This window comes from Campylobacter concisus, from assembly GCF_002165785.1.
Lineage (GTDB): Bacteria > Campylobacterota > Campylobacteria > Campylobacterales > Campylobacteraceae > Campylobacter_A > Campylobacter_A concisus_W.
Window position 1 is genome coordinate 1 of record NZ_NDYO01000012.1, and the last position, 57,671, is coordinate 57,671.

Below are 57,671 nucleotides of genomic sequence, written 5' to 3' on the forward strand. Positions count from 1 at the left end.
TTTTATTGCTGTAACTTGCTTAATAATTCTATGTATTTCTTAATATAGTGGCGGACAGAGAGGGATTTGAATTCTTTTTATTTTTTTTCTTTTATATTTAGTTTTCCATTGTTTGCTTTTTCTTTTATTTTTTCTAATTTTTCTAAGAATTTTTGAGTTTCTAAAATTTGATCATCTAGTGCCAGACCTTGATTTATTAATCTTATTAATTCTGGCTTTTCTTTTTCCCAGTTTGTTAGCGTATTTCTTGTGATATTTAATTTTTCTGCTAATTCTTGTCTAGTCATTTTTCATACTTTTTGACAAATTATTTGGCATTTTATTAATTTTTAAGTTTTGTTTATTTATCATTTCACTATCCAAATGCACAATTATTGTGCATTAGTATTTTTTGATTTCTTGTTTGCAATAAAAGTATATCAAAAAATATGTTTTTTGCCCTGAATATGGCTTTAAACTATTTATTAATTGACAAACTGCCCGCAACAGAGTGAAGATGTTTTGGGGCTTGGTTGTTACAACCTTAATATGTTGTAAAACTGTTGGGGGTGGTGTAGCTCTGCCCCTAAAATACTAAGCTACAAATAAATATTTCTTAAGGAGCTACACATGTACACTTACCTTTTAGGCCTTTGTGACGAAGTTCGTCCAATTTCTCGTATCGACAAAAAGACCGGCGAAGTTTCATCATCTATCGATGTAACTATTACCTTTGAAAGTCGTGACCAACATGGCTATCTTGTCAAATCAACCGAAACTATCAATTATGATTTTTCTCTTAAGCCAAAATTTGATTCCGTCAAAGGCAAATATATTGCTGTTCCATATCGTTTTATAAATACTCGTAATGGTGCTTATATGTTCCCTGATGAGAGTTTGAGTTTTCAAGTCTTTAATGAAAACCCTTTTTTGAAAGAAACATCAAAGCCATCTAAATAACAAAAAGCGGGGGCTATGCCTTAATGTGAGTTGCAAACCCTCTCCCGCATTAATCTCTAGAAAGTTTATTTTTATAGATTTTCTAGAGTTTAAAACTCATAATTTTATAAAAAGGAGTTAGATATGGAAAAAACTAAAAATTTTCTAGAATCTACTAAGGTTAAAGTTGCTGCTGTTAGCTCTGCATTGCTTTCAGCTCCTGCTCTTTTCGCTGGAGATGCTCCAGTTATTCCAACTACGCCGTTAAAAGCTGACTATGCTTTATTTGACTACGTATTTGCTGGTGTTATCGCTGTTGCTTTCATCTTTATGATAGCTGGCAGAGTTAAATCTTTCATCAAGTAATTTTAGGGGCTTCTTGCCCCTTTAAAGGTGCATAATAATGAAAGAAAATGCTATATATATCCCTAGTTTAAATACCTGCGTTAAAGATTTTTATATAAAAGATAAAACAATATTTCTTGAAAATTTTGATAGTAGCGTTTCTATTTCTTATGATTCTATTTCTAATTTTCAAACTAATTATATTTTTAATACCGAAACTAATATTTGCTACATACAAAAAAATGATTTAATTTCAAACTTAGGTATATATGAACATCAATTTAATTTTTTAATGGGTCTTTCTGCGATACTTATAGCATTTTCTTTCCTTATTGGCTTAATCATAGTCGGAGCTACACGATGATTGAAGTTTTTAACAACGATGTATTTAACTATTTTTTAAACGTTTTTTCTCTCTTTTTCGTTCCTATTTTTATTTACGTTATAGCTCTTTCTTTTGTCAAATAGGTTTTAAATTTTAAAGGCGCTCGATACTAAATTTTAAACTTCATTTTTTCCTGAAAAAATGAAGCGACAACCGAAGGGCGTCAGTAGCGTATAGGAATTAAATATTATGGATAAAAATTTATTTAAGGATTTTGTATGAAATTTCTAGTTAGATCTTTCATTTTCTTATCTCTTTTATGCTCTCTTGCTTTTTCTTATAATTGCCCTAGTGGCTTATGTTCTGTTATTCGTGATAAAGACTTTGATAGCTCTTTTAAGCCTATCGATGGCAAATTTTTAAAGGGTAATAATTATTACGGTCTTAGGTCGCCTGAAACTGGTTATTACTTTATCTATTCTTTTACAATTACTCAAGAAGCTTATTATTTTTTAGGCTCAAAAACTCCTGGTTTTTATGTTGGGTTTAACTCTAATCATGTTTATATAGGTGGCGAGCGTAGATCTGGCCGTTTTGGTCAGCGTGGTGGTGGTGGTATTTTTGATTATTTTGTTGCTTCTGATAATCCTAATGATCCAGTTTTTGATTATTACGATTTTACTGTCTTTGTTTCTCATGATGTTGCAAGATGTAAGCTAAATCAAGAATTTAACACTGATACTATGCAATGTGTTGATTCTTGTCCAGTTGGCCAGACTTGGGACGTTGAAAAAAATGCTTGTGTTGATCCTTGCCCTGCTGATCAAATTTTTAATAAAGAAACTGGTAAATGTGAGTCTAAACTTAAACGCCCTGATTGGTGTCCTGCTCCTATGATTTATAATGAAAGAAAGGTTGAGCTTCTTTTAAGAGATACAACTGTTGAAGAGTGTCTTCCTGATCCTAACATTGATAGGGATAAGTGTAAATCATTTGGTATGGTTTATCATGATTGTGCTGATCTTTATGGTCTTGAATTAACTGCTTGTATGAGTTTCCCTGAAGGTTGTTATACAACTTCTACCCTTCATAAACTTGAAGCCGAACAACAGCTCGAAAGTGATCTTTTTCTTATGGGCGGATTTATGATCCCCTTGCCTATTAATTCTATAAAAAATGGTCTTACTTCTTTATCTAATTTTTTTAAAGGTTTGTTTGCTAGTGGCTCAAAAGCGCCTAAGATAAATTTATTAGAGTATAGACCCCAGTTAGTTGATATTAAAGCTACTAAGGCTGGCCCTGAGCCAGTTTTTGATTTTAAGCCAGTTGATGATTCCGCTATTGCTTTAAATAATACCTTTAGAGAAACTGGCAAGATTGATCCTGCTGCTTCAACTTCATCAAATATTATAAAATCTCCACAAAAACTAGCCGATGTTTCTCCAAATTTAAGAAAATTTGATTTGCCAAAAGATGCTTCTATATCTAAAATTGAAAACAATACTATTGTTACCGCAAAGCTAAAGGATATGTCTAAGCCTATCCCCACAAAAGAGATCACTGTTCCAAACGAAGTTAAAAATATAAATCTTGATTATGATCTAAATACTATGTTTAAGACTTCTGATAAACCTACTCCAAATTTGCCTATGACAATTAAGCAAACTAGCAATACTGGCAATAAAGCAACCTACAAAGGCAATATTGTTACGCCTGATCAAAGTATTATAGATGTTGATGTTGTAGAAACTACCACACAAACTGGTTCAAGGGTGCAAGATGTAACTTATTCTTATACTTATAAAACTCCAAAAGGTAATAGTAAATTTTCAACTGGTTATGTTAATACTATTGGTTCTGATAATAGAGTTAATAATTCTATTCCTAAAGATGGCACATCTAGCTCAGGTGGTAATTCGTCAAGTTCAGGTGGCAATTCGTCTAGTCCAGGTAATGGCGGTAGTGGTTCATCTACTACTACACCTACCCAGCCTTCCCAGTCTATTGATTTAAGCTCTTTAGAGCAGGCTATAAATAGAAATGGTGCTAAGCTTGATGCTATAAACGATACTTTAACCTCTATCAAGAATCAACAGCAAGAGCAATGGAATTATGATCCTAATATTAATACTGCTACTTCTTTTTCAGCTTTACAAAGCGAGCTTGCTAAATTTGATGTGTCTGTTAATGACGCTTTTAATTTTTTGAATAATTTTAAAAGCGATATTGACAATTTAATGAATAATTTTAATGAGTCGCTAGAAGTCTTTAAGAATGGTATAGATACTCCTGATATTCCTAAAGGAACTTGTCCTTTTACTATTAGTGGCCCAACTCCAGGTAGTCAGAAAAATAATTTATTTGTGATCGATCCTTGTCGTATTGTTACCCCTTATAGGTCTATTCTTACTCTATTTTTTACGATTTGGTTTAGCTTCGAGATCATTATGTTTTCTTTGAAATATCTCTTTAGAGTGGGTGGTGAATCATGAAATGGTTAATTGGTGCTGTTGGCGGTTTTATAGTTAATTTTATTGAATTTCTAGTAAAGAAAATTGGTATAAGAAATACTATTTTAGCTTTTGTTGTGCCTATTTATGCTTCTTTTGTGGCTTTTCTTGTCGCTTTTGCTGGCTATGCCATTTTATTTATTATGAAAATTTGGAATTTACTAAGAGAATATATCCCTAAGATGTTTGATTATGGCTCTAGTGTTAGCGGTTCTTTTGGTGGTTTACCTACTCAAACTGTTTTAAACTCTGCTATGGAGTTTTTACATCAAAGTGGTCTAGCTTCTGCCTTTTCAACTGCCATTACTTTATTTATATCTATTCTTAGTCTTTTCTTTGCTCTGCAGCTTTATAAGGTAATTTTGTATGTTAGAGCCAACATTACTAAGATCATAACCGATCTATTAACATTAATGAGTAGATAAAATGTTAAGTTTAATCATTGGTCCGCCACGCTCTGGGAAAACATATAAAGCCGTTCATATAATAAATGATGAGTATGAGCTACATTTAAAAGATGAATCAAAGTATAGATTTATTTATACTAATATTAACGGCTTAAAATTTGATCATTTTGATGGCTTTGTAAAGCAATATGATAAAAATGATTTTCTTACTGCTGTTAGTCAAGAATATACGCTTAGTTCTCAATATGAAAATGGCTTTTTAGATAATGTAGATAATTATGATGAATATGCTTTAAAAAATGGCATCTATGAAAATTATCATCATTGCTTGATAGTTCTTGATGAAGCTTACAACACCTTTACAAAAACATTTAATGATAGTCTTGGTAGGTTTTTAAGTTATCACGGACATTTTGGCATTGATATTATTTTTTTATTTCAGTCTAAACGTCAGACAAATAGAGAATATTTAGTTCATACTGAATTAATGTATATGGCCCAGCCTAGTGGCAAAAGGCTTTTTAGTAGTCTTTTTAAATATAAGGTTTATAGCACTTCATCTAATTTTAATTATAATCTTATTCGCTCTGAAAATCTAAAATTTAATCAAAAAGTATCAGATTTATATAGTAGTGGCTCAAAAGAAATTTATAAAAGTTATGCGACTAAAAAAATCCTATTTTTATTAGCTTTTATAGTTTTTTCTTATTTACTTTATAAATTTTTAGAGCCTAAGCATGAGCCAGATCAGTCATCTAGTCAAGATACCAGGTTTGTTGATTTAAATACTTCTGATTCTAAAGCACCTAAGACAATTTCAAATAGCGTAGATAATTCAGACATAAACACCACTATTTTTAACAACAATAGAATCTATCTAAAGATAACTTGCTTTCCAAATGGTTGTAAATTTAGAAATTACGCCATTGATTTATCTTTAGATAGCTTCTTAGAACTTCTTTCTTTCTCAAACTGCCATATATTCTTACAAGATAAGAAGTCAGGCAATTACATTGATTATTTTGTTTCTTGCCATGCAGATTTTGAAAGGGTTTTAAAAAGCTTAGAAAATTCATCACAAGGGTTTGCAAATGAAAAATCTCCAAAGACTGATTCTAGTCCTATGCTTCCTACTCTCAAGTAGTTTATCTGCTTTAGAATATCGTAACATTACCTTTAACGATTTCTTAGGCGAGATTAGTTCTATAACTGGCAAAAATATTGTCATTAGTGGTAACGTTGATACTAATTTTGACGTATTTTTACCTACGCTTGATCTAAGCAATACTGATACTTTTTCTAAGTTGTTAAAAGATATTTTAAATGTTAATGGTCTTGATTATTTGATACAAGATAGTGTCTTGTTGATATATAATCCAACCGTTGAAGATAAGCCAGTATTGAATGATTATATAATCAAATTTAAGCACGTTTCCAAAGAAGATGTTGTTTCTGCTCTTTCTTTATTTAATGAAAACATAAAATACACTGTTTATAGTGATAGGATACTGCTTATTACTACTGAAAGTCAGTATGAGATTATTAATAATCTTATTAATGGGCTTGACACTAGCTATCAATTAAGGCAACTTAGCTTTACAATTATTAGCACGGATAACACAAAACTTAAAGAAATTGGCCCACGTATAGAATCACTTTTAAATCCACTAGATCATTTTTATTTTAAAATTATTACCAACGTTCTTACGGTCGATAGCACCAAAGTTAATAAAGACTCTGTTACCAGCCTTATAAATTTGCTTAAAGAAAAGGGTGTATCTGATCTACTTTATAATCCTAGAGTTACTTTAATTGACAATAAAGATAGCGTAATCGAGAGCGTTATAAAAACCCCTATTCAAAAATCATCGATCGAAATTCAAAACAACCAAAGAATGACTACGAATCAAGTTGATTATCAAGATGTTGGCTTAAAGCTTTATATTACAAATGTCTTAATTACTAATGATAGCGTTAGCTTTACTTTGGATTTATATATAGAAAGTTTGCTTGATGATACATTGACTCCTAGAATTTCTAGTAGGCATCTAAAAACAAATGTATATCTTACTGATTCAAATTCTTTTCTTATTGGTGGTATTAATAGCAAAGAAACAATAAAATCAACAAAAACTATTCCCTTTGTTGAAAATATTCCTATTCTTGGTGATATAACTACATATAAGAGCGAAAAAACAACTGATTATAGCTTTAGTATATTTATAACAATGCTTCCGTCTGAAAAAGATATTTTTTCTGAGTTTTATTATGATCCAAAAGATAAACACCTTGCCTTAGAACGCTACCTAACGAGCGCAGCGCGCAACGCAAAAGGGGCCCCACGTAGTGGGGAATGAGCGTGCGCTCTTGGCTATATATAATATAAGTGTGTACCCTAAAGGAATAAGATGTATGGAATTAGTGAAACTGATAAAATCTTTTTAAAAACCAAGCTAGAAAATCAAAAGAAATTTCTTGATAGCAATTTCTTTATGGTAAATGGCGAGTATGTCCCCTATTCTAACTTTTATTTTTCTAGCTGGCATAACTCGAATAGATACATTGCTGAACTTAATAACCGAGTAGCCAGCCTTAATGATTATGCTCAAGGTCAAGGGCTTTGTCCTATTTTCGCAGTTTTTACCTTGCCTAGTGAGTATCATAAACAAAAGCTTATAACTCTTAAGAGTGGTAAGAAAAAGCTTGTTTATAATAAAAAGTATATCGATGATGAAGATCATAGCGTTAGCGCAGGAGCTAGCAAACTTCAAGCCTTAGTTAGAAGCATTATGAACTCAAAGCATTTTAGAAGAATATCGCAGTTTCAAAAATGCTATATTACTACTAAAGAGCCACATTTAGATGGGACTTGCCATTTAAATTTGCTTGTTTTTGTCCCTAAAGAAAAAATAAATGACTGCGTTATAGCTATTAAAAGTCGTTTTTTAGATACTCATAGCAGGGTTGAAACTGATATTAAAAATCCAACTTCTTATATTATGAAATATATTTTTAAAACTCTTGATGATTTACGCCAAAACCCTGATTTGGATAATTTGACCGATATAAGCTACTGGTATTTAAAGCATAAAATTAGGCGTTTTACTATGTCGCAAACGTTTATTAGTCTTGAAATTTATAGAAAACTAAATGGCAGGGTTGATTTAATATCTCTTACAAAAAACTACAATAAAGGCTTGGTTACTGTTTTACTCGATCCTGAAACTAAAAAGCCTTTACAAATATTTGATGAATTTGGCGATCTTTGGCATAAAATAAAGGTCTCAAAAGATGAGACTACCATAAGGCATCAAAACGTAAGTAGCGAGATAAAGAGTTTTGGCAATTCCTTAAAACAAAGGCAAATTTTAAAGCTTTGCGATGAACTTTTTAAAAGCAATGAAAAGCCTAAACCAGTAAGCAGAATGAAAGATTACGAGTTAGTCAATTACTATCAAAGCTTGGGCGGTGATGTAAATGCCCAGCATTTAGCCTATGTTGAAAATTTAATGCTTGATAGAAATTTAGATAATTTTACACACTATCATGAAAGGCATAATTTAAACGCCCCTGACATTGATAGCTTTGTAGATAGACTTTTGATTTGTAATGAGTTTTAATTATGCAAAACGTTAAATTTAAATACTATGCCGATTTATATCTTAAGCTCGGTAAGTCTGAGTGGAAATTATCGACTTATTGCAAGAATAAAGGCATTGTAAAAAATAGACTAAATGTTTTCTTTGATTTAGATATTTACGAAATAAAGCCTAGTGTTATTCGTTTGTGGCTTAACTCAATTCAAGACGTTTCTAATAAAAGTAAAAAACATTATTTGAATTCTTTATCGATGATCTTAAAGCTTGCCTTAGAAGATGAAATAATTGATAAAAATCCTATTATTCATATTAAAAGCATAGTCCATAAAACACCAAGAATAGAGCCTTTTACTAGCCAGCAAGTAAATGATATTTTAAGATTATCTACTAGATATAATGATAGATTCCAAATTTTTTTATATATTGGCTTTTTTACAGGCATGCGAACTGGCGAGATATTATCTTTAAAATTAAAAGATATTGATTTAGAAAATAGGGTTATAAATATTAATTCTACCAGGTCTAGATTTGGCGAGAATACACCTAAAACAATTTATTCGATTAGAACTATACCTATCTTGGATAATTTGTATAGTAAGCTTAAAAAGTATATTGAGAATTATCAAGACAATATTTATCTTTTACAAACACAATATAATGAACCTTACAGAGATACTGGCGTTTTTACTTCTGATTTTTGGAAGCCTATATTACATGAGTTAAATTTGCCATATAGGCGACTTTATAATATGCGACATACTTATGCTACTTCTATGCTTTATGGTAATTATGTTACTCCAGTAGAGTTATCAAAGCTCTTGGGCCATTCCACTCCTAAAATGATTTACGATGTATATGTAAATTATCTTAATTCAAACTTAAAAGATTTTAAGCGAGATATTTCAATTTATTAATCTGGGTCGTCAAAGGGATTTTTTTATTTTTAGAAATTTGCTTTAAATGCCTAAAAATTGGTATTTGTGGCGGACAGAGAGGGATTTGAACCCTCGAGCCCCGATTAAGAGCTGCACCCTTAGCAGGGGTGTGGTTTCAGCCACTCACCCATCTGTCCATAAAAAGAAATCGCATTATAATTGAAGGCCGCTGATATCTTGCTTAAATTTACATTTCGCAATTGCAGACCTTAGATAAAAAATCTAAAATAAAAATTTATAAATTTAGTCCTTCCAAAGCTACCATTTTAGCTTGGCTTTGTCTGGGTGCGGCGTATTTACATAGTAGCAAATCATACGGTAAACATAGAAGATATACCTATCGCTGCCGCGTCCGAGCGCCTTTGTGCGCTCAAACATCTCGTTCGGATCCGCATCCTTTAGGGAAGCGATATCCTTAACCAAGTGCTAGTAGATACGCTTTAGCCACTCAGCCAACAAGAGGATTTTCTTAAAATTACTCAAATTTAGTTCCTCACTTCGCTTTGATGTCATCTTCACGCAACATTTTGTAAAAAAGCTTAGTTAAAACCACTTCACACAAGTTCAAATTTTAAATTTGCTCCAAAATTCGTTCACAAATTTCTCTTGGATTTGCATTTTCATAAATCGGCCTGCCAACAACGATAAAGTCGCTACCTTCTTGCTTTGCACTCACTAAGTTTGCTACTCTTTTTTGATCTCCAGCGCTCTCGCCAAAAGGCCTAACACCAGGGCAAAGGGTGATAAATTTCTCATTTGTTACATCTTTGATGAGCTTACTTTCAAAAACAGAACAGACCATTCCATCAAGTCCTGCTTCAAAACTCATCTGGCTAAATTTTCTAACGGCTCTTGCAATCGTATCATTATAAACAGCGTCAAACTCGCTCTCACTAAAGCTAGTAAGTGCCGATACTGCGAGCACCAAAGGACGATTCCCAAGACCAGCTAGCCTATCCATAACTGTCTTCATCGCGCGCTCGCCAGCACTAGCATGCACATTTATCATATCTACGCCAATTTTTGAGACGACTTCAGCCGCATCTGCCATCGTATTTGGTATGTCATAAAGTTTTAGATCAAGAAAAATTTTAAAACCTTCAATCCCTTTTAACTCTTCTATAAATTTTGCCCCATCCCTAAGATAGCTTCTAAGCCCAACTTTTAGCCAAAGATTAAGCCCTTTTAGCTCGCGAGCAAGAGCCAAATTCTCCTCACGACTAGCCATATCAAGTGCGACACAGAGCCTCACAGATCGTCCTTTAGCTTATCAAGTACGCCGTTTATAAATTTTGGTGCTTGATCACTTCCAAGCTCTTTCGCAAGCTCGATCGCTTCGTTTATGATGACAGCCTTATCAGTTTGGCTAAATTTCATCTCATAAAGCCCAAGTCTAAGAATGGCAAGCTCAGTCGCACCAACCTTACTAAAATCGCCGTCTTTTAGATATGGCTTTAAAATTTCATCTAGTTTTTCTTTATTTGCGAGCACCTCTTTAAAAGTCTGCTGTGCCTCATGTTTACGCTCGTTTCTTATCTTTTTCTCCTCTAGAAATTCCTCTTCAAATGCAGCAGTTACCGGATTTATCTCATTTGAGTAGAGCAGCGAAACGACGGCCTGTCTAACCTGATGACGAGTCGCCATTTTACGCCTCCAAATTTTTATATAAGCTTAGCATCTCAATCACGCTCGTCATCGCTTCAAAGCCCTTATTTCCGGCCTTTGAACCAGCTCGCTCGATGGCTTGCTCGATGCTATCCACCGTTAGCACGCCAAAGGTTACCGGTTTGCCGTATTTTAGCGTAACGTTTGCGATACCCTTGGTGGTCTCGGCGCTAACGTAGTCAAAGTGCGGCGTAGAGCCGCGGATTACCGCTCCCACGCAGCAAACGGCGTCAAATTTACCGCTAGCTAGCGCCTTTTCAAGCGCCATCGGTATCTCAAACGCGCCCGGCACCAAAATGAGGCTCAAATTCGCCTCGTCGCCGCCGTGACGCAAAAACGCATCCCTCGCGCCCTCGACCAGCCTATCGGTGATGATGTGGTTAAATCTCGCGTTAATGATAGCGATCTTCTCGCCGCCCTTTAGAGCCAAATTTCCTTCGATTATTTTCATCTTTTTCCTTCGTTAAAATTTATTGCAATTCTAGCGAAAAGTTACATAAATTATCTATTTCCCTTTTTCCTATTACACTCGGCGCAGAGCATTTGGCAGTTTTCACGAACGGTTTTTCCACCTTTACTCCAAGGTATTATATGATCTGCATCCATTTGCTCTATCTCAAATTTTTGACCGCAGTGAGGACAAATTCCGCCTTGATTTTCATAGGTTTCACGCTTTATATCATCATCAAAAGCGCGCAAATTTAAAAATTTCTCATCATTACTTAAAACGTATTCATAGATCCCTTTTTTATTATTAACTTCGCTATCTTTCATGAGAAGTGAAATTTTTTCTTCCAGCTCATTTGCATCAAGGGATTTATCTTTAAATTTATTATAAAGAAATCCCCACTCAAGTCCCTTCATTTCTTTACGGTAGTTAGAAAATTTTGCCTTTACCCAGTCGATGACGCCACTAAAATAAAGCCACAATTCGTCAGCGTTTTGTGCGCCCATCTGTTTTTGATGAGCCATATATTTTTCTATATCTTCGGCAGCCTTTGAGCCAACTTTCCACGTTATTACCCTTTCTAAAATTTCTTGTCTTATAGGATCGTCTTTTAAATAACCACTGCCCTTTTGTGCAGCTAAACAATTTCTTTTACTAAATTTTACCTTCGCATCACTTAGCCACTGACTAGTAAATACCGCGTTTCTAAGCTCCTGATCACTTAGTTTTTCACCAGCTATGTTTATAGTTTTAAACCATTCTAACTTCTCGCTGTCGCTACCCTCGCAAATGTAAATCATAAGCTCATAGTTTAAAAATTTTTCTTTTTTATCATCAGGCATCGTGTGAAAAGCCGTTACACTACTTGCCCACTCGGCTTTAAACGCCATTTTATCGAGGCTAAAATCCCCATTTACGAAGTCGCAAATACTGATAGTTCTTTGTTGGCCATCAAGTACCTCATATTCGTTTTCACCGTTTTTTACCCAATACATCGTATTTAGCGGAAAACCCCAAAGGCAAGTGTTTATCACAGCATCTCGCTGTTTGTCGCCATAGACAAATTCGCGCTGATATTTTGGACGGATATTTAAAGCTCCGCCATATCCTATAACCTGTCCATTTTCTTCATCCCTGACGTAGCCATTTACTAGTTCTCTTATGGTGATTTTCTTTAACTCAATTTTCACTTTGCCTCCTTTTTGAGCATTTTATTTTTAATTAAAATTCGTGCGTAAATTTTCTTACCGTTTATGTATGGATAACCGAAGTTAAACTCATCTATCTTTGTTGTGACCATTTGTCCTATTATTTCAAACTGACCTGGATTATATTTATCTAAAAACGTTATGGGCACACCCATCGCGCCTTCGTAATCCATCGGAATTTCTATAGTTTTATCGACGTTTATCGCGTCGTAATTATCGTACTTTGGGTATTTTTGCGGATCAAAAGTATAAATAGTTTTTAAAATTTCGTTACGTTTTTTATGAGGTAAATTTGTAAACCATCTAACACCCTTAACTCTAACAAATTTTTGTTCTATTATTTTGCCATTTTGTTCAATTTTTTCTATTCCGCATGTTGCCGCATTCAGTGGATAATTATCAGGAACTCCAAATTTTCTATCTCCACTGGTAATAGAAATACCTAGCCAAAGATTATTATCTTTTATGTATTTAAAAATTTCCTTATAACTAATTGCATTCACATTACCAATAATTAAAAATTTCTTTTTATATTCAACTAGTTGCGCGACATATTCACGAAATAGCGAAAATGGAGGATTTGTTACTACGATGTCAGATTGCTTTAGAAGCTCTATGCATTCAGTGGAACGAAAATCACCAGCTGGATAATTTTCATCATGATTTAGTAAATTTGGTTTTAAACGAGCGATAAATTCATCTATTTTCGCTCCGTCATTTAAAATTTCGCCGTTTTCATCCACACCTTCATAGATGAAATAGCTTGATTTCTCAGGCGCAGCGCGCTCGTCTCTCTCTCTCTCTCTCTCTCGAAGCTTCGTCATCAAACAAAGTTGGATTTTTTAAAGCCGAAAACTCTTCTCCACTTGCATTTTTATAGCAGGTAGTCACAAGTCTTTTAAGCCCAAAAAGATAAAAGTTGTAGGCAAAATATTTAAAGAAATTTGACTGCTTAGGATCGTCGCAGTTGCAAAACACAATTTTGTCTTTAAAATGCTCTTTATAGTGTCTTAGTTCATTCTGAATATCATTAAACTGAGTGTAGAATTCATCATTTTTACCGCTTTTAGCCTTATGTAAATTTGCATTTTTACTTTTTGCCATTTTGCCTCGATTTTATATTTTTAGGATTTAGCTAGCCGCTCGTTTTAACTTTAAATTATTTTTAACATTACCGCGCTTAGCGTTATTAGCGATAGATAAAACGCCTTTAGCACGCTCATTTTTTCGCCGTTAAAAATCACTCCGACGCCCACGGCTCCAACCGCTCCGATACCCGTCCAAATCGCGTACACTACCGACATCGCCATCGCCTGCATCGCATAGCTCAAAAGCCAGAGCGAAAGGGCGAAATTTGCGGTTAAAATCAAAAAATTCGCCGCTTTTTTCACGCCGAAGCTTTTTTGAAATTTAGTTAGAAAAAACACGCCCGAAACCTCGCAGCACCCGGCCGCCAAAAGAGCTAAAACGTGCATCAAGATTTTAGCCTTTTTAACCCCAGCACGCCCGCGATCAGCGTCGCTATGAAAAATAGCCGCAAGGGATCTGGCATCTGGCCGCTTGAGCCGTATTCGCTAACGCTTTCGGCGACCACTATAAAAAACGCTCCAAATCCCACAAATACGGTATATGCGACGCTAACGGGGATATATTTTAAAGCCTTTATAAACGACACGAAGCTAACGCAGACTAACGCGGCAGTAAGCGCGAATTCTACGGCATTTTGGGCGTGTTTTAGCCCGTATGCCCAGCCGCACTCGGCGACCGCGCCGCCTAATACCCACAAAAAGCCCTTAGTTTGCATCGCCAAGAGCTTGCTTTATCTTAAAAATTTGATCGATATTTGCGTCTAGCTCGTCCAAATTTAGCATATTAGGCCCGTCGCAAAGCGCCTCGCAAGGATTTACGTGCGTCTCGTAAAAAAATCCGTCCACGCCGGCAGCCGCCGCAGCTCGCGCTAGATAGGGCACAAATCTCGCGTCTCCGCCGCTTTTCTCGCCCAAAGCCGACGGCATCTGCACGCTATGCGTCGCGTCGAAAATCACCGGCGCAAACTCCCTCATCAGCACCAAATTTCGCATATCTACGACTAAATTTCCGTAGCCAAAGGTGCTGCCTCGCTCCGTTAGCCACACGCCGTTTTGTTTAGCGACCTCGTATCCCTCGCCGCTCACGCCGCGCGTTTCTAGCACTTTTTTAACCGAGTGCTTCATCGCGGACGCTCCTAAAAACTGCCCTTTTTTGATATTTACGACCGCTTTTGTCTTGGCCGCAGCCACGAGTAGATCGGTCTGGCGGCACAAAAATGCTGGGATTTGCAGTACGTCGGCTACTTCGCCTACAGGACCGGCCTGATAGCTCTCGTGAATATCGGTCAAAATTTTAAAACCGAATTCCTTTTTTACTTTGGCTAAAATTTCGCACCCTTTTTCAAGTCCGGGCCCGCGAAACGAGCTTATACTCGTGCGATTCGCCTTATCAAAGCTTGATTTGAAATAAAAATCTATCCGCTTATCTTCGTTAAATTTAACTAGCCTTTTTGCCACTTCAAAAACAAGCTGCTCGCTTTCTATGACGCAAGGCCCTGCTATTAATATCATTTTTTCTCCTTTATTTTTCTTTCACAACTAAAATTCCACTCACTATTACTAGCAAGATGCCTAAAAGTGCCGTTTGATTTGGCAATACATCACCCATAAAATAGCCAATTATAAGCGTAAAAATGACGTCTGCGTAGCTAACCGCTGCGATCACTCCAGCCTTTTTGCCAACCGCAAACGCCTTTGTCATGTACGACTGAAAAAAATATCCGCTAAGCCCCATTAGCAAGATAAAAACAACGTTATACCAGCTTGGCATGCTAAATTTTGAAAACAAAAAATCAAGTGGCTCGTAGGTGAAAAATTCTGCCAAACCCATGCAAATAAGTGGCAAAAACGAGCCCCAAAGCATAAAACTTAGTACGATAACGTTCGTGCCGTAACTCTTGTTTAGCTCCTTTACACTCGTATATGCAATCGCCGCACCAAGGCCGCTCCAAACGCCGATAATATCAGTCTTGCTTATACCTAAATTTGGCTGGATAACAAGCAAAATTCCACCAAATCCCAAAAATACAGCAAACCAGCCAAGTGAACTTAGACGCTCTTTGAAAATAAAGGCTGCAAGGATAGCTGTAAAGATTGGATTTGTCTTTTGAAATGTAAAAGCTGTGGCCAAATTTACATGAGCGACATTATAAAAAAAAGCAAAAAGTGCGACCGTGCCCACAAAGCCACGAAACATTAGCAAAAAAAAGTGTCCACCAGCTTGCTTAAATGGAAATCTATAAATGGCATAAATAACGATAAAAAGGCCTATTAAATTTCTAAAAAATACAACTTCGATAGATGGCATATCTTTGCTAAGATACTTTGCAAATGCGCCAGTAACGGCAAACATAAAGCAAGCAAAAAGCATATAAAAAATGCCAAGATGCGAAATATAAAACCTTTTTAACATCACAAGACCTTTAAATTTAAAGTAGCCATTTTAATGAAAAGTGGCTTAAATTTTGGTTGATTTTTTCTTTTATTTTGGCACTTTTAAGCAAATTTTTATACTTTATATAAGTCAAAAATTTGTATAATCAGCCATCACGAAAAGGACAAAATTTGCAAAAAGTAATATTAGTAGGCAAGCCAAATGTCGGCAAAAGCTCACTTTTTAACCGCTTAGCTGGTCGTCGTATCGCTATAACAAGCGATGTTAGCGGCACGACAAGAGACACGAACAAAGCCAAGATCGAAGTTGAGGGTAAAGAGTGCATTTTAATCGACAGTGGTGGCCTTGATGATAGTAGCGAGCTTTTTAAAAATGTAAAAGCAAAGACCTTGGCAGAGGCTAAAAATTCAGACGCCATTTTATACATGGTCGATGGCAAAATGATGCCAGATGATGAAGATAGAGCCATTTTTTACGAGCTTAGCAAGCTAAATTTACCAATCGTACTAGTCATTAATAAAATAGACAGTAAAAAAGATGAGCAAAGAGAGTGGGAATTTATAAGCTTTGGCGCGAAAAATGCCTTTGGAATTTCCGTAAGTCACAACACAGGCATAGATGAGCTTAGTATGTGGCTAGCAAAGCATATAGAAGACAAAGTACAGATAAAGGCCGATACGAGTGAAGATTTTGATGATTTTTTAGAAAACTATAATGACGAGGGCGAGCTAAGCGACGAGATAGACTATGAAAGCAAAAACATAAGAGTGGGTATCATAGGACGTGTAAATGTCGGCAAAAGCTCACTCCTAAACGCCCTTGTAAAAGAGAGTCGCGCTGTCGTTAGTGACGTGGCAGGCACTACGATCGATCCAGTTAATGAAATTTACGAGCATGATGGCAGAGTTTTTGAGTTTGTCGATACTGCTGGTATTAGAAAGCGTGGCAAGATCGAGGGCATCGAGAGATACGCGTTAAATAGAACTGAGAAAATTTTAGAAGAGACGGACGTAGCGCTACTTGTGCTTGATAGCTCTGAGCCATTAACTGAGCTTGACGAGCGTATCGCTGGCATCGCTTCAAAATTTGAGCTTGGCGTCATCATCGTGCTAAACAAATGGGACAAAAGTAGCGAAGAATTTGACGAACTCTGCAAAGAGATAAAAGATAGGTTTAAATTCTTAGCATATGCGCCGATCATCAGTGTTTCAGCACTTGGTGGCAAAAGAGTACATAAAATTTATCCGCTCATAGTTGAAATTTACAAAAACTACACACAAAAAATCCAAACTTCAAAGCTAAATGAAGTGATCGGCGAAGCGGCCAAAGCACACCCACTGCCACGAGATAAAGGCAGAGTTGTGAAAATTTACTACGCAGTGCAGTTTAAGACAGCACCTATCATGATAGCGCTCATTATGAACCGTCCAAAATGCCTGCACTTTAGCTACAAACGCTATTTAACAAATAAGCTTAGAGAGAGCTTTAATCTAACTGGCGTGCCTATCGTGCTAATCCCTAAAAAACGTGGAGAGAGCGATGAAAACAAAGAATAACAATATCGTTTTGATAGGGTTTATGGGCGTTGGCAAGGGCACGACTGCAAGGGCACTAAGCAAGGCACTAAAGACGATGAACCTTGACTGCGACGACTTACTAGAGAGCTCACAAAATATGAAGATAAAAGCTATCTTTGAAGAGTACGGAGAGGAGCATTTTAGGCAGCTTGAAAAAGATCTTGCCAAATTTCTAGCAACAAATGTCAAAAATGCGATCATCTCAACTGGTGGTGGCTTTGCCAAGGTTAAAAATTTAAAGAAAATTGGCACCGTGATCTATCTAAAAGCTAGTTTTGATGCGATCATGCAAAGGCTAAAAAATAGTAAAAATAGTGAGAAAAAGCTAGCAAAACGTCCACTTTTAAGTGATCTAAAAAGAGCTGAGGCTTTGCATCTAGAGCGAGAGGAGCTTTATGAGAAAAAGGCTGATTACATCGTTGAAGTCGAGGGTAAAACTCCAAAGCAGATCGTAAAAGAGATAAGGATGCTTTTAAAAATTTAGTTGTAAAGTGGCGCAAGTTGCTTGCAATGATAAATTTTAAGATCAGGCTAGATGGCTTTCTAGTGTGGTGTTAAAATTTGAAATGTTTGAGCTAAATTTAACGTTTTGTAGTTAGAAATTTTAGTGAAGTTTTGAGATAAATTTTTGCTTCGCTTTATTAGAGCGCTAAAGCAACAAATGTTGTGCAGTCAAATTTTAATCAAGGCTAGGCAGTTAGCCTGCAAGCTAAATTTTAAGATCAAGCTAGATACACAAATCTAACATGATGTTAAAATTTAAAAGCTTTTGGCAAAGAATTTTTTGTTTAGGCGAGGCGAAATTTTGGTTTTAAGTGAGGGCTAGACACATAGTCTGCCGAGCTTGAAAACAAAATTTCAACGAAGCATAAGCGAAAAAGTCAAAGCCAAAATTTGAAAGGATAAGATGAGAGTATTAACCGGCCTTCAACCCTCCGGCAAACTACACCTTGGCAACTATTTTGCCTCGATAAAGCAGATGGTTGATATGCAAGAGCAAAATGAGATGTTTATGTTTATAGCAAACTATCACGCGATGACGAGCCTTAGCGAGGCCAGAGCCCTAAAACAAAACACTTTTGAGGCTGCGTGTGCGTTTTTGGCACTTGGGATCGATCCAAATAAAAGCATATTTTGGGTGCAAAGTGACGTTAAAGACGTGCTTGAGCTTTACTGGGTACTAAGTCAGCACACGCCTATGGGCCTACTTGAGCGCGCGCATAGTTACAAAGATAAAGTCGCAAAAGGTCTTAGCTCGCACCACGGACTCTTTAGCTATCCAGTTTTGATGGCAGCTGACATTTTGCTTTATAATGCGCAGGTCGTACCCGTGGGCAAAGACCAGATCCAGCACGTAGAGATCGCTCGTGATATCGCGATAAAATTTAACAACGAACATGGAGAAATTTTTACATTGCCTGAGGCAAAGATCGATGAAAATGTCGCCACCGTGCCTGGCACAAATGGCGAAAAAATGAGCAAAAGCTACGGCAACACGATCGATATTTTCGCAGACGCCAAGACGCTTAAAAAGCAAATTTCTAGCATCGTGACAGACGGCACACCGCTTGAAGAGCCAAAACAGTGGCAAAACTGCAACGTCTATAATATCGCCAAACTTTTCTTAGACGAGAGTGGGCAAAAAGAGCTTCAAGCTAGATATGAGCGTGGTGGCGAGGGTCATGGGCACTTTAAAGCTTATCTAAATGATCTTATTTGGGACTATTTTAAAGATGCGAGAGAGAAATTTGAGCATTATCAAAATAATCCTGACGAAGTGTCTGGAATTTTAGAAATAGGAGCCAAAAAGGCAAGTAATGTTGCTCAAACAACGATAAAAAAAGTTCGTGAAGCAGTCGGAATTTATTAATAAAGGAAAAATATGCAAAATTTATATCCATACGCACAAATAATTCATCTTTTTTGTGCAATCATCTTTGTTGGTTACCTCTTTTTTGATGTAATCATTTTTAAGGCAGCTTGTAAAAAAATGCCACCTGAGCTTGCTCAAAAGGCAAAACAAGCTATCGGTTCAGTTGCTATTAAGATAATGCCACTTTGTATCTTGCTTTTGGTATTAACTGGAGGCATGATGATGAGTAACTGGGTCGGATCAAAGGCTGGAGGCTACTTTGAGACAAATTTACAAATCATTTTTATGATCAAATTTTTCTTAGCAATGCTAATCGTAGCTGCGGTTATAACAAATTTAAGCTGCAAATTTATATTTAAACGCCCTAGCCCACTTGGCAACATTCACCCATTTGCGCTAACAGCGGCAGTTTTTATCGTACTTTTTGCAAAAGTTATGTTTATGGTTTAAGGATACGGAATGATAAATTTAAAACTACTCGAGACAAATTACGATGAATTTGTAAAAAAACTTGAGGGAAAAAATGTAAAAGCTGGGCTACTTGACGAGCTTTTACAAACTTTTAACGAACTAAAACAAAAGCGCAAAGCACTTGAAAATTTCCAAGCGATCCAAAATGCAAAGAGCAAAGAGCTTGGCATAAAGGCAAGAGCCGGTGAAGACGTAAGTGAGCTTAAAAATGAGCTAAATTTAAATAAAACTGCACTTGCTGATGCTGATGAGATCGTTAAACAATATGAAGAAAAGCTTGAGCAAATTTCATTTAACGTGCCAAATATAACCGATGATGATGTGCCATTTGGTAAGGACGAGGACGATAATGTCTGCATCAAAACGGTGCTTGAGCCAACTAAATTTAGCTTTACACCAAAAGAGCACTGGGAGTTAGGTGAGAGTCTTGGCTGGCTTGACTTTGAAAGAGGTGCAAAGCTCTCAGGATCTCGTTTTACCGTGCTTCGCGGCATGGGAGCAAGGCTAAGTAGAGCGCTTGTTAATTACATGATCGACTTTAACAGCGCGCGCGGCTTTGAGCTTGTAAATGTCCCTTATCTAGTAAGTTCAAATACACTTTTTGGTACTGGTCAGCTGCCTAAATTTGAAGAAGATCTTTACAAAGTGCGCGACGAGGACCTTTATCTCATCCCGACTAGCGAAGTACCTGTGACAAATTTATACAATGACACGATCATTGAAGCTGAGCAACTTCCTATAAAGATGACTTGCTACTCAGCATGCTTCCGCCAAGAGGCAGGCTCAGCAGGACGTGACACAAGAGGCATGATCCGCCAGCACCAGTTTGAAAAGGTCGAGCTGGTAAGCATCACAAAGCCTGATCAAAGCGAAGACGTGCTAAATGAGATGGTATCGTGCGCAAGCGATCTACTAACTAGCCTTGGACTTCCTCACCGCCATATGCTTCTTTGCAGTGGCGATCTTGGCTTTAGCGCGGCAAAGACGATAGACCTTGAGGTTTGGTTACCTGGTCAAGGTAAATATAGAGAGATTAGCTCTATTTCCAATACTCGTGATTTTCAAGCAAGGCGTGCAAAAATTCGCTTTAAAGATGGCAAGAAAAATATGCTTGTAAATACGCTAAATGGCTCAAGTCTAGCTGTGGGTAGGACTCTTATTGCCATCATGGAAAACTACCAAAAAGCAGATGGCACTATCGAAATTCCAGAAGTTCTTAAAAGGTATATGTAGTGGCTGAAGAAGAGGTTGTAGTTTTAAAACCACCTGGCGAGCAAGCAGAGCAAGAAGCACCTGAAGAGGCAAAAGCCGAGGCACCTGAAGAGATCGTTTCACTTGAGAGTATCGCAAGTGAGGGTGTGCTGCAAGATGAGAGTATCCCAGAGCCAATCCCTGTAAAAAAGAGCAATAAAAAGCTCTTTATAATAGCAGGCGTGGTCGCTCTAGTGCTTATCATCTTAATAGCGGTTTTGCTAGTTGTCTTGCTAAAGAAAGACAAAAAAGAGAACATAGATACTGCAAGTATCGTAAAAAATATAGAAAACAACTACCAAACGCAAAATTTTGGCGCTTCAAAGATCGATGAAATGATAAATAAAGCCAATCAGCTTTATGAGCGTGGCAATAAATTTGAGGCTCTAAAAATTTATGAAAACGTAGCTGTTTATAACCAATCTCTCTCAAACTATAACCTCGGCGTTTCGCAGATGAAACAAGAAAGATGTGATGAGGCGATCGTATCTTTTAACAAAGCTATAACCGATAGAGAAAACACAGCAGTTAGCGCCATAAATGCTGCTGTTTGCTCACTTGAGCTAAATAACACTAAAAATTTTAACTACTATATAGGACTTGCGGATTCATTTTTGCAGTATGAAAACAACTCGCCACTTTATAGCTATTACTACGCGCTTATAAACTACTATAAAGGCAACTATTACGAGGCGCTTCAAGCACTTTCTCATCCAAATACTGCAGATTATAAAAACGAATATGCGTATTTAAGTGCAAAAATTTTATCACTCCTTGGAGATGATGAAAGAGCAATAGCTAAGCTTGAGAGCCAAAAGGCATTTAAGGCCGACTTCACGCTAGCTCAACTTTATGCAAGACTTGGCAAATACGACAAGGCAAGGGACTATCTAACAAAGGCTTCTAAAAATACGCCAAATATCGATCTTATCAAGATGACTGAGGCGCTAATTGATCTAAAAACTTCTGACTATGGCGACGCGGCTGCATTTATCAAAGATGTTTACGACTACAATGCTTCTTTGCCAAGTAAAATTTACAAGATAAAAACGATACTAAAGCCTGATCTTTTTGATGTCAGCCTAGCTCAGGCACACTTTAGCGACGATATGTTTTTTGATAGAACAAGGCGCTATGAGACCCTTTTTTACTTCGCACCTTACAAGGTCTTTGACGCAAAACAGAGCATCGAGCAGATAAGAAAAGGCGGTGTTAGCGTCTTTTTAGACGATACTTCAGCAGCAAATGACTATCTTAGCCAAAGTGCAGCTGCTTCAAAAGTAAATGTAAAACTTAGTGAAGCTATTGCAAAAGCACTAAGCTACCGCTTAAAAGAAGCAAATAAAGAGTTTGAAGAGCTAGCCAGCACTTATCCAAATCACTCTATCTTACAATACAACCTCGCCCTAAGCTACGCTCAGCTTGGAAATTTTAGCCTTGCAGCAAAGCACTTCATAGCAAGCTATCATCAAGATGTAAATAACCATCTTGCAGGCATTTTTGGGGCGATTTGTCTAGATATAAATAGAAATTTAAACCCAAAACTCATTGAAGAGATCGGCGAAAATTTAGAAAATGACAAGAGTTTAAAGCCTGTAAATTTATATGCCTCGCTTCTAAGCCTGATTAGCGGCAACCAAAGTGCGATGATAAGGTGGCTTGAAGAGTCAAAAGAGCAGACAATGCTAAATTTAGCCTTTGATATTATCATCGCAAAAATAACAAACAATGACGAGCTAATGGCAAAGAAAGCTGATGAACTACTAAAAATTTTGCCAAATGATATTATTGCAAATATCTTAAATTTTATCTCGAAAAACAAAGAGCAAAATGTCAAAGAGTATGCAAAAGCGATACAAATTCACTTTAATGGCAAGCAGCTTGATTCAAACGCTTTCTATCACGGCGCTGACATCATCAAAAAACAATACATCAAGCTACTTCAAATTTCAGGCTTACTTACAAGAGAGCGTGATAAGTTAAGAGCTGAGCTAAAAGAGGCTCCAAAGAATATAAATTTAATCCAAACTCTGGCCTACATCGATATCTTTACAAACGATTTTGAAGAAAGCTATAAACTTTATAATCAAGCAATCGATGAGTTTAAAGTAAATGACGCTAGCACATTATTTTTAGCATCTGTGGCTGCGACAGGAGCTGGAAAAGTATCAAACGCAATCGCGCTTTTAGAGCTAACAAAACTAAATGATGCTAGTGCTATCGAAAATAGAATAGCTCTTGGCCTAATGTATCAGCAGATAGATAATATAAAAGCAGCTCTTATACAATACAGCAAAATAGGAAATGTTGAGTATGAAAGCGAATTTTACGACTTTGAGATAGATAATGACTGATAAAAACTAGGTCTTTATGCGCCTAGTTTTAACTATTTTAAATACTAAGCAATATCTAAAATTTCAAGATTTATTTGATCTAAGACTTCACTAAATTTATAGATCGTATCGCCGCATTTATACTCAATACTCTTGCTACTCTTTTTATTTTTTTGAGATAAAATTTTCTCCATCATACTGGGAAGCTCTTTTTGTAAAAGTAGTTTATAAGACATCCCCATTCCATGCGTTATGGACTTTATAAATTTGCCATCAACATCACTCTCATCTTTTACCATATGAAGCGTAGCGTCAAATTTTAGCTTCTTAAGAGCCTCGTAAAGCTCGATTTTATCCTTTGCTGGAGCTATTTCTTTATCGAAAATACAGTGATAGCTCACGTAAATTGGCTTTTTATAGCTGCTCTGAACATTTAAATGATCTAAATTTAGGATGTTTCTTATCTCTTCTCTTGCGTCAATAAAATAGTATGGTGATTTTTCATTAAGTGTCCAGTAGGTCTTATCAAAAAAATAAAGATATAAATTTTGATACAAAGTATCGGTACCAAAACAAAAATAGTTAGTAAAATTTATCTCTTTACCAAATCCAATAAGACGCCATAAAAATATGGCATAAGAGCTATTATCTATCACCGCATCAACTAGCCATGGAGCGATCTTAGCACATATATGTGCCAGATATCCACCATGTGAGCTGCCTACCATTATCACTGGCAGATGTTCAAATTTGGCATTATTTATATATTTTTTTGTATAAAGCACAGCATTTAGCACATCCATTGCTTGCATAACGCCAAAATTTTGATATTCATTTTTTGTTGGCAACATCGTAACGCTAGCATTTAGTCTAAAATCAGCCGGCAAAATACCTCTCTCTTTTCGAATAGTAATCTCTTTGCTAAGAAATTTAAGTAGTAAATCAACCTTCTCGTGGCAGTCGATACTTTTTAGATCAATTGGTAAATTTATACCTATGCTTGACAGCTCTCTTGTTAAGATTTCGCGATCTATATCATCAAGTCCAAATTTCGCCCCAAGCTGTGGGCGGTTGCCTATGCAGTGATAATCCACACTAATGCATGCAACATCATAAGTCTCTGCCATAGTCTGCATAAGATTAGCCCTATATCCAAGGTCAGAGTCTTCTCCAAGCCCAGGGATAATAACCAAAAGAGCTTTTGCATCCTTGGCATTGTCATAACATGAATAAAAGGAGAGAGGAGAGCTTCTTTTTATACCAAGTTCAATATCATCACAAGATGAAATTTCATAGCTTCCATCAACCAGTATTTAAATCCTTTTAAATTTACTAATTTCTCCTATTTTTGCGAGACATTATAAAAAAAGCTAACGATCTGTTTTGCTAGGCGTTCTTTAAAAAACGGCCAAATGTAGCTTGGTGAATAGACATTGCCAGCTTGCATAAGTGAGATATTTGTCGCCTTTTCGCCACCATTTTTTGGACGCACTAGCACGCTTACTTGCATGTGATAAGTATAGCTATTTGTACTAAAGTCATCATCGTCGTAATAGCCAAATGGGAAAAACATCGAGTAGCCAAAGCCAAAGCTTGGTCTACCAAAGCCATATCCCATCCCCATTGAAAATCTAGGATCTCTTTTGATTATCCTAGAAAAGCTTTGCACATCGCCAAGGATGATGAAGTCAGCATTCTTGATATTTGGCTCGTTTCTAAAACCAGCCTTTATAAATTCGCTTAAAATTTCAGCATTTACATCTTGTCCGGTCGCACTATTTTTAAAATTTACATAGACGCTTCTGTTTGATTCATTAAGCGTAAAAAAGATCGGATCACTCGTTTTGACCGAGATATTTGGGGTGCTACTAGCACATCCAACAAAAAATACCGCTAAGACAAATAAAAAGAAATTTTTCATATTCACTCCTACAAGAGCGATCTTATAGCACTTTCAAGTACACTTTTTGGTGTAAGACCGATAAATTTTGATCGCATCTTACCATCTTTATCAAAAAAATAGATAACTGGCACGCCCATGACGCCACCAACTGCCTTACTAAAGTAATCAACTGAAACCTTGTCACTCGTAGTTTTAAAGGTGATGTTGTGCTCTTTTAAAAGCTCAATATCTTTATCAAAGCCTTTACTAGGTCCTAAAACACCAATGAATTGAACCTCTTTACCATACTCTTTTTCAAGTGTATTTAGATCAGGTATAGCAGCCTTGCACACTCCGCAGTCCGTACCAAAGAAAAATAGCATATATGGCTTATCGCCTATCTTTAGCCTCTTTTCTGTTGGAAAAAACTGCGTATCAATGCCGCTTGAGTCATTTAGCGTAATGTGATGCTTCTCATACTGCTTGACGCAGCCCATAACTAGGGCTGAGACTAGACATAAAAATAAAATTTTATATCTCATTTGGCACCTTTGGGTTTTCAATAGTGCGAATTTTCTCTAGCTTACCATGTCTTAGATAGACGATCTTATCGCCATACTCGCCAAGATCAGGGTTGTGAGTTACTAGAAGTATCGTCTTGCCATCTTTTCTTAGCTTGCAAAATAGATCAAGTATAACTCTTTCATTTGCTTCATCAAGGTTACCAGTTGGCTCATCTGCTATTAAAATTTCAGGATCGTTTATGAGTGATCGAGCGATACAAAGGCGTTGTTGCTCGCCACCACTTAGCTGACTTGGTCTGTGCGTTAGCCTGTGAGAAAGACCAACTGCCTCAAGTGCCTTTTTAGCGTCCTCTTCATCAACTGAGCTGTGATAGTACTGAGCGATCATCACATTTTCAAGTGCGCTAAGATATGGCACTAAGTGAAACTGCTGAAAAATAAGACCGATCTTTTCACGTCTAAATTTAAGTGTATCATCAGCATTTAGATTGCTCGCATCATCGCCACCGAGCATATAAGTGCCACTACTTGGAGTATCCATTAGAGAAAGGATATTTACAAGCGTACTCTTACCACTACCACTTGGCCCCATGACGCTGACCCACTCACCTTTTTTAACCTCAAAATTTATATCATCAAGTGCTTTAACATCGCCAAAAATTTTACAAATATTTTTTAATTCTAGTGCATTTTGCATATCATTCTCCTCTTAATGTATCTGCCATTTTATTATTAAGTGCCCGTTTGATCGGATAAAATGCTGCGATCGCTGCAAATAAAAGCGATATTATCACAGCTACTGGGATGCTTAAAATTCTAAAATCAATACTAGAATCAAATATCGCATAACCTAAAATTTGAGCTAGTAAATATCCTAAAAATGCACCAACTAATGCTGAGATGAGCGCTGTCACAAATGTCTCAAAGCCAAATAGCTTTAGTACATCTTTTTTGCTTGCGCCTATGGCTCTTAGAAGTGCGATCTCCTTTGAGCGAGAGAGCAAGATAGCACTAAGCGTTGTATTTACGCACATTGAAGTAATGAGCAAAATAACAAGGCTAACAAGTGCCATTAATAGCTTTATTTTCTCCAAAATATAGCCCTCAGACTTTGAGACCTTTGCCACTGGTTTTGCAGCTATTTCTTCATTGCTTATAGTCTTTGCAAGCGATGTTATCTCATCGAAGTTACCAAGCACAACAGCTTCAGCATAGTTTATTTTGCCAGCTTTATTTGAAATTTTTTGAGCCAAAGATAGTGACGTGATCAAAAGCGCATCCTCTTTGTCACCACTTGCAACTACGCCTTTTATCTTTACATTTATGCTCTCATTTGAGCCAATGGCACGAATTTCTATATCATCGCCTGCTTTAAAGCCAGCCTGACGAGCTAGATCGACGCCTATTAGCACGTTTTTATCGTCAAAATCGACATTTATCATCGTTCCATCTCTAACATCTAAAAATGGTTTAACTTTTTTTAGATTGCTAAATTTTGTCCCCATGACGATAGCGTTTGTTGGACCGATATTTGCCTGAGCAAAGAGATAACCGCTCTCACCAAGAAGCTTGTCTTTTGGCACTTTAGCGATCATTTCATTGTAAGTTTTTTCACTCATATCATCACTTGTAGCCATATCTTTTGGAGCAAAGATCATATTTGCACCATAAGTTTTTAGCTCGCGTGAGACCTTTGAGTCGATGTCAAGATAGACATTGACAAACGCAGCACACACGCATGCTCCAAGTAAGATAGAGATGACGATGACCATTACTCTTGATGAGCCGTTTTTTAAACTTTTATAAATTGTATTGTAAAAGAATTTGCTATTTGCGGTCATATAGCACCTCCGCAGGTAGTAAATTTATGACGTTTCTCATTGGCATTAGCGAGCCAACGACTGAGATGAGCAAGGCAAATGCCACGCTTATTGGTAGCACGATCCACGCTATACCGATGCCATGAGAAAAGATGATGTAAGACATCACGTAGCTTAGCGCGTATCCTAAAAATGCTCCCGTTATGCCTGCAAAAAAGGCAACTACAAGGCTCTCGCTAGCAAAAAGGGCATAAATTTCAAAGTTGCTTGCGCCTATGGCTTTTAAAAGGCCGATCTCTTTTTTACGGCGATAAATTTCACTTGTCATTAGCGATGTTATGCCGATGGCTGAAACCACAAGAGCTATGATACTAACGATACCCATTAGGCTTTGAATTTTCTTTACGATATTACTCTCCGCATCACTTACTTGAAGGCTAGCTTTTGCGCTAACGTTTGGCAGGTTCTCCTCTATCTGAAATGCGATCGATCCCGCATAAGCCGAGCAGTACCATTTGTCATACTCTGCACTATCAAGGTTGTCTAAATTTCGTCTAGCCTTTAGCGATAGGTCGTTTTCTGGGATCGTCATGGCTGAGACTTCAGCTTTTGTATATGAGCCAGGATGCCCTGATAGATCGCCAGCAAGTTTAAGCGAGCCAATTAGCTTATGCGTCTCGTCGCCTGCACCCTTTAAGATGCCAACTACGCTAACCTCTTTTGTGCCGTTTTTGCCCACAAGGCTAAGCTTGTCGCCAACTTTTAAATTTTTAGCCTTTGCAAGCTCATCTCCTACTAAAATTTCATCCATGCTCTCATCTTTTGGCCAAGCACCCTCAACACCCCAAAATCCATACAAACTCTTAACGCCTGTGCTAAATTCTGGCTCATCTTTTAGTCCGATATTTTTATCAAAATAAGTTCCCTCAAGGCTAAAATCATCGCCCTTAGCATCTTTTACCTTTGTCTCTAAAAACGGTGCAAAGGCAACGATGTTATTTCTCCAAAAGATCTCTTTTATCTTATAGATATCAGCCTCTGGGAGTAAATTTTGTGATTTTAGTGGAGTGAAATTTTTACCCTCGATCTCGATGCTTAGGCTCTCACCACGTGGTAAAACAACGATATTTGAGCCATATCCTCTAAGCTCGCTTGCCACTTGATCGCCGATTTTTAGCGTGATGTTTAGCATGCAAGCTATCAAAAGAGCAGCTAATAAGATGGTGATAAACGCCATCGTCTTTTGCACCTTTGAGCCCGTGATCGAGCTTTTTATCATTCTTAGTTGCATATTTTTCATTTTAACGTTCCATTTGTTTCTACATATTTTTCTGGATTTGCTTCAAATTTCGCCTGAGTTTCGTTGTTCTCAAAGAAATATGTACGTCCATAGTATAAATATGATCTTGAATCAAGATTGCTCACCTTTTTGCGACTTACAGGATCAAGCACCATCTTTTCGACAACCTTGCTAAAGTAATTTGCCCCTGCGACGATCGTTTTATAATCAACTATGATATTTTTGCCATCAAAGGTAAATGCCATAGGGATTGGGTTACAACCGCCCTCTTTGCCAACTGACGGCAAGAAAATTCTAACATTACAAGAGATACAAATAAGATCATTGCCTCTTTTTATATAGCCCATATCGCCACAAATCATGCATGAGTCAAAGACGATGACAGGAGATGGGCGGTCACTAAAGCGGTTTAGTAAGAAAAATCTTATCTGCTTACCCTCATCTGTGATGTAGGCAAATCTGTGAAGTTCATTATCTTTTAACATATCAACATCAAATATAAATTTATCTCCCACTGGCTCAACCAAGACTGGCTCTGAAATTTGAGGTGGGCGAGATGCGTAAAGATCAAAATAAAGTGAAAATCCAAGCGCTATTAAAACGCTGCAAAATGCAAATTTTGCATTGTCAAAGACATTTTCTCTAATGGCTTTTGTAAAGCGGTATTTGATAGAGCCAAACGTGCTCTTATCGATACTCTTTGGCACAAAGCAAAGCGCGATTATGCATAAAAGAAGGATCACTACTATGTAAAAATAGGCACTAAATTCTGTGACGTAGATGCCTTTTGCGCTGATAGATAAAATTTGAGAATTTAGCTCGCTACTTATCTTTAAAGCGCCTGCACGCAAAAGCTCGAGTGCAGTTTGTGAGCTTCTATCAACTAGTAAAAATACTAATGTGATAAGAGCTAAAATTTTAGCTACTGATGATGGGATGCTTGCTTTTAAATTTGAAATGAAGAAAAATAAAAATAGTATCAAGATCATCGCAAAGATCATCAAAAAGAAGCTTATGACTGAAAGCGTGTCAAGCAGTTCGCCACCAAATAACGGGAACAAAGCGCTACTTGAGCTATAGCCAAAGCCAAAGCCGATGCCTAAAATAGAAAACGTTACGATTTTTGCTATCTTAAGCTCGAAAAATATCCATAAAATGCTAATGAGTAGAAAAACCAGTGTCACAGAATCTATGAAAATTTTAAACTGGTCATCAACAAGCGCATGACGAGCAGCTTTAAAGATAAGCACACCAGCAACAACGCCAAGAAATGACGGTAAAAAGATCGTTTTTAAACTTTTGCCATTGTTATTTAAGGCAGCAAAAAGCGTAAATCCAAGGAGGGCTAAAAAGACCTGATAGAAGTAAATTGACATAACTAAACCCTATGAGAATTTTTAAAAAGGGGCGAGAACGCCCCAAAGTGATTATTTAACAGGACCACCTGTCCATTGAAATTTATAAGTTGTTGTGAAAGGCTCAAACCATTTACCAACACCAGTCTCTTTGTCAGCGTGGCGACCAAAGCCTTGTTTTTCTGGATTGTCAATGTGGAATTTAAGCTCATAGTTGCCAACACCTGTATCCATTTTTACGTTAGCGCCGTAGTGTGGGCCATCGCTTGCAACCATTGGCATAAATGTACCTTTTTTAGTTTTACCATTATCGAGGTTTTTTAGCTCATAGTTGATCTTTAGGTATGGGATCCACTCGCCTTCGCCAAAGCCGTTTTTGTTGCCTTTTACAGCATGGATGTCAGCCTCTAAGTGAAGGTCAGCCAAGCTTGGAGCTAGATCAACGCCTTTTGGCTCCATATCGATTGGCTCAAGATAAACAGCAGCTATCTCCATGCCATTAGCCTCTACAGGCTCGCCGATTGGGTGCTCTCCAGCAAGTGCAAAACCAGCTGCTAGGCTAAGTGCTAGAGCTGAACTAAGAATTTTATTCATTTCCTCTCCTTTAAATAAGATTAGTTTTTATTTTGTTTTGATTTCATGATAACGATGCCTATAATTAGGGCAAGCACCATAATGATTTGAGGTATTAAACTCTCGTAATATGGCATAAGTCCTAGCCAGTCTCTCATCCAGTCAGGAAAATTTAGTCCTTTTATGATAGTTGGAATGAAAATTTTGCCCTCAACTAGCTCGCCAACGCCCTTGCCAACAAAGACGATCGACATATAAAAGATGATCGCTGATGTAAATATAAAAAATGGTTTAATAGGAATTTTAATAGCGAAAATTTTAAATAAGAAATAGACTATTAAAAGAACGATAAGACCTACAACAAAGCCAGCTGCGATCATTGAGTAGCCAGCTGAGTCTTTTGCATCAAAGATAAGCGCTTGATAAAATAGCACTGTCTCAGCGCCCTCTCTAAATACTGCTAAAAATACAGTCCACCAAAGCATCGTGCTTGAGCCACTTGAGATAGACTCAGATACGTGAGATTTGATATAGTCGTTCCATTTTTTAGCACCAGCATTTGAAAGAAGCCAGAAGCCAACATAAAATAGAAGTCCCACTGCAACAAGCATCGTGATGCCTTCCATAAGCTCTCTTTTTTGACCTGCTGCCTCGCCAAAGATGATGTTCATTATCCAAGCCATGACAAAGCTTAAGATGACAGCTACGCCAACTGAACTATATACGACCTTGCCCATAGATTTTGCATTGCCAGTTTTTACAAGGTATGCAACAACGGCCGCAACGATGATAAGAGCTTCAAAGCCCTCTCTTAAGATGATAGTTAGCGCCCAGATAAATAGCGTCCAAGGTGAGCTTGAACCGCTAGTTTTCTCAAGTGCAGCTGCTAGCTGAGATGACATCTTGCTTGCACTCTCTTCAAGTGTTTTTTCGTCTGCACCTGATTTCATAAGGGCTACAAGGTTACCAAATGTAGCTTCGATAGCTGTTTTTAAATTTACATCTATCGCACCTACTTTGTTCTCCATGCCGCTACCTTCAAACTCATCAAAGTAGATGTCTTGGATATCGCCCATAGCTTTGGCGCTATTGCCACCTTTGTAAAGCGCGATGGCTGCTTGAATTTTGTCATTTATGTTTTTAACAGTTTGAGTGTAGTCTGTGCCACTATCTTCGCTGCTATCGCTAGATGCTGCGCTACTCATATCAACTTTTGCTAGTTTTACTGTTTCAGCTGGAAGTTTTGCAACGGCATCATAAGCTAGTTTTTTGATCTCTTCTAGCTTTACTTTAAAGTCATCTTTGCTTATGCCATTTGTGATGCCACTGATCGCTTCGCCCATCTTTCTTTGGATGTCAGCATCTATGCTTTTGCCATTTTCTATATATTGACGAACGGCGATTTCAAGTTGAGTGTTTCTATAATCATTAAATTTAGCATCTTGGATAGAATTTTTAGCATCATCTTGTTTATCGCTCTCGTAGCTTGCTATAGCTTTATCTAAAGTAGCTGATAAATTTTCAAATGCCACCTTCCACTCAGGGATAAATTTAGAAGTGTCATAGCCACTTGTAGCAGCTTGTGCTGGGCTGTCTGAGTACTCACCAACAAGCTTATGTCCATTTAAAATAACTGGCAAAACTTCAGCGATTTCGCTATTTATCTGATCTATTCTTTTTTGCACGTCATCTGGTGCTTCGCCAGCTTTTATCGCCTTTCTGATCTCGCCAAACTGCTTCTCCATAGAGTAAGCTTTTTTCTGACCTAAATTTATTCTGATGCCAGCTTCAACATCTTCAAACAGACCAAAATAAGCATTTTGAGTATCGCTAACTGCTTGCTCGACGTTGCCAGCTCTATACTCTGTTATTACTTTTTGTAATGACTCTTTTATCTTAGCTGCGACTTGTGTGTAGTCGTCATTTTTTGCCACAAGCCAGATAGGCAGTAGCATGATAAGCATAAATTTAAAAAATTTATTCATTAATTAAACCACCTTGTGAGATTATTTTAAAGTGAAATATTACCAATGCTTTACTTTGATTAAAATAAAAACGATTATCATAAAAGAATGTAAATTGAAAGTATAAATAATATTTTTTACAATCTAATAATCAACTTTACGTAAATTTAGGACTTTAGAGGGTTAGAGTAAAATTTCATATTGAGATAAAAAAGTTATATATTTTTGATAATTTTAATAGGTAAAGAAAATTATTGATGAAATTTTAGATTATAAAAATCATAAAAATAATTTAAATTTTATAAATTTAAAAGGAGAGCAAGCGCCCTCCTTAGTGTTATACGTTTAGTCCTGTATTTCTTAGCATAACGCGTTTGCGATATACATTTGAAACCTCAGCAGCGTCGCCAACTAAAAGCGCGTTTGTAGAACAGATAGCCGCACACATAGGCACTTTGCCCTCAGCCATTCTGTTTTGACCGTAAAGCTCTCTCTCCTCATGTGAGTTAGTTGGCTCTGGGCCGCCTGCACACATAGTGCATTTATCCATTACGCCTTTTACGCCAAATGCCCCGTCTTTAGGGAACTGTGGAGCACCAAATGGACAAGCATATAAGCAGTAACCACAGCCTATGCATATATTTTTATCGTGAAGCACGATGCCATCAGCTCTAATGTAAAAACAATCTACTGGACAAACTTGCTCGCAAGGTGCATCAGTACAGTGTTGGCATGCAATGGTAGTTGAAACCTCTTTACCTTCGATACCATCGTGAAGCGTGATAACCTTTCTTCTATAAATTCCAACTGGAAGCTCGTGAGCAGAAGAGCAGGCGACTTGACATCCAAAGCAGCTGATACATCTATTAGTATCTACAAAAAATTTCATTCTTGCCATTTTTCTCTCCTTACTCTTTACCTAGGGCGTCTCTCTCGCCATACTCGTGAAAAAACGACGTTTTAAAGGTATTCTCTTCAGCTTTTTCTATACGGCAAAGACCTGCGTTAAATTCTGAAATTTGAGTAACAGGGTCAAATCCGTAGTTTGTAACTGTGTTAAAGCTCTCGCCGATAACATAAGGCTTAGTGCCCTCTGGGTAGCGAGCTGAGAGATCGACACCTTGCATAACGCCAGCGAAGTTATAAGGCATACAAATTCTATCTGGAGTTACCATATAGCTGTGATAGCATCTTACTTTGATCTTCGTGCCTTGCGGGCTATGGATCCACATCATATCACGATCTTTTATGCCGTATTTTAGAGCAAGCTCAGGGTGAACGTTAGCAAACATCTCAGGTGTGATAGCTGAGAGGTATTTACTTGTTCTTTCTATCATTCCCGCACCACTTAAATTTACGACGCGTTGCGTGCTAAATACGATAGGGAATTCTTTTGACCAATCTTTTGCTTGTTGCTCTGACTTAAATTTAGTAGAAACACGGAAATTTCTAGCTTGATCATCAAATGTCGGATACTTTTGGACAAGATCCCAGCGTGGTGAGTGGATAGGCTCTCTATGTTTTGGGATAGGATCAAGAAATTCCCAAACGATAGCTCTAGCCCTTGCGTTACCATACGGCACTACACCTTTTTCACGGCATTTTTCTAAGATGATACCGCTGTAGTCCATGCTCCAGCTAGGTCCTATCTTAGCTTTTTCTTCTTCAGTTAGAGTGATGCCTAGGACTTTTTCTATATTATCTCTAGTTATTTGTGGGTAGCCACCTTTTATAGCTGAGCCAACAAGTGTGCTCTCTTCGCTAGCTAGCTGGCTAACGCCGTTATGCTCTAGTCCAAAGCGGTTTCTAAAGCCAGAGCCACCCTCTACGTAAGGCTTGCTCATATCGTAAAGTATCGGTGTGCCAGGGTGTTTTTCATCCCATGCTGGCCATGGCTTGCCGTAGTACTCGCCTTTTACCTCGCCACCAAGACCTATTAGCGTATCTGGGTCAAATTTATCCCAGTTTGCTTGGTGACGTCTAAACATCTCAGCAGTTCTGCCGCCAAGACCTATAGAATTTCCAACCCTTGCTATCTCATTTGTCGCATCATCTGGCCATACAAAGTCATCTTTAACTTGTTTTAGCTCTCTATCTACAACAGCCATCTTCATGCCTTTTACATATTCATCGTAAAAGCCAAATTTCTTAGCAAATGCAAACATTACTTCGTGATCGCCCTTGCTCTCATAAAGTGGATCAACGACTTTTGTTCTCCACTGACCTGAGCGGTTTGTAGCGTTTAGGTGACCTTCATTTTCAAAGGCAGTTGCCACTGGCAAGATATAAACGCCATCTTTTCTATCTGAAAGGATAGAAATTTCATTTACAAATGGCTCAGCAACTACGATCATATCTAGTTTTGAAGCCGCTTCTTGAATTTTAGCTAGGTGCGCCATAGATGTAAGGCCAGTTCCTTGAACCCAAAGAACTCTTAACGCACCACTGCTAAAGGTATTTTCCTCTTTTAAGACGCCTTGCCACCATTTTGAAAGCGACCAGCCTTTTTCATTTCTCCAGTTTCTATCCTCTGGGTTTTTAGGATCGTGGTAATAATACTCTTCAAAAACAGTGTTTTTAACTGGTGTACCGCCTTGTTTTGGCTCTTTAGTTGAGACTGCAAAGCGTTTTACAAACTCGTCATAATCAACACCCCAGCCTTGGCAGTAGTACTTCCAAGCCGCATCAGTTAGTCCGTAATACATCGGCAAGCTATCTGAGAGGTTACACATGTCGGTTGAGCCTTGAACGTTGTCGTGACCACGGATGATGTTACAGCCGCCGCCTGGTTTGCCCATGTTGCCTAGGATTAGTTGCAAAATAGGTAAAATTCTCGTATTTGAGCTACCAACTGAGTGCTGAGTGATACCAAGTGCCCAAACCACAGTGCCTGGCTTTGTATGAGCTAGGATATTTGCAGCCTCTATCAGCTTATCAACTGGCACACCTGTAACGTCAGATGTAACCTCTGGTGTCCAGTGCTCAGCCTCTTTTGCTATCTCGTCTATGCCGTAAGTTCTATTTTTTATAAATTCTTTATCTTCCCAGCCATTTTTTAAGATGATGTGGATAAGTCCATAAACAAGCGCTATATCAGTGCCTGATCTTTGTCTTAGGTATAGATCGGCATGAGCGGCTGATTTTGTAAAATTTGGATCAGCTACGATCACCTTTGCGTTGTTTCTATCTTTTGCTTGCAAAGTGTGCTTCATACCGCCAACTGGGTTTGCCACAGCTGGGTTTGCACCTATTATAAATATACATTTTGAATTTGCAGCCATATCTCCAAAGTGGTTTGTCATCGCGCCATAACCCCAAGTATTCGCCACACCGGCGACTGTTGCGCTATGTCAAATTCTTGCTACGTGGTCGTTGCTGTTTGTGCCCCAAAACGCAGCAAATTTTCTAAAGTAATATGCCTGTTCGTTGTTAAATTTAGCAGATCCAAGGAATATAACGCTATCAGGGCCATCTTCTTTGCGGATCTGAAGCATCTTATCACCAATCTCATTTACGGCTTGATCCCATGAAATTCTTTGCCATTTACCATCAACTTTTTTCATAGGATATTTAATGCGTTGTTTACTATGTGTAAGATCGATCTGATCGATACCCTTTGAACAGTGTGAGCCCTGAGATATTGGGTGGTACATCGCCATATCTTGGCGGATCCAAACACCATCTTTTACCTCAGCCTCGATACCACAGCCTGCTGAACAAATAGAACAAATAGTCCTAACCTTTTTTGAGCCAGGAAAAGGATCTTTTATCTCTTCCGCACTCGCCTCTCTTATCGTATCATTTTTTCCAAAAGCCATTGTGGTGCCAGCACCAAGTGCTGCTAGCTTTAAAAATGAACGTCTCCCTATACGTGCATCACTCATGGTTTTCTCCCTTAATAAGCGATTTTATAGTAGGTTTCCCAATTTTTGCTTTTTTTATAAAGCACCTCTTTTTTGTTAGACTTACCTACGACGACGCCATTGCCATCAGGAGCTAAGTCATCACTAGTTGTTTTTGCTATTGCAGAAACTGCGAGTATTCCGCCAGCAGTACCAACTTTTAGAGATTTCTTTAAAAAATCTCTTCTTGATCCTTGCATTTTTTCTCCTTGCACCTCAAATCTTAAAAATTTGAGAAATTTGGTTCCGTAATATGTAAAATTTGCATATTTAGAGATACTAAAATATTGCAAACAGTCTATTTCAGGGCTTTTAGAGCCTAGAATTAAACTGTGTAAATTTAGCATATTTATAAAATAATAAAAGTAAATATATAATATTAATTATATTTGTTAAGTATTTATTAAAAATATAGTTAAATGTATTTTAAAATTTAAGAATTTTTATTAAAAGAAGAAATTCTAGGGAGAGCTCCCTAGAAAAGATTATTTTAGATCACTTTTGTTTATGATAAATGGCACTGATCTAACGCCAGCTGAGAAATATTTTTTACGTAAAGTATCGATCTTGTCGCTCTCTTCTTTGCTAACATTTTTTTCATCCACGTTATAATCTTCAGAAAAATACTTTCTTAAAATTTTAACCTTATCGCTATCACTTTTTGCATTTTTTATATCTTTATAGATCAAAGCACTTTTTTGCAAAGACGATAGTTCATGCACTGGAGTTAGGATGATTTCAACGTTATTGTCTTTTAATGTCGTTTCAATCTTTGCTAGCTCGGCTCTACAGTATGGGCATTCAGGATCTGAAAACATGATAAGAGTTGGCTTTTTGCTATCATTGCCAAGAGTTATAACATTTGCCTTGTCTTCATTTTTATAAATTTTAGCTAGTGATTTTACTAAATCAAGTGCTGCTTTTTCTGCGATTACCTTTTTTTCTTCAGCCAAATAAGACTTTTGCTCCTTTAAATTTACAACATCAGGAAACATAAGATCGCCCTTAACAAAAGTCACATCTTCTTGAGACATATCTCCTTTGCTAAATTTTAAGCTTACTTTTTCTATATCATCTAAAATTTTAGTGCGTTCTACGACTTTTACATTAACACCATCGATATTTTGATTTTTAAAAACTTCTGAGTAAAAATCTTCTATTTGCTTATTGCTAGCTGCCATTAGGCTAGTTGCCACTAATATTGAGGCCAAAACCACTTTTTTCATTTTTTTCCTTTTAAAAAATTTGGCGGATTATATTTGCTTTTTGTAAATGAATACTAACCACGAAAAACTCTATCATTTCCTTGCTTTATTATGTCACTCTCAAGATCGAGCTGATCAAGATAAGCGATTACATATTTTCTACTTAAATTTAGTGCATCCTTGGCGTTTGTGACATTTACAAAGCCTTGATTTTTGATGATCTCTCTTAGTTTATCAAGTGCCATTTTTAGCGAATTTCTAGTAATAAAAAGATTATGCTCCAGCCTTACAACTCTGCCCATTGCAGTTAGCTTTTTAAGGGCATTATCACCACTTAACCTATCTATTTCCAGCTCATCATATATATTATAAGGTGCTGTTGGAGCTAGCTTTCCGCTTTCTAAAATTTCATAAATTTTCTCTTCAAGCCTTACTTTTAGTTTGCTTATATCAACGCCTTTTTTTGTATAGACGCCATCATTTTTAGAGATTAAGTTTATACTTTCAAGCTCATCAAGTGCTTTTTGAGCCAAATTTTGACTAGCCCAAGCAAGCTTTAGGCTTATACTTTGAGCTGAGAAAACGGCAAATTCATTTTTCTCTATCATAAATTTAACCACAGATTTTATCCGCTCAATCGCGCTTAGATCGTAGATATTTAAAGCTTTTTCATCGACAAAGACGTTTGAGACTTTTTTAGCCACATCTACGGCCTCTTCGTGACTCAAACCAAATCTTTGATAAGAAGAGATGATGCCAAAGCCATTTTTGTGAGCCTCTTTTAAGATAGAAAATGCCCCAACGAAATCATACTTTAAAAGTGCAGCCAAAAAGAGAATTTTGCCAGCTTTTTTTAGTGGCTCAAGCACAGGATTTAGCACTCTGCCACCGCCTATCACGCGTGCATCTGAGATAAGCACAAATGCCTCGTCAAATTTCAAAAACATATCGCTTTGAAATTTAAAGGTAACAAAGTAACTATCATCTTTTTGGCTAAGGATTAGCACCTTTGCAGGCACATTTTTAGCTCCTACGCAAAAGGTTACGCTTTGCGAGTGAATGAGATTTTTAGCAGTTACGACCGCATCAACCTCTCTAAATCCCCTAAAATAGCCCTTTTTACTAAGTAACTGCCCTTTTTTTAGCTCATTAAGCTCGATACCAGTTAGATTAAGCGCCACGCGGCTGCTAACCCCTGCATTATCTACAAATTTATCATGGCTTTGCACACTTCTTACTAGCACCTCTTTACCAGCGTCATAGTTAAAAAGCTTCTCGTTTTTACTAACGCTTCCCTCTATAACGGTGCCAGTCACGACATTTCCGATACCTTTTAGGCTAAAAACCCTATCGATGTAGTATCTAAAAACGCCCTCCTCATCGCGCTTTTTAGCTCTTAGTGTAAAGAGATAGTTTCTAAGCTCATCGATGCTTGCCCTATCCTTTATACTAACGGCAAAAATTTCTAAAATTTGCAGGTTTTTAAATTTAGAAATTTCATCTCTTATCTCTTTTTTTCTTAAATTTATAGTCGCTTCATCTACGAGGTCACACTTTGTAAGCGCCACGATCAAAGACTTCACACCAAGGAGATTTAAAATTTCAAGGTGCTCCAAGCTTTGAGGCATAAGGCCGTCATTTGCTGCCACTACAAATAAGCACGCGTCAAAGCCATACGCGCCACTTATCATCGTTTTTATGAGATTCTCATGCCCAGGCACATCGATAAATGCGATGTTCTCATCATTTTTACTTAAATTTGAAAAGCTTAGATCGATCGTTATACCACGCTTTTTCTCCTCTTCAAGGTTATCCCCCTCAAAGCCGTTTAGCTCCCTTATAAGTGCGGTTTTTCCGTGGTCAATATGCCCTGCTGTTCCTATTATTAGACTCATTTTTCTTCCGTTTCATTTATTATTTTTATTAGCGTTTCTACATCATCATCCAAAAGCGATCTTAGATCGAGCATAAATTTATCATTTTCTATGCGGCCGATCACCTTTTTTTGCCTAAATTTTTGCTCATTTAAAACTGCATCTCCACTAACCGCCAAAGCCATACTTGGAATTTTTTTATTTGGCATCGCACCGCCTCCTACAAAGGTTTGCGTGCGAATGATTTCTAGTGGCACTTTTAAATTTTTATTTATAAAATTTGCTAAGCTTTCAAGCTCTTTTACGCTTTTGTGAAGCAGTTTTTGTGTTGTGATTAGCTCAAATTCTTTGTTTAGATAAGCTTTCATGCTCTCAACCAAAAGCGAGATGATCACCTTATCAACACGAAGCATTCTTAAAAGCTGGTTTTTTCTAAGTTTTGCAATGAGCTCTTTTTTGCCAACAATGATGCCACACTGCACCGTGCCAAGGAGCTTGTCGCCGCTAAAGCTAACCAGGGAAACGTCTCTTAAGTGCTTTAAATCTGGCTCATTTTTGTCAAGATTAAACGGCAAATTTCCGTAAAATCCACTTCCAAGATCAAAATAGTCTATCAAATTTTGCTCACGTGCTAGCTTGCTTAGTTCATTTGCCGTGGCTTCTTCACTAAAGCCAACGATGTCAAAATTTGAGCGATGCACTTTTACAAGCATTGCAGTATCTTCACAAATCGCCGACTCGTAGTCTTTTAGTCTAGTTTTATTTGTTGTGCCGACCTCTTTCAAAAAGCAGCCCGCATTTGCCATAACTTCTGGCACTCTAAAACTACCGCCGATCTCGACTAGTTCGCCTCTGCTAACGACGACCTCCCTACCCTTTGCAAAGGTGTTTAGCACCAAAAATACAGCGCTTGCGTTGTTATTTACAACGATAGCATCCTCAAAACCAAATGCTCTTGCGATCATCTCACCGATATAGTCGTATCTGTTGCCGCGACTGCCTGTTTTTAGGTTGTATTCAAGGTTAGAATATCCTGTGATTACCGGAGTTGCACGGCTTAGAATTTCTTTATCGATGACGCTTCTAGCAAGGTTTGTGTGAATGGTTACACCAGTTAAATTTAGCACTCTTTGAAGGCTTGATTCATTAAATTTATGATATTCGTTTAGGATTAAATCTATTATTTCTTGCAATGCAAAATTTGCATTTTCATTTAAAATTTTAGCTCTAACTTCATTTAAAACTTGCCTTGCAAGCAATGTGACTAAATTTATATCAAATCCTGAAAATGCTTCGTTTTTTATAATCTTATCAACTTGTGGAATATCTCTTAAATCGCTCAATTCGTGCTCCTAGTAAGTTAGTTTTACCAAGCCGTGATTTTAACATAAAAAATATTATAAATTAAACCTTAGAGCAAAAAGGAACATATAAAATTCAGAGTCCATTAATCCCATTAATATTAAAATAAGCCTGTTTTTGATAATAGGAGAAATTATGAAAGAATTTGGCTTTTATAACGATTTTGACGATACTTTAATGCTAAATGAACAAATAGAAATAAATAACGAAAAGGAAGAATATTTAGTTTCTAACTCGCCAAAGCTTAAAGCAAACATTACCGCACCTGAGATAAATTTTTATCTAAAAAGTACAACCGCAAGCGTCTTAGAAAAAGCTAAAAATACACTTTTGCTTTATGAAGCAAGAGCAACTGCATTTGACATGGCAAAGGATGTTGATTACGAAAAAGAAGTCGGAAAAAACGTCGTAATAGTAAGCAACTCAGGCCGTGAGGAGCTAGCAAATTTATTAAAAGAAAATGGCTATAAAGTCATTGAATTAACGCATTTTGAAGTGAAATTTATTTATGGCGCAGCTGGCGAACTTAGTGTTTTGATACTTAGAGCAAACGACGAATTTGAGGTCGATTGCGACTTTTTCTTGGTTGAAAACGCAAGGGATTATATGCTAAAGCAAAGCGGCTGTTACGAGATAGCTGGGCTAGAAGATGAAGCTGTGCTTAAAATGTTAAATGAAAAAACTCCAAAATTTAAGTACAAAAGCCTAACTCAATATGACTCTTCGATCTGCCAATATCATGAGCGAAGAAATGAAATTTGCGGACGCTGTGTCGATGTTTGTCCAACTGTGGCCATTTTAAAAGAAGACGAGACAAAGCATCTTGTTTTCTCACAAATTGATTGTGTAAATTGTGGCAACTGCATTAGTGTCTGCCCTAGCGGATCTCTTGACTCTACACTTATGCCACAAAATTCCTTTGCTACTATTGCCAAACTTTATAAAGGCAAAATTCCACTAATAATCTCTAATGAAACAAATTTAGACGAGCTAAATATAAGCCTACCTGAAAATGTCTTGCCTTTTTTCATATCAGCACCACATATGTTAAATCAAGCGCATCTTCTTACATTGCTTCAAGAAAGTGGTGCGAGTGTGATTTTATTTAGCAAAACTCTTGGCAAAGGCGAAAAAGACGCCATTAGCATCTTAAATCAAATTTATGAGCTTAAATTTAAAGAGACGGCGATCTATCACGCTAAAGATAAAAATGAGCTTGAAGATGCGCTCAAAAAGTCAAAATTTATAGCTGACTCACAACACACGATAAACGAATATGCCTTGCCAAAAAGAGAAATTTTTGCAAAAAGGCTCGAGTTTTTAGTAGGTAGCGAAGATCTTGGCGTAGTAAAAAGCGGCGAGATGATAAGGTATGGCGATGTCAAGATAAACACTGATAGCTGTACACTTTGTCTAAGTTGCGTTGGTGCTTGTAACGTAAGTGCGCTAGTAGCTGATAAAAAGACAAATTCGATTTTATTTAATCCAAGCGTCTGTACAGCTTGCGGATACTGCGAACTAAGCTGTGCTGAAAAAGATACCATAAGCCTTGAAGTTGGAAAAATTTCTCTTAAGCCTGAGTTTTTTACATATAATGAGCTGGCACGAGATGAGCTTTTTGCCTGTGTTGAGTGTGGAAAAGAGTTTGCGACTAAAAAAGCTGTCGAAAAGATCGCAACTATAATGCAACCAAGATTTGGCAACGATAGGGTCAAGATAAAAGCGCTTTACTGCTGTGCTGACTGCAAGGCCAAACTAATGGTTCAAGCCCAAATAAACGCAATGAAAGAGGATTTATTAAATGGATAAAAACATCATAAAAGCAAGATCATATTTTTACGAATTTCTAGCATATCCTATGTTTTTTTACACAAATGATGAGAAATTTTCAAGGTGGAAAGAGCAGTTAAGATACTTAAGCGCAAATCCTTTAAACGAGGATAGTGATGCTGCGTTTAAAAATTTAGGTAAATTTAGCTTTAAAGAATTTTCAAAAGAACAAAATGACGTTCTTTTTGGCTTTACAAATATCCCCTTAAGCGCTTCATTTTATGAAGAGGGCAGAGATAACGGAGCAGCTAGGCTTAGGGTTATTGAATGTTTAAAACTAAGCCCATATAGACGTGATAGCGAGCTTTGCAAAGATAGCGAGGACTACGTTGGATTTATATTTTTAGCGATGGCTACATTTTTAAAAGATGAGTTTGATGATGCAAAAAATATTAGCAATAAGCTCTTTGGCGAGACTTTAAATTTATTTGTAGATGAGTTTTCTCAGCTACTTTCAGCTCACAAAGAGGCAAATTTCTTTAAATCATACACAGTCATTTTAAAAGACTTCATCGAGCTTGAGCGCTCCATACTAAACGTAGAAGCACCAGCTAAACCAAAAGGTGATAGTGTCGCTATGGCAGCTCTTAAGAAAGAACCATTTCAAAGTAAGATGCCAACATTTAAAACCAAACTTCATTGGGAAGAATTTTCTCCGGTCATCTCACACGAGTTTAAAGACTAGCTTAATTTTACTCTTAGCCTAGCTGGGAGTAAATTTAACATCCCCTTAAATTTGTTATCTTGATATTTTATAATTATTAGCGATTTGGTATTAAACTTCTTTAAATTTTTTACAAAGGACTTACAATGGTAATGACACACTACATGGAGCTTTTATCGCTCAATCAACCTTACAATCTAATCCTCTTCATGGTGATACCTGTGGGGCTTACGGAGCTTTTAGTGGCGATGGAGTTTCTCACTATGTATCACATGGATAGCGGCAAAAATGCTGGCTTTAAGGCTGTTGGCAAATTTGCTGGCATAGTGCTTGGGGTCTATTTTACAGCTCTTGTGATCTATTTTATGGCAAAAATTTATCCAAGTATAAAATGGCGTGGATATGCCGATGTCATCGCTGTCTACTCATATCTCATCAGCGTCATACCACTTCTTGGCATCGCGCTTTTAGAGCTAAATTTGATCTACAAAAACGCAAGCGAAAAGGCAAAGCTAAAGCTTCACTTTTGCCTACTCATATTTGCCTTGATCGTCGCACACGTCGCGATGATATTTGGCATGGTTGATCCTACCATAACTGGCTACAAGGCTAATGATGGTGCGATGGATATGCATATGAATATGCCGATGAACATGCCAGCAGATATGCCAATGCACGATCACCACAAGATGATGCAAAATATGGGTGAGATGCATATGAATATGATGATGCAAAATATGAGTGATGACAACTCAAGTAATATGCATATGCACCACTAAATTTTATAGCTTCTTGGCAGCTGCTAAGAAGCTATAAAAATTTAATTCTTTTTTGCTGCCTTTAATAGTCTGTTTTCTTTAAAAAATTTGCGGAGTGATTTTTGCTCTTTTGGGCCTATTTTGTAGCTTATAAATTTTAAATACCACTTGATATCTTGCTCGCTTATGTCGCGACTTTTAGCGTACTTGGCTAATATATAGTTTGGGATCTTTACATTTTTTTGTAAAAATTTTGCGACCAGTCTTTTGTAAAACGAGCCATTTTTTACATATGAAAATCTACCAAAAACAAATGGCAAATTTGTCTTTTCGTGCCAAATTTTACCAAGGTCATAAAAGCACTCTTTGCCCTCGCTTAAGTATGCCTTTAGCGCCCTATCACCTATGATCACCTCACCATTTAGCTTAAGCACTTTGGCTAGGGCGTTTGAGCTAGCTGAGGCAGGATCTGGTTTTGGGGCTGAGTTTTTGCGCACAAGCACACTTTTTACTTCTTTTTTGGCGACTATTCCAAAATTTAGTTTCTTTAAATTTGCCTTTTTGCTAGCTATGCTTGAGATCACCGCAGCATCGATCTTTCTAGCATTTAGCGCCCTATTTAGCTTACTTGGCACGCCCTTTTTAAACTCGATCGCCTTTTTTATCTGAGAGCTTAGTGGGGCTGATTTTAAAAAAACGTGAAATGGGAGTAAATTTAGATAATCAATCTTTCCAAATATCATTTTTCATCTTTTACAAGATCAAATTTAACTAGCTCATTTTCGTTGCAAACGTCGCGAAATAGCTGAGCTAGGCTCTCTTTTGTGGCACTATCTAAAGCATTTTCATTTTTTAGCTTTATAAGCGTTGGCTCATTTATCTCGCAAAGAGAGTCAAAGAGCGCGTCTAAATTTTTACCGTAGTACTCTGGCAGGTCAAATTTCTTTACAAAATACTCATGCATATTCTCTTTTTCGAGCATCTTTTTAGCATCTAAGATCACGATTTTCATTGCATCCTCTTCTCATAAAGCAGGTAAAAATGCTCGTAGTGATCGGGCGTGTAGTAGATAAGTCCGTCGTTTGAGTATAAAATTCTCTCAGCGCCGCGCCTGCCACCATTATAATTTACATCGCACTCAAACCACTTTCTGCCATCAGCTTCAGGTAGCTTCTTTTCTCTGTTTGAAAATCTATCTCCGCCGATACTTTTGCCGCCGCTTATCTGCCATAAATTTCCGCTTTTTGCGTCCCAGCCAAGTTCAAGTGCCTCTTTTTTGGTTATGAAATTATTTGGCAGCTTGTTAAATTTATAGATATAAAGAGCGACCTCATCTTTTGAGGTATATGAGCCATTTTCTGCAAGACTTTGGCTTTTTTGCCCCTCTTTGTTTAGCTGCTCAAGCAAAATTTGAGCGTTTTTGTTCGCCTCGCCGCCCTCTTTTGAAAAAGAGAAGGTGCCAACGATGATAGCAATGACAAAGGCAACTAGGGCTGGCAAAAGTCTTTTATTCAAATTTAGCCCTTAAAGTGTGTTAAAAACTCTATCGCCAGCGTCACCAAGACCAGGAACGATGTAGTTTTTCTCGTTTAATTTCTCATCGATCGAAGCTGTATAGACCTCAACGTCTGGGTAAATTTCGCTAAATCTTTTTAGCCCCTCAGGTGCAGCGATGATAGAGATAAATTTGATCTCTTTAACGCCCTTTTCACGCAAGAATTTGACCGCATCTATCGCCGTGCCACCAGTTGCAAACATAGGGTCGATGATGATCGCCATGCGTTCTTTTGCGTCTTTTGGAAGCTTCGCGTAGAAAAACTCAGCTTGTGCTGTCTCTTCGTTTCGCTGAAAGCCCAAAAAGCCCACACTTGCATCTGGGATGATGGTAAAAACGCTATCAAGCATACCAAGCGCAGCCCTTAAAATAGGGCATATCATCACTTTTGTAGTAAGTCTCTTTGCATCTGCCACCGCAACTGGGGTTTGAACTTTGACATCTTTTACCTTTAAATTTCTAGTCGCCTCAAAAATCATAAGATAACTAATCTCATCAACTAGCATACGAAACTGAAAAGGCTGGGTATTTTTATCACGTAGAATGGTTAATTTATGCTCAATCAGTGGGTGCGAGATGAGCTTCACGTTTTGCATTTTTTATCCTTAAATTTACTGTTTTTACAGGGTTTATCTTTACAAAATGCCAAAAGAGTTTAGCCCAAAATTTGGGCTAAATTTTAAAATCCTTTTGCAAGTTTGGCTCTATAAGCCTCAACATCAAAATCTTTTACTCTAGCTACGCCATCTTCAACCGCAGCTTTTGCAACTGCTGGAGCAACCGCTGTTAGCACACGTTTGTCAAATGGTTTTGGGATAATATACTCTTTGCCAAATTTTAGCTCACTAACGCCACTTGCTTTTAAAACTTCAGCTGGCACTGGCTCTTTTGCAAGCTCTGCGAGCGCTTTAGCTGCAGCCATTTTCATATTTTCAGTGATCTTTTTAGCTCTAACGTCAAGCGCACCTCTAAAGATAAAAGGGAAACCTAAAACGTTATTTACTTGGTTAGGATAGTCGCTTCTGCCTGTACCCATCATTACGTCACTTCTTACAGCCTCAACGTCCTCTGGATAAATTTCAGGCACTGGGTTTGCCAAAGCAAAGATGATAGGCTCTTTATTCATTGACGCAACCATCTCTTTTGTAAGCACACCAGGCTTAGAAAGACCTAAAAACATATCAGCACCCCTCATCGCGTCTGCTAGTGTTCTATCCTCAGTTTCAAGTGCAAACTCTACCTTTTCAGGTGTAAGATCTGTTCTTTTTGAGTGAATTACGCCTTTACTATCTATCATCACGATGTGTTTTGCGCCAAGCGCTTTATACATCTTCGCGCATGCAATGCCAGCCGCACCTGCGCCGCTAACTACGATTTTTATCTTAGATATATCTTTGCCAGAAATTTCCATCGCGTTTATCATGCCAGCACTTGTTATCATCGCCGTACCGTGCTGATCGTCGTGCATTACAGGGATATCAACTGCTTCTTGAAGCTTGCGCTCAATCTCAAAGCACTTTGGAGCACGGATATCTTCTAAATTTATACCGCCAAATGTCGGAGCAAGAGCCTTGCAAATCTCAACGATCTTATCTGGATCATGCTCGTCTAGCTCGATGTCAAAGGCATCAACGTTTGCAAATTTTTTAAATAAGACTGACTTTCCTTCCATAACTGGCTTACCAGCGATGGCGCCAATATCGCCAAGTCCAAGAACAGCTGTGCCATCAGTGATGACGGCTACCAGATTTGCTTTATTTGTATATTTATAAGCTAGTTCATTGTCAGCTTCTATCTCTTTGCAAGGCTCTGCAACACCCGGTGTATAGGCCATTGAAAGGTCTCTTGACGTCTCGCAAGGCGTCTTTACCTTTATCTCGATCTTACCACCTATGTGGTAGTTTAGTGCTTCTTCTTTAGTTACATGTGTCATTTTTCTTCCTTTAATAAATTTTGTATTCTATTTTTTGTCTCGCTACTGCCCACTACTTCAAGCACTTCAAAGATGCTTGGGCTCACGCTTGAACCAGTTAGCGCTATTCTTAGAGCCTGAGCTAGGTCTTTTAGCTTTAAGCCATTTTGCTCTAAAAATTTATTTGTTAGCTCCTCGTAGCCCTTTGCGTCAAGGTCACGATCTAAAATTTGAGCAAATTTAGCCAAAATTTCTTTACTATTTTCATTTATAAATTTAGCCCAAGCTTTCTCATCGTAGCTTTTTGGAGCGTTGATGATCGCATTTGCGCTATTTGCCATTTCGATTAATGTTTTTGATCTCTCACGGAGCGAATTTAGAAGTAGCTCACCCTTTACCAAAGCCTTAAAATCCACACCAAACTCAAGCATATCATGCGCTAGCCTCTCATAAGGTAAAGTCTTAATGTAGTGAGAATTTAGCCAGTCAAGCTTTTGAGCGTTGTAAGTGCTTGAGCTTTTGTTGATGTCGTTTGGATTAAAGTATTTAAGCATATCCTCAATAGTAAAAATCTCATCATCGCCGTGGCTCCAGCCAAGACGAACGAGAAAATTTAAGAGCGCTTCAGGCAAGTAGCCCATCTTTTTATACTCCATAACATCAGTCGCACCATGCCTTTTGCTAAGCTTTTTGCCATCCTCGCCGTTTATCATAGCGACGTGATAAAATTTTGGCACCTTAAAGCCAAGTGCCTCGTAAAGAACGATCTGTTTTGGGGTATTTGAGAGGTGATCATCGCCGCGGATGACGTCTGTTACGCCCATTAATGCGTCATCTATCACAACTGTGAAGTTATAGGTCGGTGTGCCGTCGCTTCTTGCGATGATGAAGTCGTCCAATATGTCTTCAACCTTAAATTTAACCTCGCCTTTTATGCCATCATGTATGACAATCTCGCCGCTAAGTGGGGCTTTTATACGGATGACTGGCTCGATGCCAGCTGGAGTATTGCCTGTAAAATCTCTATATCTATTATCATATTTTGGACGCTCTTTTCTTGCCTCTTGGCTAGCTCTAAGCTCTTCAAGCTCGTCCTTGCTCATGTAGCATTTATAGGCTTTGCCCTCATCAAGAAGCTTTTTAACATACTCTTTGTAAAGATCAAACCTCTTTGACTGATAGGTCACTTCGCCGTCGTGATCTAGCTTGCACCAAGCAAATGCCTCTTTTATGGCTTGCGTGGCTTCTTCAGAGTTTCGTTTTAAGTCAGTATCTTCGATGCGAAGTAAAAATTTTCCATTATTAGCTCTTGCATATAAATAATTATAAAGGGCTGTCCTAAGTCCGCCTATATGTAGGTATCCAGTAGGCGACGGAGCAAATCTAGTAACTATCATTTTGTGCCTTATTTTTATGTTATAATTGCCCAAAATTATATTTACTAAATACTTAAATAAAGGTTTTATTATGAAAAAATTGCTCTTTTTGGCTGCTGGCATGCTAAGTGCTTTAAATTTATATTCGGCTCAGATGATAAACGGTATCGCAGCTATTGTAGAGAACGAACCAATCACGCTTTATGAAGTTTATAGCTTGAAAGAACAGCTAAGAGCTAGCGAACAAGATGCTTTAAATTTACTCATAAGAGATAGACTCGAAGATGCTCAGATAAAAAATTTAAACATTAGCGTAACACCATTTGAGCTAAACGATAGAATCGAATCGATCGCAAAGCAAAATGGCATGACAAATTCGCAGTTTAGAAGCTCTATCCAAGCTCAAGGCATGGACTTTTTGGAGTTTAAAAACAACATAGAAAAAAAGATGCTTCAAGAAAAGCTTTATAAAAGCATCTTGGCTGAAGCTGGCAAAAATGTAAATGAGCAAAAAGCAAAGATGTATTTTGACGCTAATCCTGATAAATTTAAGGTCTTTAGCGCCGCTAAAGTGGTCCTTTATAGGGCAAAAAATCCTGAAGAACTAGAAGCTCAAAAAACAAGCCCATCACTACTTAATAGTGTGCAAACGCAAGAGCTAAGTTTAGACTATCAAAGCATAGATCCAAGACTAGCTGCCATCATAGCCGGTACAAATAATGGCGAATTTACCCAAATACTACAAGGCGCTGATAGTTTTGATATGTTTTATGTAAAAGAGAAAATTGGCTCATACACTCCAAGCTTTGCAGATGTTAAGGATAATGTTATAAACGAGCTTTATCAAGGTGAGCAAGAAAAACTTATGGCTGATTATTTTGATAAACTCCGCGCAAAAGCAAAGATTCAAATTTTAAGATAACTTCAAATTTAGCCATCCTTGGTGGCTAAATTTCTCCAAATTTCACATGACAAAAGATTACACCGCCAAAGAGAAGGCAGTGTAAATTTTAGTTAAAAAGTGTAGTGCATATTTAGCATAAACGATCTCTCATCGCCAGGTCTTGAATCAGAACGCCAGTATTTTTTATTTAAGATATTATTTATTGCCAGTGTTATTTGAGCGTGTTCATTAAAGTTATATCCAGCACTTGCATCAAGCCTTGCAAAGCCGGGCAAGTGTTGATCGGTTACGCTTGTTTTATTTACTTGATAACTATATCTTTTAGAGTACCCAGTTACGCCACTTTCGACATACCATTTGTCATTTTTAGCATATCTTAAAAAAACATTGCCCTGCCAGTTGGTTGTATTATTTAGACTAAGTCTTTCGTTTAATGGATTTGATTTATCACTTGCGATAATGGCTCTCATATATCCAAGAGAACTTCTTAGATATAAATTTTCATAAATTTTACCCAAGATATTTAGCTCTATACCACGACTTCGCTCTTTGCCACGCTGTGCCCAAGTATATGGATCATTTATAGGATCTGGTCTATATCTTATATTGTTATGCTCGATCTGAAATATCGCTAGGTTTGAGCTAAATCTATTATCAGCCCATGTGCTTTTTAAGCCGATTTCATATTGCTCGTTATTCTGTGGTTTTAGATCAAGCATTGACGTATTGTCTGTACTTATACCTATATTTCCACGACCACCATAAGGTGCAAAGCTCTTTGAGTATGAGGCGTATGCGGTATGTTCTGGCAAAAAGTCCCACAACAAGCCAATTCTTGGACTAAAAGAATCCCCCTTATAGTTATTTGTCTTACCTTTTATATCTCTTGTTGTAAACTTATAAAAGTCAAACCTGCCACCAAGAAGTAGCCTATATTTATCATCTAGGCTTATTAGATCTTCTAAAAATACTCCATTATTTATAGCTTTGTGTTTGTTGTCGGTCGTAAGCGGCATGTAACCCACACTACCCCAACTTGATCTTGACGCGTATGGATTTATGGTTACACTTTTGGCTTTATCATACCAAAGCCTTGGATGGCGAGTTTCTACGCTGTTGTCATATCCAAAAGTAAGATTATGCTTAAATCTTGTAAATTCAAGCTCTTTTGTAAGTGTTATAGCATTTGAGAGTGTGTCATTATCAGTTTGTTGTTTAGCATAGTTTTGCTTTAGTCTATTTCCAGGCATGATGGTACCACTAAAATAATGGTCAAAATTTTGACTAGCTTTTCTATAACCAAAAACCCATTTTAAATTCATGTCCTTTACTAACTCTGCATTTAGCTCGGTACGAAAGAAATGAAGCTTATCTTCAACAAAGTCTCCATCATGAGAAAATCCCTTTGCATAGTCGATACCAAGCTTGTCATAGACACTTTTTGTTGGCATTCTATCAGGTACACGCCAAGCATTATCATATGTGTATTGCGCCTCAAAGCTCACCGTTCCACCATCATTTGTCACAATAATACTTGGACTTATCATAAAATTTTTATATTTTATACCATCTCTCCATGATTTTCCACGTTCCATATCTGTCGTTAATCTTGCAGCTAATTGATTATTTACTACGTGATTTATATCAACACCACCGCCATATCTACTCCAGCTACCAACTCTTCCTGAAAGCTTATAAACAGGCATAAAATTTGCCTTTTTACTAACTAAATTTACAACTGCCCCGCCATCACTTCTTCCATATAAGATCGAAGCTGGCCCTTTTAAAATTTCAACTCTCTCAACATTTGCTGTACTACGTCTTATCTGACCAGAGTCTCTAACACCATCTCTATATATATCACCGCCATCAACACTAAAGCCTCTTATCTTGATGCTCTCACCTCTCATATCATAGCCTGCATCAATACCAGCATTTCCTTCTAGGATACTTGAGAGATCATTTGTACCGTAGTTTCTGTTCTTTTGTATATCTATATTTTCGATAGTTTGTGGCGTCTCTTTGTTACTGAGTCCATTTCTATTGATATCCGCGCTATCATACGCGATATAACCTTTTAGGGTATTTTGCTCCGAGATACCTTCCACCTCGATAGTTGGTAAAACAACTGAATAATCACTGTTATTTGTATCTAAAGCCCACAGCGAGCTAAAGATTAGTGATGAAGCAAGTATACTAAACTTCATAGAATTCCTTTAGATAAAATTAAAATCGATATTCTATATCAAAATATCTTAAAATATTGATGTTATATTGATACTTATTAGATTTTGTCCATTTATTATTAAAAATTTAGTTCAACTTAAAATAAAAACTAAATTTTTGTAATTCTTTTATTAAATGTTTATGTGGGTTTTAAAATTTCACTAAATCATAGTATTTACTAAAATAATAGTAAATACTAGATACAAATTATCCAGAGCATTTATAGGATGCTAAAATTTTAAAGATCGTTCCTAGCATCGCAATGATCACACATCAACGTGAGCTTTTTAAACTTTTTGATGAAATAATAAATATAAAAAGTGAGTAAATTTGACTGCAAAGGCAGCCAAATTTATATTATGCTTTTTTAGTAAAAACTCCAACATAAATAGCGTAGATAAAGCCGATCGCTACGGCATATGGGGCATAAGGAGTGATGCCAGCTGGTGAGCTTGCAAGTATGAAGTTGTGGCTTATCGCAGCACCTGCGCCCATGCCTAGAACAAATACAGCCGAGCTTAAATTTCCAGCCCCCATTTGCACTAAATGTTTGCCTGGGCAGCCATAACTTAGGCTAAAGCAAAGACCAGCGAGTGTCATACTAAGAAAATTCCAAAGAATGTCATTGTGAGCGATAGGCTGACCTTCAAAGCCAAATTTGTATTGATTTAACACTAAATTTGTAATGCTTGCAAAAACAATAACCGAGACGATGCCATAAAACATCGAAAAATCACGCTCAAAAACTTTGCTGATCGCACCAACCGAACAAAATTTGCTTCTTTGCATAAAAATACCAATAACAATGGCGCAAATAAGTGAGATAAAGATATTTGCATGCTGTGAGCCTGGACCTTTTTCTGAGCTAAATAATGCACCATTATCGCCAAGCTTTAAACCAAAAACAAGGGCTGCTAAAAGTAAAACAGCAATGATTAATGGCAAAAACGCAACTGGTTTTGTAGTGGCATCATTTTCAGGTATAACGTAACCATTTTTCTTGAAAAATCGTCCAACAAAAACACCAGCAAATAGACCGACAAGACCAGCAATAGCGGTCATATCTCCGCCGCCAAGACGTAAAAATGCTCTCCATGGACAACCCAAAAAGATAAGGCAACCAATCATAGCAAACACGCCTAAGAAAAATCTAGAAAATGCTGCACTGCCAGATACTGGAGTGAAATTTCTACTCCAAAGCATGCTTGCTAAAAAGCCTCCGATGATAAGCCCTAAAATTTCAGGCCTTAGATACTGCACGACCTTGGCTTGGTGAAAGCCAAGAGCACCTACGCTATCCCTTAAAAAGCAAGCCGCACAAACGCCCATGTTTGCTGGGTTACCAAAATAAACAAGCACTGGGCCAAGAATGCCTAAGCTTGCACCTGCAATGATGTAAAGCACTGTTTTATTCATGAATATTCCTATGTATAGGGTAAAATCAAACTGATTTCTTAAACTACATTTTAATAATCATTAAATAAAACAAAGATTAATTTTTTAAGAGCGAAATGGATAGAATATGCAAAAATTTCATAAAAAGGATAAAAATGAAAGATTTTATGAGCTACGCAGATAGCCTAAAAATTTTAAAAGATACTATAAACGAGTGGGATAAGATCGAAAAAGTGGCCATCACAGACGCACTTGATAGAAATATCGCCTACGACGTGACAGCTGCTGAAAACTACCCAGCAAAGCCAGTTTCAGCGATGGATGGATACGCTTTTGCCTTTAAAGATGGTCTAAGTGAGCTTGAGCTCATCACAGACCTGCCTGCTGGAAGCGACAAAGGACTAGTCATAGAGGGTAGTAAATGTGTAAAAACTTTCACTGGCTCACTAATGAGCGAAGGCACTGATACACTTGTACCGGTAGAAAATGTCGAAGTTAGCGGCTCAAAAATAATCATCAAAAAGAGCGTGCCAAAGGGTTTTGCCGTGCGCGAAGTAGGAGAAAGCTACAAAAAAGGTGAAATTTTGATCAAAAAAGGCACACGTCTAACCTACGCCGAGATAGCACTTCTTGCTGAGCTTGGTGTCTTTCACGTAAGCGTTTTTATACGCCCAAGAGTTGCGATACTAGCGACTGGCAGCGAGATAAAAGACCTTGGCGAGCCATTAGAAAATCCAGCACAAATTCACAGCTCAAACCACGTAGGGATCGCTATGCAGATACGCAAAATGGGTGCGGAGCCGATCCTTTGCGAGATCGTAAGAGATAAAGCCGAGCTTGTCGAAAAAGCGATCATAAACGCACTAAAATCAGCTGATATATTAGTGACGACTGGTGGCATAAGCATGGGTGATTACGACTTTGTAAAAGGCGCTTTAAATGAAAATTTTAGTCTTATCATCGAAGGTGCTGCCATAAAACCGGGCCGTCATATCAGAGTGGCAAAATCAGGCGACAAATATATCTTTGCACTGCCAGGATTTCCGTACTCGGCAATGGTTATGTGCGTGCTTTATGTTAGAGTCTTGATAAATTTATGGCTAGGCAATGATGAGCCAAAGATCACGGCCATAATGGACGAAGACTATAAAAAACGCTCACCATTTTTAGAATTTACGGCTGTAAATTTAGAAAATCGTGAAGGAAAAAATTTTGTAAATCTAAATGGTAAAAAGCTTGGCAGTTCAGCGATCGTAAATAATTTAACAAACAAAGCTGCACTTTTAATGATCCCAATGGATAAAGAAATTCTTAAAAAAGGCGAGATAGTAGAAGTCTTGATGATGCCTTGTTAAAAATTTTAAGGATAAAAGTTGAACGCATTAGAAATTCAAACAATTATAGTTTTTCTGCTAATGGCATCACTTGCCCTTGGAATAGATCTTTTTGCTCATAAACATGATGAGAAAATTTCACTAAAACAAGCTGGCATTTGGTCTATCTTTTGGATAGGAGTTTCGGTACTTTTTGGCATATATCTATATTTTGAGCGAGGCAGTGAAATAGCAAGTCTTTATTTTGCAGGATATGCGTTAGAAAAGTCGCTCTCAGTAGATAATCTTTTTGTGATGATGGCGATTTTTTCATGGTTTAAGATACCTGAAATTTACCGACACAGAGTGCTTTATTTTGGCGTTATAGGAGCTATGATATTTAGGCTCATCTTTGTAGCCGTAGGTACAATGCTTTTTGCCATCTCGCCTTGGATGGAGCTAATATTTGCGACAATAGTCGCATATAGTGCCGTAATGATGATAAAAAAAGATAAGTGCGATGAGGATATAAAAGATTATTCAAACCATATAGCCTATAGGGCAGTTTATCGCTTCTTTCCGGTTTTACCACAGCTTTTTGGACATAGTTTTTTTGTTAAATTTAGCGAAATTTCTAAACAAATTTCAGATAGTCAAAAAACTACTCTTAACGATCAAATTTTAAGGCTAAAAGCCACTTGGATAGCAACACCTTTATTCTTGTGTCTTTGCGTGATTGAGCTAAGCGATGTAATATTTGCTTTTGATAGCGTTCCAGCCGTCATTGCTGTGAGCAAAGATCCTGTGATTGTTTATTCAGCGATGATATTTGCGATACTTGGGCTAAGAACGCTTTATTTTGTGCTTGAAGCACTCAAAAATTTTTTAAAGTATTTAGAAATTTCTGTGATCGTGCTTTTATTTTTTATAGCAGCAAAGCTGGCTTTAAATGCGACTGCTCATATCTTTCATCATGGTTTTGAAATTTCTGCACAAATTAGCCTTTTTATCATTCTAGCCATTCTTGGAGTTGGGGTCGTAGCAAGTTTGGTTAAAAAATAGCTACCACAAAAGTATACAAGCTAAAGTTAGGCAAGCTTAAAATTAAGAATTTATAAGCATAGTGCTTTATGTTTGGTGTCTAAATTCTTTAAAATTTTACTTGTTTGTGTAAAAGATTGATTACTGTATATTTATGCTACCAGCTGGAGTTGGCATATCGCCTTTTTCATCAGCAAATGGTGGTCCTTTTTGAAGCAAAGTGGTGATCTCGGATGCTACTTTTGGATCCATTTTTGCCATTATAGTTGATATCTTTTTGGCATCAAGAGCATAAAGTATGGTGGCTGCGTTTGATCTAGGCATTTTAGAGAGCACCTCAGCCGCCGCGCCATCTTTCATCTTAGAATACGACTCATTAACTTTATCACTAGTCATTGTGCGAAGTTCTTTTAAAATTTTTTCATTTTTGGCGACCACTTCATCGATCTCTTTGCGTTTTTGCTCGATCACTTTCATTGTCGTATTTAGATCAGCTTCTTTTTTGGCAAGCTTTTTATTATTTTCTTCATAGGCTGCTGCTGAGCTTGCGCGAAATACCTCTAAAGCTTGGCGCTGCTCATCTATGATCTCAAGTTCCTTTGAAATTTCTTCTTTTCTAGCTTCAAAAATTTGCGTACAATCAACTGGTACTTCAAAACAAAATGCAAAATTTAAAATAGTTAAGAATAATAAAACCGCTCTCATTACAACTCACTCTTAGTTGTAAATTTCATCACCGCAAACTCATCAAGTGCAAGTGCTTCGGCCTTTTGTATGCGTTTTATCTCTTTTTTAAACTCTTCTTTTTCTAGATATTTCATCTTTTCGTACTCTAAATTTGCATTTTTATATTTATGTTCGTAATGCGAAACCTCTTTTTTAGCTATCTCAAGGCTCTCTTTGCAGGCATTTAACTCTTGCCTAGCTATCTTTATAAACTCTAAATTTTCCTTTAACTCGCCTATATTGCCACTTTTTGGCAAGCAAAACTCCTCAAGCCTTGCTCTTAAATGCACTAAATTTTCTTCAAAATTCCTTACATTAAGCCTAGCAATGGCAAGCTTTGCCTCTACCTTATCCATCTCTTGTTTTTTTACACGGACGATAGAGGCAAATTTGCTTTTCATCTAATGATCGTATCACTTCTTTCAGGGCTTGTTGAGATGTAGCCGATCTTTACGCCAGTTAGCTCTTCTATTCGCTCAATATAAGCTCTTGCATTTGCTGGCAGATCTTCATATTTGCTTATGCCTTTTACGCTATCCCAGCCTGCAAGTTCTTCATAGATAGGAGTTGCATTTTCAAGATCTGTCGGCATATAATCGATAGTTTCACCATTATATTGATAAGCTTTGCAAATTTTTACCACCTCAAATCCATCAAGTACATCAAGCTTCATAAGCGCATAAGTATCGACACCGTCAAGCCTTGAGGCATATTTTACACTCACAGCATCAAACCAGCCACAACGTCTGCGGCGGCCTGTTGTTGTGCCAAATTCCTTACCGATATCGCACATCTTATCGCCACTTGTGCCTTTGTCTTCTGTTGGGAAAGGACCAAAGCCAACACGAGTCGTATAGGCCTT

57 protein-coding genes, 1 tRNA gene and 2 pseudogenes (1 of these 60 running past the window's edge) are annotated in these 57,671 nt (G+C 37.4%); 21 read left to right on the top strand and 39 right to left on the bottom strand.

What is annotated here, in order from left to right:
* Positions 1 to 77: 77 nt before the first annotated feature.
* Entirely contained in the window at positions 78 to 287 is a 210-nt protein-coding gene (locus B9N62_RS08600) for a helix-turn-helix domain-containing protein (RefSeq protein WP_087585147.1), read from the bottom strand.
* Between the two features lie 322 nt (positions 288 to 609).
* On the opposite strand from B9N62_RS08600, the gene B9N62_RS08605 reads away from it, so the two are divergent.
* The 9 genes from B9N62_RS08605 to B9N62_RS08645 all read left to right on the top strand — a co-directional run bounded on the left by B9N62_RS08605 (position 610) and on the right by B9N62_RS08645 (position 9,018).
* Positions 610 to 939 carry a hypothetical protein gene (locus B9N62_RS08605; protein WP_087585148.1) on the top strand — a complete coding sequence of 110 codons (330 nt, stop codon included), beginning with the start codon at positions 610 to 612 and terminating at the stop codon, positions 937 to 939.
* Positions 940 to 1,062: 123 nt separating this feature from the next.
* Positions 1,063 to 1,284 (top strand): phosphonate transporter, encoded by a 222-nt coding sequence (locus B9N62_RS08610; RefSeq protein WP_087585149.1) that lies wholly within the window; start codon positions 1,063 to 1,065, stop codon positions 1,282 to 1,284.
* Between the two features lie 37 nt (positions 1,285 to 1,321).
* Complete coding sequence (locus B9N62_RS08615; RefSeq protein WP_087585150.1) at positions 1,322 to 1,627, top strand: hypothetical protein; 306 nt, start codon at positions 1,322 to 1,324, stop codon at positions 1,625 to 1,627.
* Positions 1,628 to 1,866: 239 nt separating this feature from the next.
* Positions 1,867 to 4,080 carry a hypothetical protein gene (locus B9N62_RS08620; protein ID WP_180382185.1) on the top strand — a complete coding sequence of 738 codons (2,214 nt, stop codon included), beginning with the start codon at positions 1,867 to 1,869 and terminating at the stop codon, positions 4,078 to 4,080.
* Positions 4,077 to 4,523, top strand: a complete 447-nt coding sequence (locus tag B9N62_RS08625; RefSeq protein WP_087585151.1) for a hypothetical protein — start codon at positions 4,077 to 4,079, stop codon at positions 4,521 to 4,523. The genes B9N62_RS08620 and B9N62_RS08625 overlap by 4 nt, the downstream gene beginning before the upstream one ends.
* A gap of 1 nt (position 4,524) precedes the next feature.
* Positions 4,525 to 5,649, top strand: coding sequence for a zonular occludens toxin domain-containing protein (locus tag B9N62_RS08630; RefSeq protein WP_087585152.1), 1,125 nt, complete (start codon positions 4,525 to 4,527; stop codon positions 5,647 to 5,649).
* Positions 5,597 to 6,862 carry a type II secretion system protein GspD gene (locus B9N62_RS08635; RefSeq protein WP_180382044.1) on the top strand — a complete coding sequence of 422 codons (1,266 nt, stop codon included), beginning with the start codon at positions 5,597 to 5,599 and terminating at the stop codon, positions 6,860 to 6,862. Before B9N62_RS08630 ends, B9N62_RS08635 begins: the two co-directional genes overlap by 53 nt.
* Before the next feature lie 51 nt (positions 6,863 to 6,913).
* Complete coding sequence (locus tag B9N62_RS08640) at positions 6,914 to 8,125, top strand: radical SAM protein (protein ID WP_087585153.1); 1,212 nt, start codon at positions 6,914 to 6,916, stop codon at positions 8,123 to 8,125.
* A gap of 2 nt (positions 8,126 to 8,127) precedes the next feature.
* Complete coding sequence (locus B9N62_RS08645; protein ID WP_087585154.1) at positions 8,128 to 9,018, top strand: tyrosine-type recombinase/integrase; 891 nt, start codon at positions 8,128 to 8,130, stop codon at positions 9,016 to 9,018.
* 67 nt (positions 9,019 to 9,085) lie between these two features.
* Here the strand turns inward: B9N62_RS08645 and B9N62_RS08650 are convergent.
* From B9N62_RS08650 to B9N62_RS08700, 12 genes and pseudogenes are all read right to left on the bottom strand, one after another.
* Positions 9,086 to 9,176: transfer RNA gene (locus B9N62_RS08650), tRNA-Ser, on the bottom strand.
* Positions 9,177 to 9,297: 121 nt separating this feature from the next.
* A pseudogene (locus tag B9N62_RS10960) lies at positions 9,298 to 9,522 on the bottom strand (helix-hairpin-helix domain-containing protein).
* An 88-nt stretch (positions 9,523 to 9,610) separates the two neighbouring features.
* Positions 9,611 to 10,291: an orotidine-5'-phosphate decarboxylase gene (gene pyrF / locus B9N62_RS08660; RefSeq protein WP_087585155.1), complete on the bottom strand. Its 681-nt coding sequence runs from the start codon at positions 10,289 to 10,291 to the stop codon at positions 9,611 to 9,613.
* Entirely contained in the window at positions 10,288 to 10,683 is a 396-nt protein-coding gene (gene nusB, locus B9N62_RS08665) for a transcription antitermination factor NusB (protein ID WP_087585156.1), read from the bottom strand. Before nusB ends, pyrF begins: the two co-directional genes overlap by 4 nt.
* Position 10,684: 1 nt before the next feature.
* Entirely contained in the window at positions 10,685 to 11,155 is a 471-nt protein-coding gene (gene ribH, locus B9N62_RS08670; RefSeq protein ID WP_087585157.1) for a 6,7-dimethyl-8-ribityllumazine synthase, read from the bottom strand.
* A 50-nt stretch (positions 11,156 to 11,205) separates the two neighbouring features.
* Positions 11,206 to 12,342, bottom strand: a complete 1,137-nt coding sequence (locus tag B9N62_RS08675) for a GmrSD restriction endonuclease domain-containing protein (protein WP_087585158.1) — start codon at positions 12,340 to 12,342, stop codon at positions 11,206 to 11,208.
* Complete coding sequence (locus B9N62_RS08680) at positions 12,339 to 13,184, bottom strand: adenine-specific methyltransferase EcoRI family protein (RefSeq protein ID WP_141083214.1); 846 nt, start codon at positions 13,182 to 13,184, stop codon at positions 12,339 to 12,341. The genes B9N62_RS08675 and B9N62_RS08680 overlap by 4 nt, the downstream gene beginning before the upstream one ends.
* Positions 13,132 to 13,464: an adenine-specific methyltransferase EcoRI family protein gene (locus B9N62_RS11055; RefSeq protein ID WP_141083215.1), complete on the bottom strand. Its 333-nt coding sequence runs from the start codon at positions 13,462 to 13,464 to the stop codon at positions 13,132 to 13,134. Before B9N62_RS11055 ends, B9N62_RS08680 begins: the two co-directional genes overlap by 53 nt.
* 50 nt (positions 13,465 to 13,514) lie before the next feature.
* The gene (locus B9N62_RS08685) at positions 13,515 to 13,838 is read right to left on the bottom strand and encodes a DMT family transporter (protein ID WP_087585159.1); all 324 of its coding nucleotides are present in this window, start codon (positions 13,836 to 13,838) and stop codon (positions 13,515 to 13,517) included.
* On the bottom strand, positions 13,835 to 14,164 hold the full coding sequence (locus B9N62_RS08690) for a DMT family transporter (protein ID WP_087585267.1): 330 nt from the start codon (positions 14,162 to 14,164) through the stop codon (positions 13,835 to 13,837). Before B9N62_RS08690 ends, B9N62_RS08685 begins: the two co-directional genes overlap by 4 nt.
* Complete coding sequence (gene kdsA / locus B9N62_RS08695) at positions 14,154 to 14,960, bottom strand: 3-deoxy-8-phosphooctulonate synthase (RefSeq protein WP_087585160.1); 807 nt, start codon at positions 14,958 to 14,960, stop codon at positions 14,154 to 14,156. Before kdsA ends, B9N62_RS08690 begins: the two co-directional genes overlap by 11 nt.
* A gap of 10 nt (positions 14,961 to 14,970) precedes the next feature.
* Positions 14,971 to 15,861, bottom strand: a complete 891-nt coding sequence (locus B9N62_RS08700; RefSeq protein ID WP_072593874.1) for a DMT family transporter — start codon at positions 15,859 to 15,861, stop codon at positions 14,971 to 14,973.
* Between the two features lie 152 nt (positions 15,862 to 16,013).
* Here B9N62_RS08700 and der point away from each other — a divergent pair, with 152 nt between their 5' ends.
* The 6 genes from der to B9N62_RS08730 all read left to right on the top strand — a co-directional run bounded on the left by der (position 16,014) and on the right by B9N62_RS08730 (position 23,369).
* Positions 16,014 to 17,399, top strand: coding sequence for a ribosome biogenesis GTPase Der (gene der, locus B9N62_RS08705; RefSeq protein WP_087585161.1), 1,386 nt, complete (start codon positions 16,014 to 16,016; stop codon positions 17,397 to 17,399).
* Positions 17,383 to 17,904: a shikimate kinase gene (locus B9N62_RS08710; RefSeq protein ID WP_054196151.1), complete on the top strand. Its 522-nt coding sequence runs from the start codon at positions 17,383 to 17,385 to the stop codon at positions 17,902 to 17,904. The genes der and B9N62_RS08710 overlap by 17 nt, the downstream gene beginning before the upstream one ends.
* 423 nt (positions 17,905 to 18,327) lie before the next feature.
* Positions 18,328 to 19,290: a tryptophan--tRNA ligase gene (gene trpS / locus B9N62_RS08715; RefSeq protein WP_087585162.1), complete on the top strand. Its 963-nt coding sequence runs from the start codon at positions 18,328 to 18,330 to the stop codon at positions 19,288 to 19,290.
* Positions 19,291 to 19,302: 12 nt separating this feature from the next.
* Entirely contained in the window at positions 19,303 to 19,743 is a 441-nt protein-coding gene (locus B9N62_RS08720; RefSeq protein ID WP_087585163.1) for a copper resistance protein CopD, read from the top strand.
* A gap of 9 nt (positions 19,744 to 19,752) precedes the next feature.
* Positions 19,753 to 20,997: a serine--tRNA ligase gene (serS, locus tag B9N62_RS08725; protein ID WP_087585164.1), complete on the top strand. Its 1,245-nt coding sequence runs from the start codon at positions 19,753 to 19,755 to the stop codon at positions 20,995 to 20,997.
* Positions 20,997 to 23,369, top strand: coding sequence for a tetratricopeptide repeat protein (locus tag B9N62_RS08730; protein WP_087585165.1), 2,373 nt, complete (start codon positions 20,997 to 20,999; stop codon positions 23,367 to 23,369). Before serS ends, B9N62_RS08730 begins: the two co-directional genes overlap by 1 nt.
* 44 nt (positions 23,370 to 23,413) lie before the next feature.
* On the opposite strand, the gene B9N62_RS08735 is transcribed toward B9N62_RS08730, so the two are convergent.
* From B9N62_RS08735 to selA, 15 genes and pseudogenes are all read right to left on the bottom strand, one after another.
* On the bottom strand, positions 23,414 to 24,661 hold the full coding sequence (locus tag B9N62_RS08735) for a DUF2920 family protein (RefSeq protein WP_087585166.1): 1,248 nt from the start codon (positions 24,659 to 24,661) through the stop codon (positions 23,414 to 23,416).
* A gap of 29 nt (positions 24,662 to 24,690) precedes the next feature.
* Entirely contained in the window at positions 24,691 to 25,269 is a 579-nt protein-coding gene (locus B9N62_RS08740; RefSeq protein WP_087585167.1) for a hypothetical protein, read from the bottom strand.
* An 8-nt stretch (positions 25,270 to 25,277) separates the two neighbouring features.
* On the bottom strand, positions 25,278 to 25,772 hold the full coding sequence (locus B9N62_RS08745) for a TlpA family protein disulfide reductase (RefSeq protein ID WP_021090806.1): 495 nt from the start codon (positions 25,770 to 25,772) through the stop codon (positions 25,278 to 25,280).
* Positions 25,762 to 26,451, bottom strand: coding sequence for an ABC transporter ATP-binding protein (locus B9N62_RS08750; protein ID WP_054196145.1), 690 nt, complete (start codon positions 26,449 to 26,451; stop codon positions 25,762 to 25,764). Before B9N62_RS08750 ends, B9N62_RS08745 begins: the two co-directional genes overlap by 11 nt.
* A 1-nt stretch (position 26,452) precedes the next feature.
* Entirely contained in the window at positions 26,453 to 27,595 is a 1,143-nt protein-coding gene (locus B9N62_RS08755; RefSeq protein WP_084108994.1) for an ABC transporter permease, read from the bottom strand.
* A complete protein-coding gene (locus B9N62_RS08760; RefSeq protein WP_087585168.1) occupies positions 27,582 to 28,874 on the bottom strand; it encodes an ABC transporter permease in 1,293 nt (430 codons plus the stop codon). The genes B9N62_RS08755 and B9N62_RS08760 overlap by 14 nt, the downstream gene beginning before the upstream one ends.
* Positions 28,871 to 30,250 (bottom strand): Fe-S-containing protein, encoded by a 1,380-nt coding sequence (locus B9N62_RS08765; RefSeq protein ID WP_087585169.1) that lies wholly within the window; start codon positions 30,248 to 30,250, stop codon positions 28,871 to 28,873. The genes B9N62_RS08760 and B9N62_RS08765 overlap by 4 nt, the downstream gene beginning before the upstream one ends.
* Before the next feature lie 51 nt (positions 30,251 to 30,301).
* The gene (locus tag B9N62_RS08770) at positions 30,302 to 30,823 is read right to left on the bottom strand and encodes an iron transporter (protein WP_009294901.1); all 522 of its coding nucleotides are present in this window, start codon (positions 30,821 to 30,823) and stop codon (positions 30,302 to 30,304) included.
* Positions 30,824 to 30,843: 20 nt separating this feature from the next.
* Positions 30,844 to 32,787, bottom strand: coding sequence for an FTR1 family iron permease (locus B9N62_RS08775; RefSeq protein ID WP_087585170.1), 1,944 nt, complete (start codon positions 32,785 to 32,787; stop codon positions 30,844 to 30,846).
* A 316-nt stretch (positions 32,788 to 33,103) separates the two neighbouring features.
* Positions 33,104 to 33,664, bottom strand: coding sequence for a formate dehydrogenase FDH3 subunit beta (gene fdh3B, locus B9N62_RS08780; RefSeq protein WP_087585171.1), 561 nt, complete (start codon positions 33,662 to 33,664; stop codon positions 33,104 to 33,106).
* Positions 33,665 to 33,743: 79 nt separating this feature from the next.
* Positions 33,744 to 36,650 (bottom strand): annotated as a pseudogene (locus tag B9N62_RS08785) (formate dehydrogenase subunit alpha); the annotation flags it as partial.
* 11 nt (positions 36,651 to 36,661) lie between these two features.
* On the bottom strand, positions 36,662 to 36,868 hold the full coding sequence (locus B9N62_RS08795) for a twin-arginine translocation signal domain-containing protein (protein ID WP_087579573.1): 207 nt from the start codon (positions 36,866 to 36,868) through the stop codon (positions 36,662 to 36,664).
* 285 nt (positions 36,869 to 37,153) lie between these two features.
* Positions 37,154 to 37,894, bottom strand: coding sequence for a thioredoxin domain-containing protein (locus tag B9N62_RS08800; RefSeq protein ID WP_087585174.1), 741 nt, complete (start codon positions 37,892 to 37,894; stop codon positions 37,154 to 37,156).
* Between the two features lie 53 nt (positions 37,895 to 37,947).
* Complete coding sequence (gene selB, locus B9N62_RS08805) at positions 37,948 to 39,768, bottom strand: selenocysteine-specific translation elongation factor (RefSeq protein ID WP_087585175.1); 1,821 nt, start codon at positions 39,766 to 39,768, stop codon at positions 37,948 to 37,950.
* Positions 39,765 to 41,090 (bottom strand): L-seryl-tRNA(Sec) selenium transferase, encoded by a 1,326-nt coding sequence (gene selA, locus B9N62_RS08810; protein ID WP_087585176.1) that lies wholly within the window; start codon positions 41,088 to 41,090, stop codon positions 39,765 to 39,767. The genes selB and selA overlap by 4 nt, the downstream gene beginning before the upstream one ends.
* 154 nt (positions 41,091 to 41,244) lie before the next feature.
* Here selA and B9N62_RS08815 point away from each other — a divergent pair, with 154 nt between their 5' ends.
* From B9N62_RS08815 to B9N62_RS08825, 3 genes are all read left to right on the top strand, one after another.
* Positions 41,245 to 42,918 carry a 4Fe-4S binding protein gene (locus tag B9N62_RS08815; RefSeq protein ID WP_087585177.1) on the top strand — a complete coding sequence of 558 codons (1,674 nt, stop codon included), beginning with the start codon at positions 41,245 to 41,247 and terminating at the stop codon, positions 42,916 to 42,918.
* Entirely contained in the window at positions 42,911 to 43,624 is a 714-nt protein-coding gene (locus B9N62_RS08820; protein ID WP_087585178.1) for a TorD/DmsD family molecular chaperone, read from the top strand. The genes B9N62_RS08815 and B9N62_RS08820 overlap by 8 nt, the downstream gene beginning before the upstream one ends.
* 125 nt (positions 43,625 to 43,749) lie before the next feature.
* A complete protein-coding gene (locus tag B9N62_RS08825; protein ID WP_087585179.1) occupies positions 43,750 to 44,382 on the top strand; it encodes a DUF6803 family protein in 633 nt (210 codons plus the stop codon).
* A gap of 41 nt (positions 44,383 to 44,423) precedes the next feature.
* Here the strand turns inward: B9N62_RS08825 and B9N62_RS08830 are convergent, their stop codons facing one another.
* From B9N62_RS08830 to gltX, 6 genes are all read right to left on the bottom strand, one after another.
* Positions 44,424 to 45,104: an MqnA/MqnD/SBP family protein gene (locus tag B9N62_RS08830; RefSeq protein WP_087585180.1), complete on the bottom strand. Its 681-nt coding sequence runs from the start codon at positions 45,102 to 45,104 to the stop codon at positions 44,424 to 44,426.
* Complete coding sequence (locus tag B9N62_RS08835) at positions 45,101 to 45,373, bottom strand: barstar family protein (RefSeq protein ID WP_087585181.1); 273 nt, start codon at positions 45,371 to 45,373, stop codon at positions 45,101 to 45,103. Before B9N62_RS08835 ends, B9N62_RS08830 begins: the two co-directional genes overlap by 4 nt.
* Positions 45,370 to 45,876, bottom strand: coding sequence for a ribonuclease domain-containing protein (locus B9N62_RS08840; RefSeq protein WP_087585182.1), 507 nt, complete (start codon positions 45,874 to 45,876; stop codon positions 45,370 to 45,372). The genes B9N62_RS08835 and B9N62_RS08840 overlap by 4 nt, the downstream gene beginning before the upstream one ends.
* Positions 45,877 to 45,885: 9 nt before the next feature.
* Positions 45,886 to 46,512 carry a uracil phosphoribosyltransferase gene (upp, locus tag B9N62_RS08845; protein ID WP_004317747.1) on the bottom strand — a complete coding sequence of 209 codons (627 nt, stop codon included), beginning with the start codon at positions 46,510 to 46,512 and terminating at the stop codon, positions 45,886 to 45,888.
* Between the two features lie 83 nt (positions 46,513 to 46,595).
* Positions 46,596 to 47,849: a malic enzyme-like NAD(P)-binding protein gene (locus B9N62_RS08850; RefSeq protein ID WP_087585183.1), complete on the bottom strand. Its 1,254-nt coding sequence runs from the start codon at positions 47,847 to 47,849 to the stop codon at positions 46,596 to 46,598.
* Entirely contained in the window at positions 47,846 to 49,225 is a 1,380-nt protein-coding gene (gltX, locus tag B9N62_RS08855) for a glutamate--tRNA ligase (RefSeq protein WP_087585268.1), read from the bottom strand. The genes B9N62_RS08850 and gltX overlap by 4 nt, the downstream gene beginning before the upstream one ends.
* A 70-nt stretch (positions 49,226 to 49,295) precedes the next feature.
* Here gltX and B9N62_RS08860 point away from each other — a divergent pair, with 70 nt between their 5' ends.
* Positions 49,296 to 50,126: a peptidylprolyl isomerase gene (locus tag B9N62_RS08860; RefSeq protein WP_087585184.1), complete on the top strand. Its 831-nt coding sequence runs from the start codon at positions 49,296 to 49,298 to the stop codon at positions 50,124 to 50,126.
* Positions 50,127 to 50,218: 92 nt separating this feature from the next.
* Here the strand turns inward: B9N62_RS08860 and B9N62_RS08865 are convergent, their stop codons facing one another.
* Both B9N62_RS08865 and yedE read right to left on the bottom strand, forming a co-directional pair.
* Complete coding sequence (locus B9N62_RS08865) at positions 50,219 to 52,315, bottom strand: TonB-dependent receptor (RefSeq protein ID WP_087585185.1); 2,097 nt, start codon at positions 52,313 to 52,315, stop codon at positions 50,219 to 50,221.
* A gap of 376 nt (positions 52,316 to 52,691) precedes the next feature.
* Positions 52,692 to 53,750: a YedE family putative selenium transporter gene (yedE, locus tag B9N62_RS08870; protein ID WP_087585186.1), complete on the bottom strand. Its 1,059-nt coding sequence runs from the start codon at positions 53,748 to 53,750 to the stop codon at positions 52,692 to 52,694.
* Positions 53,751 to 53,884: 134 nt separating this feature from the next.
* Here yedE and B9N62_RS08875 point away from each other — a divergent pair, with 134 nt between their 5' ends.
* Complete coding sequence (locus B9N62_RS08875; protein ID WP_087585187.1) at positions 53,885 to 55,084, top strand: molybdopterin molybdotransferase MoeA; 1,200 nt, start codon at positions 53,885 to 53,887, stop codon at positions 55,082 to 55,084.
* Between the two features lie 18 nt (positions 55,085 to 55,102).
* Positions 55,103 to 56,104, top strand: coding sequence for a TerC/Alx family metal homeostasis membrane protein (locus B9N62_RS08880; RefSeq protein WP_087585188.1), 1,002 nt, complete (start codon positions 55,103 to 55,105; stop codon positions 56,102 to 56,104).
* A gap of 120 nt (positions 56,105 to 56,224) precedes the next feature.
* On the opposite strand, the gene B9N62_RS08885 is transcribed toward B9N62_RS08880, so the two are convergent.
* The 3 genes in view from B9N62_RS08885 to B9N62_RS08895 are tightly spaced (each overlapping or abutting the next) and all read right to left on the bottom strand, a layout consistent with a single transcriptional unit that may run on beyond the window.
* Positions 56,225 to 56,788, bottom strand: coding sequence for a MotE family protein (locus B9N62_RS08885; protein ID WP_087585189.1), 564 nt, complete (start codon positions 56,786 to 56,788; stop codon positions 56,225 to 56,227).
* On the bottom strand, positions 56,788 to 57,210 hold the full coding sequence (locus tag B9N62_RS08890) for a flagellar export protein FliJ (protein WP_087585190.1): 423 nt from the start codon (positions 57,208 to 57,210) through the stop codon (positions 56,788 to 56,790). Before B9N62_RS08890 ends, B9N62_RS08885 begins: the two co-directional genes overlap by 1 nt.
* Positions 57,207 to 57,671: the end of an adenylosuccinate synthase gene (locus B9N62_RS08895; RefSeq protein WP_087585191.1), read on the bottom strand. It continues 786 nt past the right edge of the window; the window shows 465 of its 1,251 coding nt (coding positions 787–1,251); its start codon lies beyond the right edge, outside the window — the gene reads right to left on this strand; its stop codon occupies positions 57,207 to 57,209. Before B9N62_RS08895 ends, B9N62_RS08890 begins: the two co-directional genes overlap by 4 nt.

What these genes read in the sequence shown, in the direction of transcription:
- B9N62_RS08755 (WP_084108994.1), bottom strand. Translation starts at nt 27,595, where the DNA reads ATGACCGCAAATAGCAAATTCTTTTACAATACAATTTATAAAAGTTTA.
- B9N62_RS08875 (WP_087585187.1), top strand. Translation starts at nt 53,885, where the DNA reads ATGAAAGATTTTATGAGCTACGCAGATAGCCTAAAAATTTTAAAAGAT.
- B9N62_RS08640 (WP_087585153.1), top strand. Translation starts at nt 6,914, where the DNA reads ATGTATGGAATTAGTGAAACTGATAAAATCTTTTTAAAAACCAAGCTA.
- B9N62_RS08890 (WP_087585190.1), bottom strand. Translation starts at nt 57,210, where the DNA reads ATGAAAAGCAAATTTGCCTCTATCGTCCGTGTAAAAAAACAAGAGATG.
- B9N62_RS08795 (WP_087579573.1), bottom strand. Translation starts at nt 36,868, where the DNA reads ATGCAAGGATCAAGAAGAGATTTTTTAAAGAAATCTCTAAAAGTTGGT.
- B9N62_RS08625 (WP_087585151.1), top strand. Translation starts at nt 4,077, where the DNA reads ATGAAATGGTTAATTGGTGCTGTTGGCGGTTTTATAGTTAATTTTATT.
- B9N62_RS08750 (WP_054196145.1), bottom strand. Translation starts at nt 26,451, where the DNA reads ATGCAAAATGCACTAGAATTAAAAAATATTTGTAAAATTTTTGGCGAT.
- B9N62_RS08740 (WP_087585167.1), bottom strand. Translation starts at nt 25,269, where the DNA reads ATGAAAAATTTCTTTTTATTTGTCTTAGCGGTATTTTTTGTTGGATGT.
- B9N62_RS08820 (WP_087585178.1), top strand. Translation starts at nt 42,911, where the DNA reads ATGGATAAAAACATCATAAAAGCAAGATCATATTTTTACGAATTTCTA.
- B9N62_RS08635 (WP_180382044.1), top strand. Translation starts at nt 5,597, where the DNA reads ATGAAAAATCTCCAAAGACTGATTCTAGTCCTATGCTTCCTACTCTCA.
- B9N62_RS08775 (WP_087585170.1), bottom strand. Translation starts at nt 32,787, where the DNA reads ATGAATAAATTTTTTAAATTTATGCTTATCATGCTACTGCCTATCTGG.
- B9N62_RS08680 (WP_141083214.1), bottom strand. Translation starts at nt 13,184, where the DNA reads ATGACGAAGCTTCGAGAGAGAGAGAGAGAGAGAGACGAGCGCGCTGCG.
- B9N62_RS08605 (WP_087585148.1), top strand. Translation starts at nt 610, where the DNA reads ATGTACACTTACCTTTTAGGCCTTTGTGACGAAGTTCGTCCAATTTCT.
- B9N62_RS08885 (WP_087585189.1), bottom strand. Translation starts at nt 56,788, where the DNA reads ATGAGAGCGGTTTTATTATTCTTAACTATTTTAAATTTTGCATTTTGT.
- trpS (WP_087585162.1), top strand. Translation starts at nt 18,328, where the DNA reads ATGAGAGTATTAACCGGCCTTCAACCCTCCGGCAAACTACACCTTGGC.
- B9N62_RS08745 (WP_021090806.1), bottom strand. Translation starts at nt 25,772, where the DNA reads ATGAGATATAAAATTTTATTTTTATGTCTAGTCTCAGCCCTAGTTATG.
- B9N62_RS08760 (WP_087585168.1), bottom strand. Translation starts at nt 28,874, where the DNA reads ATGAAAAATATGCAACTAAGAATGATAAAAAGCTCGATCACGGGCTCA.
- B9N62_RS08710 (WP_054196151.1), top strand. Translation starts at nt 17,383, where the DNA reads ATGAAAACAAAGAATAACAATATCGTTTTGATAGGGTTTATGGGCGTT.
- B9N62_RS08860 (WP_087585184.1), top strand. Translation starts at nt 49,296, where the DNA reads ATGAAAAAATTGCTCTTTTTGGCTGCTGGCATGCTAAGTGCTTTAAAT.
- B9N62_RS08700 (WP_072593874.1), bottom strand. Translation starts at nt 15,861, where the DNA reads ATGTTAAAAAGGTTTTATATTTCGCATCTTGGCATTTTTTATATGCTT.
- B9N62_RS08630 (WP_087585152.1), top strand. Translation starts at nt 4,525, where the DNA reads ATGTTAAGTTTAATCATTGGTCCGCCACGCTCTGGGAAAACATATAAA.
- B9N62_RS08720 (WP_087585163.1), top strand. Translation starts at nt 19,303, where the DNA reads ATGCAAAATTTATATCCATACGCACAAATAATTCATCTTTTTTGTGCA.
- B9N62_RS08865 (WP_087585185.1), bottom strand. Translation starts at nt 52,315, where the DNA reads ATGAAGTTTAGTATACTTGCTTCATCACTAATCTTTAGCTCGCTGTGG.
- B9N62_RS08620 (WP_180382185.1), top strand. Translation starts at nt 1,867, where the DNA reads ATGAAATTTCTAGTTAGATCTTTCATTTTCTTATCTCTTTTATGCTCT.
- B9N62_RS08645 (WP_087585154.1), top strand. Translation starts at nt 8,128, where the DNA reads ATGCAAAACGTTAAATTTAAATACTATGCCGATTTATATCTTAAGCTC.
- B9N62_RS08615 (WP_087585150.1), top strand. Translation starts at nt 1,322, where the DNA reads ATGAAAGAAAATGCTATATATATCCCTAGTTTAAATACCTGCGTTAAA.
- B9N62_RS08800 (WP_087585174.1), bottom strand. Translation starts at nt 37,894, where the DNA reads ATGAAAAAAGTGGTTTTGGCCTCAATATTAGTGGCAACTAGCCTAATG.
- B9N62_RS08600 (WP_087585147.1), bottom strand. Translation starts at nt 287, where the DNA reads ATGACTAGACAAGAATTAGCAGAAAAATTAAATATCACAAGAAATACG.
- B9N62_RS08825 (WP_087585179.1), top strand. Translation starts at nt 43,750, where the DNA reads ATGGTAATGACACACTACATGGAGCTTTTATCGCTCAATCAACCTTAC.
- kdsA (WP_087585160.1), bottom strand. Translation starts at nt 14,960, where the DNA reads ATGATATTAATAGCAGGGCCTTGCGTCATAGAAAGCGAGCAGCTTGTT.
- B9N62_RS08765 (WP_087585169.1), bottom strand. Translation starts at nt 30,250, where the DNA reads ATGTCAATTTACTTCTATCAGGTCTTTTTAGCCCTCCTTGGATTTACG.
- ribH (WP_087585157.1), bottom strand. Translation starts at nt 11,155, where the DNA reads ATGAAAATAATCGAAGGAAATTTGGCTCTAAAGGGCGGCGAGAAGATC.
- B9N62_RS08830 (WP_087585180.1), bottom strand. Translation starts at nt 45,104, where the DNA reads ATGATATTTGGAAAGATTGATTATCTAAATTTACTCCCATTTCACGTT.
- B9N62_RS08690 (WP_087585267.1), bottom strand. Translation starts at nt 14,164, where the DNA reads ATGCAAACTAAGGGCTTTTTGTGGGTATTAGGCGGCGCGGTCGCCGAG.
- B9N62_RS08835 (WP_087585181.1), bottom strand. Translation starts at nt 45,373, where the DNA reads ATGAAAATCGTGATCTTAGATGCTAAAAAGATGCTCGAAAAAGAGAAT.
- serS (WP_087585164.1), top strand. Translation starts at nt 19,753, where the DNA reads ATGATAAATTTAAAACTACTCGAGACAAATTACGATGAATTTGTAAAA.
- B9N62_RS08850 (WP_087585183.1), bottom strand. Translation starts at nt 47,849, where the DNA reads ATGACACATGTAACTAAAGAAGAAGCACTAAACTACCACATAGGTGGT.
- fdh3B (WP_087585171.1), bottom strand. Translation starts at nt 33,664, where the DNA reads ATGGCAAGAATGAAATTTTTTGTAGATACTAATAGATGTATCAGCTGC.
- B9N62_RS08770 (WP_009294901.1), bottom strand. Translation starts at nt 30,823, where the DNA reads ATGAATAAAATTCTTAGTTCAGCTCTAGCACTTAGCCTAGCAGCTGGT.
- upp (WP_004317747.1), bottom strand. Translation starts at nt 46,512, where the DNA reads ATGCAAAACGTGAAGCTCATCTCGCACCCACTGATTGAGCATAAATTA.
- yedE (WP_087585186.1), bottom strand. Translation starts at nt 53,750, where the DNA reads ATGAATAAAACAGTGCTTTACATCATTGCAGGTGCAAGCTTAGGCATT.
- selB (WP_087585175.1), bottom strand. Translation starts at nt 39,768, where the DNA reads ATGAGTCTAATAATAGGAACAGCAGGGCATATTGACCACGGAAAAACC.
- gltX (WP_087585268.1), bottom strand. Translation starts at nt 49,225, where the DNA reads ATGATAGTTACTAGATTTGCTCCGTCGCCTACTGGATACCTACATATA.
- B9N62_RS11055 (WP_141083215.1), bottom strand. Translation starts at nt 13,464, where the DNA reads ATGGCAAAAAGTAAAAATGCAAATTTACATAAGGCTAAAAGCGGTAAA.
- B9N62_RS08610 (WP_087585149.1), top strand. Translation starts at nt 1,063, where the DNA reads ATGGAAAAAACTAAAAATTTTCTAGAATCTACTAAGGTTAAAGTTGCT.
- B9N62_RS08815 (WP_087585177.1), top strand. Translation starts at nt 41,245, where the DNA reads ATGAAAGAATTTGGCTTTTATAACGATTTTGACGATACTTTAATGCTA.
- nusB (WP_087585156.1), bottom strand. Translation starts at nt 10,683, where the DNA reads ATGGCGACTCGTCATCAGGTTAGACAGGCCGTCGTTTCGCTGCTCTAC.